General features: G+C 34.4%; 60 protein-coding genes and 2 pseudogenes (2 of these 62 only partly in view). 43 read left to right on the plus strand and 19 right to left on the minus strand.

The window, feature by feature from the left end; all coding sequences use genetic code 11:
- Together CCY98_RS02205 and CCY98_RS02210 are read right to left on the minus strand one after the other, a co-directional pair.
- Positions 1-87: the start of a polyphenol oxidase family protein gene (locus CCY98_RS02205; RefSeq protein ID WP_112056954.1), read on the minus strand. It extends 591 nt beyond the left edge of the window; 87 of the gene's 678 nt are visible here — the first part of the coding sequence; it begins with the start codon at positions 85-87; its stop codon lies off the left edge, out of view.
- The gene (locus CCY98_RS02210) at positions 74-1,099 is read right to left on the minus strand and encodes a rod shape-determining protein (protein ID WP_112056955.1); all 1,026 of its coding nucleotides are present in this window, start codon (positions 1,097-1,099) and stop codon (positions 74-76) included. The genes CCY98_RS02205 and CCY98_RS02210 overlap by 14 nt, the downstream gene beginning before the upstream one ends.
- A 122-nt stretch (positions 1,100-1,221) precedes the next feature.
- Between CCY98_RS02210 and CCY98_RS02215 the strand changes: the two genes are divergently transcribed.
- Positions 1,222-2,436, plus strand: coding sequence for a M48 family metallopeptidase (locus CCY98_RS02215; protein WP_112056956.1), 1,215 nt, complete (start codon positions 1,222-1,224; stop codon positions 2,434-2,436).
- On the plus strand, positions 2,433-3,269 hold the full coding sequence (gene prmC, locus CCY98_RS02220; protein WP_112056957.1) for a peptide chain release factor N(5)-glutamine methyltransferase: 837 nt from the start codon (positions 2,433-2,435) through the stop codon (positions 3,267-3,269). Before CCY98_RS02215 ends, prmC begins: the two co-directional genes overlap by 4 nt.
- 17 nt (positions 3,270-3,286) lie before the next feature.
- Here the strand turns inward: prmC and CCY98_RS02225 are convergent, their stop codons facing one another.
- From CCY98_RS02225 to CCY98_RS02245, 5 genes are all read right to left on the minus strand, one after another.
- Positions 3,287-4,033, minus strand: coding sequence for an SPOR domain-containing protein (locus CCY98_RS02225; RefSeq protein WP_112056958.1), 747 nt, complete (start codon positions 4,031-4,033; stop codon positions 3,287-3,289).
- A 10-nt stretch (positions 4,034-4,043) separates the two neighbouring features.
- Complete coding sequence (locus CCY98_RS02230; protein ID WP_112056959.1) at positions 4,044-4,589, minus strand: DUF1882 domain-containing protein; 546 nt, start codon at positions 4,587-4,589, stop codon at positions 4,044-4,046.
- A 21-nt stretch (positions 4,590-4,610) separates the two neighbouring features.
- Entirely contained in the window at positions 4,611-5,861 is a 1,251-nt protein-coding gene (locus tag CCY98_RS02235) for a serine hydroxymethyltransferase (protein ID WP_112056960.1), read from the minus strand.
- Position 5,862: 1 nt separating this feature from the next.
- A complete protein-coding gene (gene lysS, locus CCY98_RS02240; RefSeq protein ID WP_112056961.1) occupies positions 5,863-7,356 on the minus strand; it encodes a lysine--tRNA ligase in 1,494 nt (497 codons plus the stop codon).
- A gap of 68 nt (positions 7,357-7,424) precedes the next feature.
- Positions 7,425-7,961: a CvpA family protein gene (locus CCY98_RS02245; RefSeq protein ID WP_112056962.1), complete on the minus strand. Its 537-nt coding sequence runs from the start codon at positions 7,959-7,961 to the stop codon at positions 7,425-7,427.
- Positions 7,962-8,076: 115 nt separating this feature from the next.
- Here CCY98_RS02245 and CCY98_RS02250 point away from each other — a divergent pair, with 115 nt between their 5' ends.
- Positions 8,077-8,580, plus strand: coding sequence for a YajQ family cyclic di-GMP-binding protein (locus CCY98_RS02250; RefSeq protein WP_112056963.1), 504 nt, complete (start codon positions 8,077-8,079; stop codon positions 8,578-8,580).
- Positions 8,577-9,842, plus strand: a complete 1,266-nt coding sequence (locus tag CCY98_RS02255) for an apolipoprotein N-acyltransferase (RefSeq protein WP_112056964.1) — start codon at positions 8,577-8,579, stop codon at positions 9,840-9,842. Before CCY98_RS02250 ends, CCY98_RS02255 begins: the two co-directional genes overlap by 4 nt.
- Here the strand turns inward: CCY98_RS02255 and CCY98_RS08410 are convergent.
- Genes CCY98_RS08410 through CCY98_RS02270 form a run of 3 tightly spaced genes read right to left on the minus strand, consistent with a single transcriptional unit; the run spans position 9,826 to position 13,396 of the window.
- Positions 9,826-11,115: an SGNH/GDSL hydrolase family protein gene (locus tag CCY98_RS08410; RefSeq protein WP_181566524.1), complete on the minus strand. Its 1,290-nt coding sequence runs from the start codon at positions 11,113-11,115 to the stop codon at positions 9,826-9,828. The genes CCY98_RS02255 and CCY98_RS08410 overlap by 17 nt on opposite strands.
- 1 nt (position 11,116) lies before the next feature.
- Positions 11,117-11,809, minus strand: coding sequence for a metallophosphoesterase family protein (locus CCY98_RS02265; protein WP_112056965.1), 693 nt, complete (start codon positions 11,807-11,809; stop codon positions 11,117-11,119).
- 3 nt (positions 11,810-11,812) lie between these two features.
- The gene (locus CCY98_RS02270) at positions 11,813-13,396 is read right to left on the minus strand and encodes an inorganic phosphate transporter (protein ID WP_112056966.1); all 1,584 of its coding nucleotides are present in this window, start codon (positions 13,394-13,396) and stop codon (positions 11,813-11,815) included.
- 191 nt (positions 13,397-13,587) lie between these two features.
- Here CCY98_RS02270 and flgH point away from each other — a divergent pair, with 191 nt between their 5' ends.
- From flgH to pdxA, 12 genes are all read left to right on the plus strand, one after another.
- The gene (gene flgH / locus CCY98_RS02275; protein ID WP_112056967.1) at positions 13,588-14,319 is read left to right on the plus strand and encodes a flagellar basal body L-ring protein FlgH; all 732 of its coding nucleotides are present in this window, start codon (positions 13,588-13,590) and stop codon (positions 14,317-14,319) included.
- 149 nt (positions 14,320-14,468) lie between these two features.
- Positions 14,469-15,929 carry a threonine synthase gene (gene thrC, locus CCY98_RS02280; RefSeq protein WP_112056968.1) on the plus strand — a complete coding sequence of 487 codons (1,461 nt, stop codon included), beginning with the start codon at positions 14,469-14,471 and terminating at the stop codon, positions 15,927-15,929.
- A gap of 11 nt (positions 15,930-15,940) precedes the next feature.
- Positions 15,941-16,828 (plus strand): glycine--tRNA ligase subunit alpha, encoded by an 888-nt coding sequence (gene glyQ / locus CCY98_RS02285; RefSeq protein WP_112056969.1) that lies wholly within the window; start codon positions 15,941-15,943, stop codon positions 16,826-16,828.
- A complete protein-coding gene (locus CCY98_RS02290; RefSeq protein WP_112056970.1) occupies positions 16,806-17,552 on the plus strand; it encodes a Nif3-like dinuclear metal center hexameric protein in 747 nt (248 codons plus the stop codon). The genes glyQ and CCY98_RS02290 overlap by 23 nt, the downstream gene beginning before the upstream one ends.
- 26 nt (positions 17,553-17,578) lie before the next feature.
- Positions 17,579-18,292, plus strand: coding sequence for a zinc ribbon domain-containing protein (locus CCY98_RS02295; RefSeq protein WP_112056971.1), 714 nt, complete (start codon positions 17,579-17,581; stop codon positions 18,290-18,292).
- A gap of 5 nt (positions 18,293-18,297) precedes the next feature.
- Complete coding sequence (gene waaA, locus CCY98_RS02300; RefSeq protein WP_112056972.1) at positions 18,298-19,524, plus strand: lipid IV(A) 3-deoxy-D-manno-octulosonic acid transferase; 1,227 nt, start codon at positions 18,298-18,300, stop codon at positions 19,522-19,524.
- Positions 19,521-20,318, plus strand: coding sequence for an RluA family pseudouridine synthase (locus tag CCY98_RS02305; protein ID WP_112056973.1), 798 nt, complete (start codon positions 19,521-19,523; stop codon positions 20,316-20,318). Before waaA ends, CCY98_RS02305 begins: the two co-directional genes overlap by 4 nt.
- 67 nt (positions 20,319-20,385) lie before the next feature.
- Positions 20,386-21,303 carry a branched-chain amino acid transaminase gene (locus CCY98_RS02310; RefSeq protein WP_112056974.1) on the plus strand — a complete coding sequence of 306 codons (918 nt, stop codon included), beginning with the start codon at positions 20,386-20,388 and terminating at the stop codon, positions 21,301-21,303.
- A gap of 9 nt (positions 21,304-21,312) precedes the next feature.
- A complete protein-coding gene (locus tag CCY98_RS02315; protein ID WP_112056975.1) occupies positions 21,313-22,398 on the plus strand; it encodes a prohibitin family protein in 1,086 nt (361 codons plus the stop codon).
- Positions 22,399-23,088 (plus strand): bifunctional phosphoribosyl-AMP cyclohydrolase/phosphoribosyl-ATP diphosphatase HisIE, encoded by a 690-nt coding sequence (hisIE, locus tag CCY98_RS02320; RefSeq protein ID WP_112056976.1) that lies wholly within the window; start codon positions 22,399-22,401, stop codon positions 23,086-23,088.
- Positions 23,088-23,630 (plus strand): DUF2393 family protein, encoded by a 543-nt coding sequence (locus CCY98_RS02325; protein WP_112056977.1) that lies wholly within the window; start codon positions 23,088-23,090, stop codon positions 23,628-23,630. The genes hisIE and CCY98_RS02325 overlap by 1 nt, the downstream gene beginning before the upstream one ends.
- Positions 23,630-24,601 carry a 4-hydroxythreonine-4-phosphate dehydrogenase gene (pdxA, locus tag CCY98_RS02330; protein ID WP_112056978.1) on the plus strand — a complete coding sequence of 324 codons (972 nt, stop codon included), beginning with the start codon at positions 23,630-23,632 and terminating at the stop codon, positions 24,599-24,601. The genes CCY98_RS02325 and pdxA overlap by 1 nt, the downstream gene beginning before the upstream one ends.
- On the opposite strand, the gene trpB is transcribed toward pdxA, so the two are convergent.
- The gene (gene trpB / locus CCY98_RS02335; RefSeq protein ID WP_112056979.1) at positions 24,589-25,791 is read right to left on the minus strand and encodes a tryptophan synthase subunit beta; all 1,203 of its coding nucleotides are present in this window, start codon (positions 25,789-25,791) and stop codon (positions 24,589-24,591) included. The genes pdxA and trpB overlap by 13 nt on opposite strands.
- A 157-nt stretch (positions 25,792-25,948) precedes the next feature.
- Between trpB and purM the strand changes: the two genes are divergently transcribed.
- Genes purM through CCY98_RS02360 form a run of 5 tightly spaced genes read left to right on the plus strand, consistent with a single transcriptional unit; the run spans position 25,949 to position 30,322 of the window.
- Positions 25,949-26,941: a phosphoribosylformylglycinamidine cyclo-ligase gene (purM, locus tag CCY98_RS02340; RefSeq protein ID WP_112057086.1), complete on the plus strand. Its 993-nt coding sequence runs from the start codon at positions 25,949-25,951 to the stop codon at positions 26,939-26,941.
- A 54-nt stretch (positions 26,942-26,995) separates the two neighbouring features.
- Positions 26,996-27,712: an SH3 domain-containing protein gene (locus tag CCY98_RS02345; protein WP_112056980.1), complete on the plus strand. Its 717-nt coding sequence runs from the start codon at positions 26,996-26,998 to the stop codon at positions 27,710-27,712.
- A gap of 4 nt (positions 27,713-27,716) precedes the next feature.
- A complete protein-coding gene (locus tag CCY98_RS02350; protein WP_112056981.1) occupies positions 27,717-28,505 on the plus strand; it encodes a shikimate dehydrogenase in 789 nt (262 codons plus the stop codon).
- A gap of 37 nt (positions 28,506-28,542) precedes the next feature.
- A complete protein-coding gene (gene raiA / locus CCY98_RS02355) occupies positions 28,543-29,091 on the plus strand; it encodes a ribosome-associated translation inhibitor RaiA (RefSeq protein ID WP_112056982.1) in 549 nt (182 codons plus the stop codon).
- Positions 29,069-30,322 (plus strand): polynucleotide adenylyltransferase, encoded by a 1,254-nt coding sequence (locus CCY98_RS02360; protein ID WP_112056983.1) that lies wholly within the window; start codon positions 29,069-29,071, stop codon positions 30,320-30,322. The genes raiA and CCY98_RS02360 overlap by 23 nt, the downstream gene beginning before the upstream one ends.
- Here CCY98_RS02360 and CCY98_RS02365 read toward each other — a convergent pair.
- Positions 30,276-31,493 (minus strand): ammonium transporter, encoded by a 1,218-nt coding sequence (locus CCY98_RS02365; protein ID WP_181566535.1) that lies wholly within the window; start codon positions 31,491-31,493, stop codon positions 30,276-30,278. The two genes, CCY98_RS02360 and CCY98_RS02365, sit on opposite strands and share 47 nt — an antisense overlap.
- An 81-nt stretch (positions 31,494-31,574) precedes the next feature.
- Entirely contained in the window at positions 31,575-31,922 is a 348-nt protein-coding gene (locus CCY98_RS02370; RefSeq protein ID WP_112056985.1) for a P-II family nitrogen regulator, read from the minus strand.
- A gap of 144 nt (positions 31,923-32,066) precedes the next feature.
- On the opposite strand from CCY98_RS02370, the gene mnmH reads away from it, so the two are divergent.
- Together mnmH and prfB are read left to right on the plus strand one after the other, a co-directional pair.
- Positions 32,067-33,074 (plus strand): tRNA 2-selenouridine(34) synthase MnmH, encoded by a 1,008-nt coding sequence (gene mnmH / locus CCY98_RS02375; protein ID WP_112056986.1) that lies wholly within the window; start codon positions 32,067-32,069, stop codon positions 33,072-33,074.
- A 2-nt stretch (positions 33,075-33,076) separates the two neighbouring features.
- Entirely contained in the window at positions 33,077-34,177 is a 1,101-nt protein-coding gene (prfB, locus tag CCY98_RS02380) for a peptide chain release factor 2 (protein ID WP_112056987.1), read from the plus strand.
- A 28-nt stretch (positions 34,178-34,205) separates the two neighbouring features.
- Here the strand turns inward: prfB and CCY98_RS02385 are convergent, their stop codons facing one another.
- Positions 34,206-34,718, minus strand: coding sequence for a flavodoxin (locus tag CCY98_RS02385; protein WP_112056988.1), 513 nt, complete (start codon positions 34,716-34,718; stop codon positions 34,206-34,208).
- Between the two features lie 187 nt (positions 34,719-34,905).
- On the opposite strand from CCY98_RS02385, the gene CCY98_RS02390 reads away from it, so the two are divergent.
- The 20 genes and pseudogenes from CCY98_RS02390 to gltX all read left to right on the plus strand — a co-directional run bounded on the left by CCY98_RS02390 (position 34,906) and on the right by gltX (position 55,530).
- Positions 34,906-36,624, plus strand: coding sequence for a cation:proton antiporter (locus CCY98_RS02390; RefSeq protein WP_258438090.1), 1,719 nt, complete (start codon positions 34,906-34,908; stop codon positions 36,622-36,624).
- Positions 36,625-36,744: 120 nt separating this feature from the next.
- The gene (gene cysD, locus CCY98_RS02395) at positions 36,745-37,662 is read left to right on the plus strand and encodes a sulfate adenylyltransferase subunit CysD (RefSeq protein ID WP_112056990.1); all 918 of its coding nucleotides are present in this window, start codon (positions 36,745-36,747) and stop codon (positions 37,660-37,662) included.
- Positions 37,662-39,091 (plus strand): annotated as a pseudogene (gene cysN / locus CCY98_RS02400) (sulfate adenylyltransferase subunit CysN). Before cysD ends, cysN begins: the two are co-directional and overlap by 1 nt.
- 48 nt (positions 39,092-39,139) lie before the next feature.
- Positions 39,140-40,807 carry an SLC13 family permease gene (locus tag CCY98_RS02405; RefSeq protein WP_258437934.1) on the plus strand — a complete coding sequence of 556 codons (1,668 nt, stop codon included), beginning with the start codon at positions 39,140-39,142 and terminating at the stop codon, positions 40,805-40,807.
- Between the two features lie 8 nt (positions 40,808-40,815).
- The gene (cysC, locus tag CCY98_RS02410; RefSeq protein ID WP_112056991.1) at positions 40,816-41,409 is read left to right on the plus strand and encodes an adenylyl-sulfate kinase; all 594 of its coding nucleotides are present in this window, start codon (positions 40,816-40,818) and stop codon (positions 41,407-41,409) included.
- Positions 41,402-42,146, plus strand: a pseudogene (gene cysQ / locus CCY98_RS02415) (3'(2'),5'-bisphosphate nucleotidase CysQ). Before cysC ends, cysQ begins: the two are co-directional and overlap by 8 nt.
- 26 nt (positions 42,147-42,172) lie before the next feature.
- Positions 42,173-42,505 carry a hypothetical protein gene (locus tag CCY98_RS02420; RefSeq protein WP_112056992.1) on the plus strand — a complete coding sequence of 111 codons (333 nt, stop codon included), beginning with the start codon at positions 42,173-42,175 and terminating at the stop codon, positions 42,503-42,505.
- An 8-nt stretch (positions 42,506-42,513) separates the two neighbouring features.
- Positions 42,514-44,070: a hypothetical protein gene (locus CCY98_RS08570; RefSeq protein ID WP_258437938.1), complete on the plus strand. Its 1,557-nt coding sequence runs from the start codon at positions 42,514-42,516 to the stop codon at positions 44,068-44,070.
- 39 nt (positions 44,071-44,109) lie between these two features.
- Entirely contained in the window at positions 44,110-44,667 is a 558-nt protein-coding gene (locus CCY98_RS02430) for a dTDP-4-dehydrorhamnose 3,5-epimerase family protein (protein WP_112056993.1), read from the plus strand.
- Positions 44,667-45,725, plus strand: a complete 1,059-nt coding sequence (locus CCY98_RS02435) for a GDP-L-fucose synthase (RefSeq protein WP_112056994.1) — start codon at positions 44,667-44,669, stop codon at positions 45,723-45,725. Before CCY98_RS02430 ends, CCY98_RS02435 begins: the two co-directional genes overlap by 1 nt.
- A gap of 12 nt (positions 45,726-45,737) precedes the next feature.
- Positions 45,738-46,766, plus strand: a complete 1,029-nt coding sequence (locus CCY98_RS02440; protein WP_112056995.1) for a GDP-mannose 4,6-dehydratase — start codon at positions 45,738-45,740, stop codon at positions 46,764-46,766.
- A gap of 6 nt (positions 46,767-46,772) precedes the next feature.
- The gene (locus CCY98_RS02445) at positions 46,773-47,789 is read left to right on the plus strand and encodes a dehydrogenase (protein ID WP_112056996.1); all 1,017 of its coding nucleotides are present in this window, start codon (positions 46,773-46,775) and stop codon (positions 47,787-47,789) included.
- Positions 47,777-48,382, plus strand: a complete 606-nt coding sequence (locus CCY98_RS02450) for a D-sedoheptulose 7-phosphate isomerase (protein WP_112056997.1) — start codon at positions 47,777-47,779, stop codon at positions 48,380-48,382. Before CCY98_RS02445 ends, CCY98_RS02450 begins: the two co-directional genes overlap by 13 nt.
- A complete protein-coding gene (locus CCY98_RS02455; protein ID WP_112056998.1) occupies positions 48,370-49,038 on the plus strand; it encodes a nucleotidyltransferase family protein in 669 nt (222 codons plus the stop codon). Before CCY98_RS02450 ends, CCY98_RS02455 begins: the two co-directional genes overlap by 13 nt.
- Positions 49,039-49,510: 472 nt before the next feature.
- On the plus strand, positions 49,511-49,726 hold the full coding sequence (locus tag CCY98_RS02460) for a hypothetical protein (protein WP_112056999.1): 216 nt from the start codon (positions 49,511-49,513) through the stop codon (positions 49,724-49,726).
- Between the two features lie 113 nt (positions 49,727-49,839).
- Positions 49,840-50,274 carry a MerR family transcriptional regulator gene (locus tag CCY98_RS02465; RefSeq protein ID WP_181566525.1) on the plus strand — a complete coding sequence of 145 codons (435 nt, stop codon included), beginning with the start codon at positions 49,840-49,842 and terminating at the stop codon, positions 50,272-50,274.
- Complete coding sequence (locus tag CCY98_RS02470; protein WP_095626967.1) at positions 50,271-50,852, plus strand: NAD(P)H-dependent oxidoreductase; 582 nt, start codon at positions 50,271-50,273, stop codon at positions 50,850-50,852. Before CCY98_RS02465 ends, CCY98_RS02470 begins: the two co-directional genes overlap by 4 nt.
- 15 nt (positions 50,853-50,867) lie before the next feature.
- Positions 50,868-51,440, plus strand: coding sequence for a sugar O-acetyltransferase (locus tag CCY98_RS02475; protein WP_112057001.1), 573 nt, complete (start codon positions 50,868-50,870; stop codon positions 51,438-51,440).
- Positions 51,441-51,585: 145 nt separating this feature from the next.
- The gene (gene metE / locus CCY98_RS02480; protein ID WP_112057002.1) at positions 51,586-53,856 is read left to right on the plus strand and encodes a 5-methyltetrahydropteroyltriglutamate--homocysteine S-methyltransferase; all 2,271 of its coding nucleotides are present in this window, start codon (positions 51,586-51,588) and stop codon (positions 53,854-53,856) included.
- 273 nt (positions 53,857-54,129) lie between these two features.
- Positions 54,130-55,530: a glutamate--tRNA ligase gene (gene gltX, locus CCY98_RS02485; protein ID WP_112057003.1), complete on the plus strand. Its 1,401-nt coding sequence runs from the start codon at positions 54,130-54,132 to the stop codon at positions 55,528-55,530.
- Positions 55,531-55,541: 11 nt separating this feature from the next.
- On the opposite strand, the gene CCY98_RS02490 is transcribed toward gltX, so the two are convergent.
- The 5 genes from CCY98_RS02490 to CCY98_RS02510 all read right to left on the minus strand — a co-directional run.
- Complete coding sequence (locus CCY98_RS02490; RefSeq protein WP_112057004.1) at positions 55,542-55,790, minus strand: hypothetical protein; 249 nt, start codon at positions 55,788-55,790, stop codon at positions 55,542-55,544.
- Positions 55,787-56,032: a hypothetical protein gene (locus tag CCY98_RS02495; protein ID WP_054195130.1), complete on the minus strand. Its 246-nt coding sequence runs from the start codon at positions 56,030-56,032 to the stop codon at positions 55,787-55,789. Before CCY98_RS02495 ends, CCY98_RS02490 begins: the two co-directional genes overlap by 4 nt.
- Before the next feature lie 78 nt (positions 56,033-56,110).
- Positions 56,111-57,121 (minus strand): UDP-3-O-(3-hydroxymyristoyl)glucosamine N-acyltransferase, encoded by a 1,011-nt coding sequence (gene lpxD, locus CCY98_RS02500; protein WP_112057005.1) that lies wholly within the window; start codon positions 57,119-57,121, stop codon positions 56,111-56,113.
- An 8-nt stretch (positions 57,122-57,129) separates the two neighbouring features.
- Positions 57,130-57,600: an acetolactate synthase small subunit gene (gene ilvN, locus CCY98_RS02505; RefSeq protein WP_112057006.1), complete on the minus strand. Its 471-nt coding sequence runs from the start codon at positions 57,598-57,600 to the stop codon at positions 57,130-57,132.
- A gap of 3 nt (positions 57,601-57,603) precedes the next feature.
- A protein-coding gene (locus tag CCY98_RS02510; RefSeq protein ID WP_112057007.1) for an acetolactate synthase large subunit crosses the window boundary here: on the minus strand, positions 57,604-57,671 show its end. It continues 1,624 nt past the right edge of the window; the window shows 68 of its 1,692 coding nt (coding positions 1,625-1,692); its start codon lies off the right edge, out of view; the stop codon is at positions 57,604-57,606.

The following is a 57,671-nucleotide window of genomic DNA, read 5'->3' on the forward strand; positions in this document are numbered from 1 at the left end:
TGCTTCTTTGGTTAAATTTCCAGCATGAAAAGCTATATTTCTCCCCTCTTTGCTTAACCAAAGCTCTAAACCCTTAGGAATTATCAACGATACTCCCTCCGCTCCATTCCACTCTATCATAAGCATCATAATTTTGCATAATTATACAAGCCCCCTTAGAAATATCCAACAAAGGATTAGGAGAAAGGTTGATTTGCATTTTAAGTTCTTCTTCTAAAAATTCTTTCATTCCCTCTATCAATGCCATACCCCCAGTAAGAATTGCTCCATCTTCTATCAAATCAGGTGCAATTTGAGGTGGAGACTTCTGAATTGTTTCTAAAATAGTATTTTTGATTTTAAACATTCCTGTCAAAAGCACATGCTTTAACTCATCTAAATTCAATTCATAGGAAATAGGCATTCCATTAGATAAAGACTTAGCGCCAATATTAATAATAGGATTTTCACCAAAAACTCTGATTTGTCGCTTAATTTTTTCTGCCAATTCTTTACTAATGCCGATATTTTTGTTATACCTGCAATACTCTATTAAGGCGTAATCCACAAAATCTCCCGCTTCTTTTGTAAAAGCACTTGCTATCAAACCTCCAAGAGAAATAACACTTGCTTCAATCAAGCCCCCACCCGCATCAATCACCATTTTTGCTCTTGCTGTGCTAATATCTAATCCTGCCCCCACACTAGCACTAAAGGGATCTTCTATCAAAAAGGCTTCTTTGGCTCCTGCAAGTATTGTAGCTTCATACAAAGAATGGCGCTCTACTTGCGTGAGATTCCTTGGAATACTAATCCCAACGCGCGGTGCAAGTTTCGAAGTTTGACCAAGAGAAATCAAAGCACTAATAAAAGTTTTTGTTGTTTCAAAATCACTGATGGCTCCATTTAAAAGCGGATTAATCACTTCAAAATTACTTGGTGCGCGCCCCATCATCTTCTTTGCCTGATCACCAATACACACCACTCTCTTAGAATCGCCCATATCCTCTAAAGTAATACAAGTCGCTTCGCAAAATATAATATCTTCTGCATTATTTCTCACAATGGTATTTACTGTGCCCAAATCAATTGCAATATCATTTCTTTCTAATAAAGCCATAATTCTCCAACCCATAATATTTTACAAAATTATAACAAAACTACTTGCAAACTGCTATTTAAAACTCTATTTTCATCAACTTTTGCTATAATTTGCAAAATTCACCTATTGCAAGGAAATTAATGTCTTTTATTTTATTTTATGGTCTATTTTTAACACTCCCCAAAATGTTTCTAAGTATTATTGAACTTAGATTTCTCAAAACCCAATATAACAAAAAACCTTATATTTTAGATTCGACTTCATTTAAAAAAGCCGCTAATTACTCTATTATCAAGGAAAAAATCTCCTTTTTAAATACCCTTGTAGATTTTTGTTTGCTATGGGTTTGGATTCTTTTTGGGTTACAAATACTAGAATCTCTCTTACCCACAAACTCACTCCTAGGTAGCACACTCTTTGTTTTGTTATTTTTATTCATCCAAAGCCTTTTTTCTTTGCCATTTGATGCTTATAAGACTCTAGTAATTGATAAAAAGTTTGGCTTTGCCAAAGGCGGAATCAAACTTTTTCTTGCTGATACCATAAAATCTTTTTTGCTTTTATTGATATTAGGCGGTATTTTGATTTTTATTTTTACTTGGATTATTGCCAATATCCCTTCATGGGAGTTTTATGCTTTTATTATAGGCGCTCTTTTTATTATTGGAACTAACCTTTTATATCCCACTTTAATTGCGCCCTTATTTAACAAATTCACCCCCCTAGAAGATAAAGATTTAAGCAATGCCATTCAAAATCTTTTAACTAAAGTTGGCTTCCATTCTAACGGAGTTTTTGTTATGGATGCCTCACGCCGAGATGGTAGATTAAATGCTTATTTTGGTGGTATTGGCAAAACAAAGCGTGTGATTTTGTTTGACACACTCTTAGAAAAAATCCCAAAAGATTCTATTTTGGCAGTTTTAGGGCATGAATTAGGACATTTTAAACGCAATGATATTTATAAAATGATGGTGCTCGTTTTGTCTTTCTTTTTTGTTTTATTGCTTTTAATTGCCAATTTGCCACAATCCCTATTTGCAGAAGCCAATATTGTGCAATCTCCACACAGCATTATTGTTTTTTTATTGCTTTTAAGTGCGCCAATTGGCTTTTATTTTACCCCCATTCTTGGTTATTTTAGCCGCAAAAATGAATACAATGCCGATCAATTTGGTGCCAAACTCACTAGTAATGAAGCCTTAGCCAAAGCCCTTTTGCTACTTGTAAAAGAAAACAATTCATTCCCCCTTTCACACAAACTTTATATGCGCTTTTATTACACTCATCCACCCCTTATGGCGCGATTAATCGCTCTAAATTGCGAACATTTGGCATTTGAGAATCAAAAATGACACTCAAAGAAGCTATAGACTTTGGCGCTCATGCTTTAAAAAACAATCAAATCCAACGCCCTTATTTAGAATCTGAAATCCTACTCTCTCACATTCTAAACCAATCTAGAATCTATCTCCACAGCCATAGCACACAAAATCTCTCATCCTTTCACGAAATGCTTTTTATAGATCTTATCCAAAGGCGAAAAAATCTTGAACCCATTGAATATATTACTAATAAAGTTGGTTTTTATGGAGAAGAATTTTACATTGATAGAGGAGTTTTAATTCCCCGCCCTGAAACAGAAATTTTGGTAGATAAAGCAAAAGATATTATTGCGCAAAATAATTACAAAAATATCGCTGAAATTGGCATTGGAAGTGGAATTATAAGCATTATGTTAGCTCTTTTATTACCCGATTCAAACTTAAACTTTTATGCAAGTGATATTGCCCCAGAGGCGCTTTTTAACACTCATGTTAATCTTAAAAAATTCAAAGTTTCAAACATCAAACTCTATAAAAGTTCCTTTTTAGATTTTAACAAAGAAGAAAATATCTGTTTTGATTTATTAGTTTCTAACCCCCCTTATATCAAAAAAGGGGAGATTCTGCCAACTTCTCTTAGCTTTGAGCCGCAAAAGGCTCTATTTGGCGGAGAGAAGGGAGATGAAATACTTCATCAAATCATTAGATTGGCTTATGAAAATGAGATTCCACACTTAATTTGTGAAATGGGCTATAATCAAAGAGAAAGTATAGAAAGTCTTATGCAAAATATTCCGCATCAGAAGCTAGAATTTTACCAAGATCTTGCTAATTTAGAAAGAGGTTTTATTATTAAATTTTAACCAAACAAGCATGAAGCTTATTTGATTTCTTTAATAAAGGCATCTTTATTAAGTCTTTCTTTGACCAAGCCAAGTTGATTTTGCGCATCTAACTTTGTTTTAAAAGGACCAATTAATAAGCGATTAACCTCACCTGCCTTTTGCATATTATATTTAAAATTCAAATCTTTAATAGTCCCTAGCAACTCTTTATTAGGAGAAAACTTACTAAAAGATCCCACTTGAATATAAAATCCTTTTGTAATTTCATTACTACTTTGATTTGATTGTGTTGCTACATTAGGAGCACTTGGAGTTGCCACATTATTATCCACCTTTTTCGCCTCAGGTTCAGATTTGCTTGGCGCAACCACTTCTTTTATAGGAGCAACTTCCTCTTTAGGCGGATTAGGTAAGCTTTGTTCTTTTTGCTGGGCTTTGATTTGATCAATGATTCTCTGGAATTGTTCATCAGAATTGCTTGAATTTTGAGATTGAATTGGAACTTGCCCAAAATCTGTATTAGTTTCTTTTTGTTCAACCTCTGGTAACTTTGCCTCTTCTAATGGCTTGTTAATTGCAGTATTTGTTGAAGTTGCCTGTTTGGTATCACCCTGTAATAAATACACTACCAAAATAATAATAGCAAATAAAACCACTCCAATTGCTACTAATAAAATTGTTTTTTTACTCTTAGATTCTCTTACTTCTTCATCTTCGTTACCACTAATTAGCAAATCATCAAGCTCTAATTCCTCTTTTTTGTTCTCATCAATATTTTTCATTTTCTCTCCTTTACATATGTTTCGACCAAGATGCCCCACGCTCCTTATTATAAACCCGATAAGGAACTGCAAGGACATTGAAACTTCTAGGAATATCAAGCGAAGGAAACATTTTCCACTCTGTTGGCATTTTTTGCGCCAACTTCGCACTTAACATTTTTCCTAATTGACAAGCTTCTTGAAAAGTCGTATGTCCTTTATGAATATAGAGATGTAAATGCCCTGGTGTCTTTGTTTCATAAGCAGTGAAGTTAATAAACCCCTCTTCTCTTAAAAGCAATTGCGCTCTATGCCAAAATCTCTCCGCATTAAAACCATTATAATCAAATACAATATTTTCCACTTTTTCTTGAGCATTAATAAGAGAATGCGCCACCGTAATTTCTTTTTTAAAATGACTTTGTAGAATAGTTCTAGTAAGCGGCTCATCAACTCTTTTAAATTTATCATAAAAGATCCGACCATTATGGTGGATTTTTTGTCCAATTCCTGGCTCTTTAATCCAATAATGGGTGGTAATCATTTTGATAAGTTTCAAATCCATATCTGTTAGCATTTCCACCTCTTTTTAAAAGTTTTAAAATATTGCTTTGTTATACACAGGGAATTTTAACGCAAGCTCCTTTAATTCCTCTTTTATTTGTGCTTGCTTTTGTGTATTTTGTATTTCATCTAAAACATCAGCAATTCTATTAGCCACAATCTCAAATTCTGCCTCTTTAAATCCTCTTGCAGTTAATGCTGGAGAACCAATTCTCACACCACTAGTAACAAATGGACTACGAATCTCACCTGGAACTGTGTTTTTATTTACCGTAATCCCTGCATTGCCTAATGCTAAATCCGCATCTTTACCGCTAAAGTCTTTATCAAGCAATGACAATAAAATCAAATGATTATCTGTTCCATTGCTCACGATTTTATAATTTCTCTTTTGCAACACACTAGCTAGAATCCTCGCATTAGCCTTGACTTGCTTTGCATATGTTTTCCATTCTGGCTTTAGATTCTCTCCAAATCCAACTGCCTTACCCGCAATGACATGCATCAAAGGACCACCTTGCATTCCAGGGAATACTGCCTTGTCAATTTTTTTAGCAAATTCTTCATTATTAGTCAGTATCATTCCTCCCCTAGGTCCGCGTAAAGTTTTGTGTGTTGTAGTCGTTACTATATCTGCATAAGGGAATGGGTTTGGATATTCTCCTGCTACTACAAGTCCTGCAACATGAGCAATATCCGCTAACAAAATCGCTCCAACGCTATCTGCAATTTCTCTAAAACGCTTGAAATCTAGCTCCCTTGAATATGCACTAAACCCACAAATAATCATATTAGGTTTTGTAATTTGAGCTATTTCTTGAACTTTATCATAGTTGATATACCCATCTAACTCCACCCCATAAAAAAAGCTTTGATACATTTGCCCTGTAATGCTCACCTTTGATCCATGTGTTAGATGCCCACCGTGGCTTAAATCCATTCCCAAAATCTTATCATATGGCTTAAGCAATGCCGCATACACTGCGCCATTGGCTTGAGAACCAGCGTGTGGTTGCACATTTGCAAATTCACAACCAAAAAGTTTTTTAGCCCGATTAATTGCTAATTCTTCTATTTTATCTACAAATTCACAACCCCCGTAATAACGCTTATAAGGGTAACCTTCGGCATATTTATTGGTTAAAACACTCCCCATAGCCTCCATAACGCTAGGAAAGGTGAAATTTTCACTAGCAATCATTTCTAAATGTGTATTTTGGCGATTTAATTCTTCTTGTATAAAACCAAAAACCTCTTGATCTGAACTTTCCAAAAAATAACTCATTTTAATCCTTTTTTTGTGGTTTAAGTGCAGGAAATAAAATCACATCTTTGATAATGTTATGACCTGTTAATAACATTACAAGCCTATCTATACCAATCCCTTCTCCAGCCGTTGGAGGCATACCATAAGAAAGTGCTGTAATATAATCCTCATCCATATATTGCGCTTCTTCATCTCCTGCTTCTTTTGCAGCTACTTGAGCCTTAAAGCGCTCATATTGATCTAATGGATCATTTAATTCACTAAATCCATTGGCAATCTCGCTTCCACCGATAAACAATTCAAATCTATCAGCAATTTCTGGATTATAATCATTACGCCTTGCAAGTGGGCTAATAGCAATAGGAAAATCTGTAATAAAAGTTGGATTAATTAATTTATCTTCCACAAAAGCGTCAAAAGCTTCACTTTGCAATTTACCCAATTCCATTTTTGATTCTATTTTTATATTATGGCTAATTAAATACTCATATAATTTATCCTCATTGGTCGCAACTTCTCTAGGAACTCCACCAATCTCCACTAAAGAATCCAAATAAGTAATCTCTCTAAACTCACTAAAATCAATCTCTTTTTCATTAAACTGCAAAGTTTTAGAAAGATTCAAGGCTTCAAAAAGATAATTAAAAAGCACCTTAGTTAATTGAATTAAATCTTTATAATCCTTATAAGCCCAATAAAACTCAATCATCGTAAATTCCGGATTATGTGAGTGATCCATTCCCTCATTTCTAAAATTACGATTAATCTCAAAGACAGCTTCAAATCCGCCCACAACAAGTCTTTTTAAATAAAGCTCAGGAGCGATTCTTAAATAACGCTCCACATTTAAAGCATTATGAAAAGTAACAAAAGGTTTGGCATTTGCACCACCAGGAATTGGGTGCATCATTGGCGTTTCCACTTCTAAAAAGCCATTTTCTTCAAAAAACTTCCGCACACAAGAAACGATTTTAGAGCGCAAAACAAAAGTATCTCGCACTTCCTTATTCATAATCAAATCCAAATATCTTTGGCGATAGCGCATTTCAATATCTACTAATCCGTGATATTTCTCTGGTAAAGGACTAATGGCTTTAGTAAGAATTTGAAACTCTAGGGCATGTAGGCTTAATTCTCCTGTTTTTGTTACAAAAGGAAAGCCCTTTGCCATAATAATATCGCCTACCTCAATGTATTTTTTAAAAATATCAAATCTCTCACCCAATTCATTTTTAGAAAGATAAATCTGTAAAATCCCACTATTATCTTCAATTTTAATAAAAGCCGCTTTTCCCATAAGGCGAATAAATTTAATTCTACCAGCGACTTGTGCATTTTTATTTATATCTTTTTTTTCTTCACTCTCTAGAGTTTTAAGTGTATCAAAAGCCTCCAAAAAAGCCTTGCAATCCATCTCCTTTGGCACCCCATTGCCATAAGGATTGATTCCTATCTCCCTTAGGGAATTGGCTTTTTGAATTCGACCTTGAACATAAATATCATCTTCAAACAACTGAACTCCTTTAATCTTTTGCTTAATCTTATTAATTTTAGTTAGATTCCTCCATCCTTTTGTAGTTACTAATTTTTTTCTTCTATTTTTTCTTTAGCTTCCTTAACCTCCCCTTGTGGTAAATCAAGCTTAATAATTACCGCTCCAGAATCAAGTAATAATGGGTATAAAAAGCTATTGTCTGTGTATTTTTGCATAAATCTCTTTGCTACTTGAACATTAGAAATTGCATAAAAAATGATTGAAAAAATCATAAAGGTTTTAAAAGCCCCAAAGCAAAAGCCCAAAATACGATTCATAGAATTTAAAGTACTAATTCTTGTAACTTTTTGCAAAAGTTCTGCAATCACCAAAGATAAAATCCATACTAATGCAAGCAAGACTAAAAAACCAATCAATGAAATAGCCGATGGATTTTCAAAAGTGTAAATATGTTGGCTTATCCAACCCCCCGCTTCTGTTGCATAAACTGAAGCGATAAAAACACCACCCACAATTCCAATTAATCCAAAAACCTCACGGATAAAACCATTTACAATACCTTTAAGTCCAACCAATACAATAAGCAAACCAACGACCAAATCAAAATAACTAAAACTATTCAAAACAAAAAACCTTTTAGAAAATACATAATTAACTTTATTATTTTACACAAAACTAACCTAAAAAAAGATATGATAAGAAAAAATCTTTAAAAAATCATTACAAAAAGGAAAATAAATGGCAAGCAAGGAACACAGTTTTGATCTCTCAGCAAAAGTTGATATTCAAGAATTTAAAAACGCCCTAGAACAAGCAAAAAAAGAAATTGCAAACCGCTTTGATTTTAAAGATGATAAAGTTAAAGATTTAGATTTTAATGAAAAAGAAAAATCTCTCACTATTCTTGCCACAAGCGAAAATAAAGCAAAGACTATTAAGGATATTTTTGATTCCAAACTCATCAAACGCAATCTTTCTTTAAAAGTTTTAAAAGAAGTCTCCAAAGACAATGCAAGTGGAGGAAATCTCAAAATAACTTACAAACTTAATGATGCCTTAGATGATAAAAATATAAAAACCATTAACGCAGAAATTAAGAATCAAAAATTCAAAGTCCAAACGCAGATTCAAGGGAATGAGATTCGCATTAAATCCAAAGACATTGACGAGCTCCAAAAAGTTATCGCCCATCTCAAAAAAATGGAATTAGAAATTTCTTTAAGTTTTGGAAACTTCACTTGATAGGGATATTTTCATCTAGCAAAACAAAATTCACCCAAATTACACTGGGGATTCTTGCGGCTCTTTTTTTAAGTGTTTTTATTTATGAAGAGCATTTTTTTAACACTTGGAGACACCCTCTTTTCTCTAGCTTTTTTGCAATTATTGGATTTTTTATGCTACTGCAACTCTCGCGTTTAAGTGCTTTTGTTTGTGGTAGTAGCATTGGAATTTTATGGTTTTATTGGATTGGCTTAAGCTTTCGTTTTTATGATTTAACCTACCTTATTCCATTAGTTTGGATTTTTGTAGCATTGATTTTTGGAATCTTTTTTTTAGCTTTGTGTTATTTTAAAACCCCAATTTACAGAATCTCTGTCCTACTTTGTGCAAGCTTTATTCATCCTTTTAGTTTTAATTGGTTTATTCCTGAATTAACACTCACTCAAAGCTACTTTTTTCCTTCAAAAAGCATTCTTGCACTTTTATTAATATTGCTTGTTATTTTTAGCTTTCTTATTCAAAAGCAATTCTACAAAATAAGCTTTTTATGGCTTATTTTGGGTTTATTTAGCATTGGGATATTTAGCCAAACTCTCTACCCAACTCCCAAAGAATCGCCCCTTAAAATCAAAACAATCTCTACAAATATTCCCCAAAATTTACGCTGGGATTCTAGCAATTTAAAACAAATTATTGATGAAAATTTTAGCCTTATTCAACAAGCCAAACAAGAAAAATATGACTTAGTAATTTTACCTGAAACCGCTTTCCCTATCGCTCTAAATGCCGAAGATTCTCTGCTTAAAATATTGCAAGATTTAAGTCAAGATTTAACGATTTTAGTGGGTGCTATCCATAAGCAAGGCAATTCTTATTACAATAGTGCTTATCTTTTTAATCAAGGAGAAATGCAAATTTTTGATAAAATTATCTTGGTTCCTTTTGGCGAAAAAATCCCCCTCCCCCAATTCTTTGTAGATTTAATCAATCAAATCTTTTTTAAAGGTGGAATGGATTTTACAACCAATTCCAATCAAAAACCAAACTCAACAATTCTCCAAAATCAACACTTTCAAATTGCAATTTGCTATGAAGCTACAAGACAAGAATTTTATCAAGATTCTCCAAGTTTTTTGATTGCTATTAGCAACAATGCTTGGTTTAAGCCCAGTATAGAACCAACTCTACAAAAACTTTTAATGCGATATTTCTCACTCAACTATGGCACAACCATTTATCACTCAAGCAATGGATCACAAGACTTTATTCTCTCTCCTTAAGCTCTTTTGCGTATTTTTTCTTAATTTGATAAACCTTATACCAGAGCCACAGATACCCTCCTTTATACCATCTCTTAGGGGCTTTCAGTACCGCTTCGCCTAATTTTATCAATAACAGATAATAGCTGATACTTCCGGCAATTCCACCACAATACTCCTCAATGGCTTCCTTGATAAATATTACATCAGGAATTAAAAAATTAAAATCATATTCTTTTTCTATTTTTATATCTTCTTTTAAAAAGCTTTCATATTCTAATTTTTCGCAAGATACTACAAAAAAATCTACCAAATTGCAATAATCCAATATCTTTTTAGGTTTAGTATTTAACCATTCACTCCCCTCTGTCATTTGAGTATTTTTATTTGCCAAAGAAATGGTAACTTGACTATCAATTAAAATAGGATTAATGGTGTGAAAGATTCTGCCATTAGGGCTACCCTTGATAATGCAAAAATCTTTAGTTTTAATACGCATTTTTGAAGCAATGAAATCTCCACCAATATCTGTTTTTTCATTATTCCAAGTATGAATCCCCACTAAAAAAGTATTATAATATTGCTCTTTAAATTTTAATTCAATATCTTTATCTATTTTAAAAGCTTTTTCACAAAATACAGAATTTTTTATCTCATTAACTTCTAATTCTTCCCCACCTTCCATATCTTTTGGAGAAAGAATAGTAAAATACATTTTTTGTGTTTCTGTAATGTTGGTATTTTTTTGTCCTTTAAGCAAATCTAAATAACTTGCAATATTTTGTCCCAATGTTTTCATTATTGGGTTAATTTGATGCAATTTATCTCCCTGCATATAAAAGTCCATCACATTCTTTTCTTCATAAAAACCATGCATATCTATCACATTAAACCCATGTTTTTTAGCCCAATATCTATGAGCATTATTAATTGTTTCTATATCAGAATAACTTTTATCATAAAGAGGTAAAATTAAAACAAGTACTTTCTTATTCAACTTAGACAATTCATTATAAAGATAGGCTATACTTGCAATAACCACTTCTAGCTTTAGCTTAGCATATGCATTAAGATTTTCAATATCGTTAATGTTGCTTTCTGTAATGATAATATCCGCCTCCATAATAGCTTTTTGATTGCGTGGCAATTTTAATTCATATAAATTTTGCAAACTCCCTGAAGCACCTAAAGCCAAATTAGTCAAATGGACATTATCTTGCTCCAATCCACTTTTTATGCCATTTTTCATCATAGAATTACTGCCACCCAATAAAACAACATTATTTTTTGACATTTTATCTCTCACAATTATCTTGTTGAAAAATCTGCTTACTAGGCCACTCTATAGCACTCAATACCGCACTTTTAGAATCATCTCCCACATACACACAGCCTGTATCAATTGCTGCAAAATTCTCCATTATCATTGGCACTTTTCGCACATCATGCCCAAAGACATTAAAAACCCCATAATTTTTCTTTGATTCTTTTTCCCAATTATGAGATTTTAGCCGACTCCAAGTCACCATTTCTGCTTTCTTTTCTTTTTCTTTGTAGTAAGGCAATCCAAAACCATGGGTTACAAAAAGTCTTTGTCCTTTTTCATCACAAAGCGGAATCTCTAAAAATCGTGGCAACTTTAAAAACCACTCCAAATGCTCGTGAATCTTCTCAAATCCACCATTTCTTTGGTAACTCTCCATTGCTTCATAGCCACCATTATTAATCCAAATTTTATTATAACTTTTTGAAGGAATAGCATGATAATATTCTAACATTAACTCTTCGTGATTCCCAAGCACACAGGCATAATTATATTTCATCACCAAATCCACAACTTCACAGGATTTTGCTCCTCTATCTATCAAATCTCCCGTGAAAATAATCTGCGAATCCCATTTTTGTGGTAATTTTTCAATCAAAGCACACAAAGTATCCAAACATCCATGCACATCACCAATAACATAAATCGACTTAGAATAATCCAAGGCTTAAATTCCCATCCATCGCAAAACAAAAAAGCTTACCGCACCTAGCAATGCAGAGAGTGGAACGGTAATTAACCAAGCTGCAATGATTTTATTAATTGCTGAACGCTTAACAAGCTCTTCTTGATAGACTTTTTTGAGTTGTTTTTGCTCTTTTTTCTTGATTTCTGGAATCCCTTCTTTGCGTTTTGCTTTTTTTCTATCAATGCTTTTTAAAATAGCTGCCTTTTTCTTAATGGAAGCCCTTCTAAAACGCTCCAAGAATCTCCGAATTTGCTCACTATCATTACCCTTATAAGATTCTAGTATTTTTAGCTCCATTTGCTTATACCGCTTCTTTAAATACTCGCGCAAAAACCCTACACCAAAGACCGCACCAACAGCAATATGCGTAGAACTAACCGGCATTCCAAGCTCACTTGCTATAAGCACAGTCAGAGCTGCACTCATAGAAATACAAAAGGCACGAATCTGATCAAGCTCAGTAATCTCACTTCCAACCATTCTAATTAATTTAGGACCAAATAATGCCAAACCAATAGAAATTCCAAGCCCACCCAAAAACATAATCCAAAATGGAATACTCGTTTGACTGCCCAAACTAAAACCTTCTTTTAACGCATCATAAATAGCTACCAAAGGTCCAATAGCATTTGCCACATCATTTGCTCCATGTGCAAAACTCAAAAGTGCTGCAGAAAAAATCAAAGGAATGGTAAAGAGTTTGTTGATTTCCTCTTTTTTGTTTTCCATACTCTCCACAGCATTAGCAATCATCACCCTAACTGTCAAAAACACCACCACAGCAAGAACTATACTAACTATCAGTGCGCTTGCAAAATCTACTGCAATTACATTCTTTAAACCCTTATTAATGAGATATAAAGTAAAAGCCCAAGTCATAAAAGCAATTAAATAAGGGACAACCCTCTTAGCTGCTTGCTTTTTATCTTGTTTATAAGTAATGGTATTTTTAATAAAAAATAGCAATAAAGCAGCAATAATCCCACCACTCACAGGCGAAATTATCCAACTAGCAGCAATATTCCCAAACTCCATCCAATTAGCTACACCAAAGCCACCCGCTGCAATTCCTGCCCCTAAGATTCCACCCACAATAGAATGTGTTGTTGAAACTGGCGCACCAATTGCAGTAGCAAAATGTAGCCAAATTGCACCAGAGAGCAAGGCTGCTAACATTAAAGTTGCAAAATTCCGTGAATCACCAATCGCATCCATAGAAATAATTCCAGAACGCACCGTATCTACAACTTCACCTCCAGCAATCAAAGCTCCTGAAATTTCACAAATTGCTGCAATTGTAATTGCTCCAAACATGCTTAAAGCCTTAGAACCAACTGCAGGACCAACATTATTAGCAACATCATTAGCGCCAATATTAAGTGCCATATATCCACCAACAATTGCAGCAAATCCTAAAAATAACGAGTTTGTAATGTTATCATCATTCCACATCACTAAGACTATAATTAACAATACAAACAAAGTAATAACTCCAATTCTTTGCATATCTTCAACATTTAAATGCAAAGCCCTTTCATACCGCAAAAAATCTTTAATACTCACAATTCCTCCGAATAATATGCATAAAAATATGATGATTCTACAAAAAATTACTATAAAAATTACTTTAATTTTTAAAATACCTTTAAAGAGAATCAAGAAAAAATCATAAAAAAATAAATTTTTAGAGAAAATTAACTTGGAACGAACTTTGCTTATTTCTTAATAAAGAAACCAAAAACAAAGGATAAGCTATGAAAACCACGCACTTTTTAAAAACTGCTTTCCCAAGTCTTGCTTTTATCTATGGACTGCTACTAAATGGTTGTGCCACCACAGAACCGCAAATCTCCTTTAAACCACCTGCTTATGTTGAAGAATTACCACCCAAAGAGGAAGAGGATAATTTCGGAAATCCAGGTAGTATTTTTGGACAGGGAGATAACTTACTTTTTTCTGATAGGCGTGCAATGCAGCTAAATGATCTTGTAACTGTTATCATCAATCAAACCGCCCAAGCAAGCTCAAGTGCCAATAAGAATCTGAATGAAAATTCAAGTGGAACTTTTGGCGCTCCAAGCCTTTCTTATGCGGGATCTAGCTCAAGCATCGGAAGCATTGTTAATGGAATCAACAATGCCACAGGTTTTGGAATTAACCTTGGGAACAACACTTCTACTTATGCAGGAACAGGAACTCAAAACCGCCAAGAAACCTTTACCACAACCATTGCAGCAAGGATTATTAAAGTTTTACAAAATGGCAATTATTTTATTGAAGGTAGTCGCGAAGTGCTAATTAATGGCGAAAAACAAATTATCCATTTAAGTGGCGTTGTGCGCCCAACAGACATTGCAAGAAACAATACCATTGAATCTCAATATATCGCTGATGCAAAGATTATGTATGACACCCAAGGCGAACTTAAGAAGAGCACAGAAAAAGGCTGGGGAACAAAACTTATTGAAAGTGTTTGGCCTTTTTAATTCTTTTCCTAAATTTTTTAGGAAAAGTTTAACTCCAAAGCTTCATATTTAAAAAATAAACTTTAAAATCCCTATTTAAAGCAAAAGAAACTAAGATTTTTTTAGCTTAAGCTATGATAAAATACGACAATTTTTAATAAAGGACTTGCGTGCAACAACAATACTTCACAGGGACAAGGGGAGGGAATTGCCCTTCTGTAACCTTTCAAGATGCTCTCTTAAACCCTAATGCTCCTTATGGCGGATTATACACTTTAAAAAACTTACCCACTTTTTCTAAGGAGCAAATTCAATCTTTTGCAAATTTAAATTATGCTTCTCTTGCAAAAAATATCTTTCAATCACTAGGATTAGGCATCAAAGATTCAATCCTTGAAAACGCCTTAAAGCTTTATGAAAATTTTGATAACCCAGAGATTCCTGCTCCACTTGAAAAAATCAATGAAACTCTCTATATTCAAAAGCTCTATTGTGGTCCAACAAGAGCTTTTAAGGATATGGCATTGCAGCCTTTTGGCTCAATTTTTAGTGATTTTATTAGCAATTCTTCCAAAGAATATCTTATTTTAACAGCGACAAGTGGAGACACCGGTCCTGCTACTCTCCAAAGTTTTGCAAATAAGCCAAACATCAAAGTCGTTTGCATTTATCCAAAAGGTGGCACAAGCGATGTCCAACGCCTACAAATGACAACCCTAGAAGCCAAAAATCTTAAAGTAATTGGAATTAATGGAAATTTTGATGATGCGCAAAATATGCTAAAAACTCTCTTAAAAGATGAAAATTTCAAAGCAACTTTGGAACAAAAAAACATTTCTCTAAGTGCTGCAAATTCTGTCAATTTTGGGAGAATCGCATTTCAGATTCTTTATCATATTTATTCTAGTTTGCAAGTTTATAAACTAACCAAAAAACCTATTAATATCATTGTCCCTAGCGGGAATTTTGGAAATGCGCTTGGTGCATTTTATGTAAAAATAATGGGCTTCCCTATCCAAAAAATTTGGATTGCCTCAAATTCTAATAATATCCTTACAGAATTTATCCAAACAGGAACTTATGATATTTCTCACAAATCTTTGCAAAAAACCTATTCTCCTGCAATGGATATTCTAAAAAGTTCTAATATTGAACGAGTGTTATTTGCGCTCTTTGGGGAAAATCGCACAAGAGAGCTAATGGAAAATCTTGAAAAAAATAAAAAATATTCTCTTGAAAAATCCGAACTTCAAATGATTAAGCAATATTTTGAAGCTACTTTTTGTGATGATTCTTATTGCCTTGAAACACTTAAAAAATACGCTACTATGGGGATTATTATTGATCCACACACTGCTTGTGGTATTAAGGCTTACGAACAAATCCAAAGCCTTGATTCTAGTATTCCTTGCATACTTTGCTCCACTGCAGAATGGACTAAATTCGCACCAACTCTCACAAAGGCCTTAGAAATGGGAGATTTAAGCGATGAAGAAGCGTTACATGCTCTTGCAAAAAAATTCTCTATTACCATTCCAGGACAAATTTTGGAACTCTTTGCTAAAAATGAAATTCACACACAAGTTGTAGATAAAGACTTACTCCCACAGACTATTTTACAATGGCTATAAGAAGGATTAATATGCTATATTTTTCAGAACTTTTATTAAAACTCCAGCAATTTTGGCAAGAACAAGGTTGCTTAATCATTCAACCCTATGATATTCCAGCAGGTGCTGGGACTTTTCACCCCGCAACTTTACTTAGAAGTCTTGATTCTAAGCCTTGGAGTGTTGCTTATGTTGCCCCCTCTCGTCGCCCAACAGATGGGCGTTATGGAGAGAATCCTAATCGCTTGGGCAGTTATTATCAATTTCAAGTTTTAATCAAGCCAAATCCCGATAATATCCAAGAACTCTATCTTAAAAGCCTTGAATTCTTAGGGCTTAATCTCAAAGATCATGATGTGCGTTTTATTGAAGACAATTGGGAATCACCAACACTCGGTGCTTGGGGGCTTGGCTGGGAAGTATGGCTTGATGGAATGGAAGTTACACAATTTACCTATTTCCAGCAAGTTGGAGGAATCCCTTGCGAACCTGTAGCAGTAGAAATTACTTATGGGACAGAGCGCCTTGCAATGTATTTACAAGGCGTTGAAAATATTTTTGATATTGCTTGGAATGAACATTATACTTATGCAGATGTTCATTTAGAAGGGGAATATGAATTCTCAAAATATAATTTTGAAGTAGCTGATACCAAAATGCTTTTTGAATTTTTTGCCAAAATGCAAGAAGAAGGTAGAAAAGCTCTAGAAGCAGGACTTCCTTTACCTGCTTATGATTGTGCTATGTTGGCTAGCCATCTTTTTAATGTGCTTGATGCTAGAAAAGCTATTTCAGCTACTGAACGCCAGAACTATATCTTAAAAATTCGCGATCTCTCAAAAGCTTGTGCAATACTTTACAAAGAGCAAGAACCAATGCGTATGGAGCGATTAGAAAATGCCAAAAAAACAAAAAAATAACATTTCTCATCTTCTAGATATTTTAGATTCACTAAGCCCTTTTTCTTTGCAAGAATCCTGGGATAATTCAGGATTGATTCTAGGAAGTAAAGATGGAAGCTTTAAGCAAATTTATGTTGCACTAGAAGTTACTCAAGAGCTTTTAGAACAAATAAAAGCAGATTCATTACTTATCACACATCATCCCTTAATTTTCTCTCCACTAAAGCAGCTTATTAGCGAATCTTATCCTTCCTCTTTGCTTTGCTTGGCTATTCAAAAAAATATTCAACTCATTGCAATGCACACTAATTTTGACAAAACACATTTTGGTAAATATATCACAAAAGAAATTCTAGGAATCAAAAATTTTTCACAAGAGGAATTTTTAGTGCAATTTCAATGGGATAGCGATTTTCATTCACTCTGTGCCTTAATCAAAGAAAAATTCAAACTCCAAACTTTAAAAATTACCCAAACCACAAACCCACAATGCAAGAATATTGCACTTATTACAGGAAGCGGGGGAAGTTTTATAAGCAAACTAAATCACATTGATTGCTTTATTACAGGAGATATTAAATACCACGAAGCCATGGAGGGAATGCAAAAAAATATCCACCTTATTGATTGTGGTCATTATGAATTAGAACGCTATTTTGGGGAAATTCTTTCATCACTTTTGACAAATCTCGGCTATAAAGCTATAATTTTAGACTCAAAAAATCCTTTTAGCTACATTTAAAGGTCATTTTAAAATCGGAGTAATTTATGAATAAACACCTAACTCAGCTCATAGAAATTGCAAATCTTGATAAAGAAATCGATTCTTTTGAGCCACGAATCAAAGAAGCCAACAAGGAATTAAATCAGCTTTTATCTGAACAAAATACGCTACAAACTCAAGTAGATGAGGTAAAAAATACTGCAAAAGACATTTCTCTCTCTATTCAAAAAAATGAGAATCACCTAGAAGATCTCTCTTTGAAGCTTGAAGAAATTGCCAAGAAAACCAAAATCATAAAAACCGAAAAAGAAAGCAAAGCCTTAAGTCTTGAAGAAGAGCTTGCAAAAGAGCAAATCACTTTTGCTAATGAGGAAATCGCGCGTCTAAATACTCTTTTAGAAACTAAAAATAGCAATATCAAAGAATTGCAAGACAAGATTAGCGCACTTCAAGAATCGCAAAAAGAAATTGAAAAAAAAGTTGAAACAGAAATTCAAAAAATCAAAAAAGAGCAACAAGAAGTTTTTAACAAAAAAGAAACCCTAATTAAAATTATGGATCAAAAAATTATTTCTTTTTATGAAAAAATCCGTAAATGGGCAAAAAATACAAGCGTAGTGCCTATTACTAGACAAGCTTGTGGGGGCTGTTTTATTCGCATTAATGATAAAATTTACTCTGATGTTATCCGCTCTGATGATATTATCACTTGCCCACATTGTGGAAGAATCCTTTACAACCAAGAAGAAAATGCTTAAATCTTATGGGCTTGTTTGTAAGTTTTTACTATCTACTCCTTTGTGTGGCGCATATTTGCGCCTTGCCTCTTTTATTTATTTTAAGTTTTAAATCTAAATACACTACTTCTATTAAAAGGCGATTTTTTCTTCCGCAATTTATTGAGAGTAAAATGCAAATCCATTGGCTTCATGCTTGTTCATATGGCGAAGTTAAATCTCTGCAAGGCATCATCACAAACCTAAGCCCACTTTTAAAACCCAACGAACAGATTCTTTTAACCACCACCACACAAACAGGCTACAACTTAGCTAAACAGCTTTTTCCAAATGTATTTGTTTGCTTTTTACCTTTTGAAACTTTTATCCCCTTTTGGATTAAGAATCTCAAAATCAAAAGCCTCACTTTAATAGAAGCTGAACTTTGGCTTATGCCACTTTTTTATGCCAAAAACAAAAATGCTTCCACTCTTTTAATTAACGCTCGAATCTCATCAAATTCATACAATAGATATCATAGGCTAACTTTTTTTTATAGCAGACTTTTTACTCTTATTGATAATATTTTTTGTCAAGAAAAAAAAGACAAGCATTACCTACAAACCCTAGGAGCAAGAAATATCAAGGTGTTTGGCAATCTCAAACTTGCAGAAATTCCACAAATCACACAACACTACCAAAAACCAAGCCAAGAGCTATGGCTGATTGCTAGCACGCACGAAAAAAACTCCAAGCAAGAGGAAATTCTCATTCTCAAAGAGATTTTGAAGATTCTCCCAAAAGATTCACCCAACAACCCTAGAATCCTATTTGCTCCTCGTCATCCAGAGCGCTTCACGCAACTAATAAAAACACTCAACGCCCTTCTTAAACAAAATCATCGCCCAAGCCTAAGTGTTGCTTCCCAAAATGGAATCCAAGTTAGCATTAATGCACCCTTTGGATTTATTGACACTTTAGGAGAGTTAAACAATCTCTACCCTATTGCCTCACTAGTGGTTTTAGGTGGGAGCTTTTTGCCGAATATTGGAGGACACAATCCAATAGAACCGGCATTTTTTAGAACCAAACTCATTAGCGGTCCCTATATTTATAATCAAAAAAGTCTTTTTAAATCACTCCAAAATTACACTTTAACCGATTTAGAAAATCTTCATAAAATACTGACTAAATCCGATTTACTTCTCCCATGCAAAATCACAAAAAAACTAGATATATCCAAAATCATTAATACTATAAGGAATGAAAAATGAAACCAAAACAAACTAAGAATTCAGCCCAAAAGAATCAATCCATTCCTGCAAAGATTCCAAGCAATGCACAAAAGGCTTACAAGCTTTTAAGCGTGCAAGAGGGAATCTCTCATAATGAAGCAAAAAGTCTTATTGATAGGGGGCTAGTTACCATTCAAGGAAAGAAACTCAAAATTGCTCGCGCTTTGCTTAGCCCAAATACGCATTTTAAAGTTCAACAACTTCCGCCTATTAAAATAATTTTTCAAGACCAAAATATTCTTGCCCTCTCCAAACCAGCTTTTTTAACTTCAGAAGAAATTGCTAAACTCTATCCACAATGGGCATTACTTCATCGACTAGACAAAGAGACAAGCGGGATTTTGTTGTTTATCAAAGAAAATAGCCCCTTTCATCTTAAAGCAAAGGAAGAATTCAAAAAGGAACAAGTCTTTAAACAATATGTCGCTATTGTAGAGGGTATCATTGAAGAAGAACAAGAAATTACTGAGCCCCTTATTATTCAAAAAGGGCATTTTGCTAAAGTCATCGTGGCAAAGAAAAATGGAATCAAAGCTTACACAAAAATCACTCCCATAGAAATTGAGGGCAAAAAAACCAAGCTAGAGATTTTAATCAAAACAGGGAGAACCCACCAAATAAGAGCACACTTAGCTCATATTAAACACCCCATTATCGGCGATACCTTTTATGGAGGAAAACCCGCTAATCGTATCTTGCTACATGCACAAAAAATTGCATTGCTAGATTATAGCTTTGAAGATTCTCCACCAAAAGAGTTTCTTTTGGGATAAAATAAAAGAATTTTAAGTAACATTTTGATATATTCCAGTGCTTATTTTTATATTGGAGCTTATACGAATGAATGAAGCAAAATCAATTTGGATGGATGGCAAACTCGTGCCATGGAAAGATGCAAAAATCCATGTTTTAACTCACACTTTACACTATGGGAATGCAGTATTTGAAGGAACAAGAGCCTATAAAACCGACAAAGGAATGGCTATTTTCAAACTAAAAGAACATACCAAGCGACTTTTAAATTCTGCAAAAATTGTCGCAATTAATTCCCCCTACACTCAAGAAGAATTAGAAAAAGCACAAATTGAAATCATCAAAGACAATCATTTTACAAATAATGCCTACATTCGACCTTTAATTTATCTAGGTTATGGAGCCATGGGAGTTTATCACAAAAACTCTCCAGTGCAAGTTGCTATTGCCGCTTGGGAATGGGGCGCTTATCTTGGTGATGAAGGATTAGAAAAGGGTATCCGCGTAAAGACTTCATCACTCACTAGAAATTCTACAAAATCCCTTTTTGGAAAAGCAAAAGCAGCTGGAAATTACCTTAACTCACAAATGGCAAAATTTGAGGCTATTGAATGTGGCTATGAAGAAGCCTTATTGCTTGATGATTTAGGAATGATAGCAGAAGGTAGCGGAGAGTGCTTTTTTATCGTTAGAGAAGGTAAGCTCATCACTCCACCTAATGATTCTTCTTTAGAATCCATTACGCAAGATTCAGTTATTACACTCGCCAAAGATTTAGGATTAGAAGTCATAAGACGCAATATCACACGCGATGAAGCTTATATTGCCGATGAAGCGTTTTTCACAGGAACCGCAGCAGAAATAACTCCAATTCGTGAGCTTGATTCTCGCATCATTGGCAATGGACAAAGAGGAGAAATCACTCATAAACTCCAAAATGCTTTCTTTGATATTGTTTATGGACGCAATCCAAAATATAGCCACTGGCTAACTTACATTTCATAAAGGTTATTTATGCCCATTGATTTAAATGAACATTTAAAACAGAAAAATAAAAACTATAAATCTCAAAATGACAATAATAATGGTGGTAATGGAGATAATGGAAACAATCGCAACAGAGGTTTTCAAAACTATCCTAAAATGCCCTCTTTTAACATACCAAATGGCAAAAAAATGGCAACACTTTATGTAATTATCATTCTTGTTGCACTTTTATTTTTACTTAAACCCTTTACTATTATCAACAGCGGTGAAGTGGGAGTAAAAATCACCACAGGGGAATTTGATCCTACACCTTTGCAACCTGGAATCCACTTCTTTATCCCCGGAATCCAAAAGATTATCCCTGTAAATACTAAAGTGAGAATTGCGGAATTTACAAGCGCTGAAGCAAAGAATTTCCGCAATATTGATGAAGGTAGCATTAGAGACAAAGCCATTAGTGTGCTTGATTCAAGAGGCTTATCTGTCTCTGTGGAATTAGCTGTTCAATACCGCTTAGATCCATTGGGAGTGCCTCAAACCATCGCTACTTGGGGACAAAATTGGGAAGAGAGAATCATTATCCCCGTTATCCGAGAAATTGTCCGCAATGTCGTAGGAAGTTTTCCAGCTGAAGAATTACCAACTAAACGCAACGAAATTGCCACACTGATTGATCAAAGATTCCGCGATAACATTAATGGTTTAGAAAATCGCCCCGTGCAATTAGAATCAATCCAGCTTACAGAGATTGTTTTGCCTATTGCCATTAAAGAGCAAATTGAGCGTGTGCAAGTTGCTAGACAAGAAGCAGAAAGAGCAAGATATGAAGTAGAACGAGCTAAACAAGAAGCAGAAAAACAAGCTGCTTTAGCCAAAGGTGCTGCTGATGCAACAATCATTCAAGCAGATGCACAAGCCAAAGCTAACAGAATTATTAGTCAAAGCTTAAGCAATCCACTTTTGCAACTCCGTCAAATTGAAGTGCAAGGGAAGTTTAATGAAGCACTCCAAAATAATCGTGATGCAAAAATTTTCTTAACTCCAGGTGGATCTACTCCAAATATTTGGCTTGATTCCAAAGACACGCAAAGATCAAGTGCAGCAGGGCAATAAGTGAATATTTTAGAAACTATTGCTTGGGATAAACTCCAAAATGGACTTATTCCTGCTATTACTCAAGATTACCTAACCAATGAAGTTCTAATGCTTGCTTTTATGAATAAGGAAGCTTTAGAGCTTAGTTTGCAAAGTGGCTACGCTCATTATTTTTCACGCACAAAAAATCGTCTTTGGAAAAAAGGCGAACAAAGTGGTCATACACAAGAGATTATTGAATGCTATCTTGATTGCGACAAGGATACTTTGCTACTTAAAGTTAAACAAGAGGGGGTTGCTTGCCACACAGGTAATCAAACTTGTTTTTTTAATCAAATCTCCTTAGATACAATCACGCAAAAATCCCAAAACACTATTGACACCTCCAAGCTTTATGGTGCTGTGGATACACTCTATCATACCTTACTAAAGCGTAAAAACGCTAATCCAAACACTTCTTACACAGCTTCACTATTTCACAAAGGTGAAAACACCATTGCCAAAAAAATAGTTGAAGAGGCAGCTGAATTAGGATTTGCTATCAAAGATAAAGAATCTAAGGATATTATTTATGAGGCTGCAGATTTACTCTATCATTCTCTTGTCGGATTAGCTTATAGAGATTTAAGCCCTGATTTAGTTAAGCAAGAGATTATCCGGCGTTTTGGGCTTAGCGGAATTGAAGAGAAAAACTCTAGAGAGAAATAATGCCACAAAGACTTGAATCTTTTCTTTCGCTTTTAACACAATTTACGCGATATTTTTCTTTATATGATTATTTGATTCTCGCATCGCTTTTTTTAACCATTTTACTTTTCTTTCTTTTAAGCATTATAATTTCATCAAATATTATTGGGCGCATTTTAGTGCTTTTTGTAAGTGCTATTTTATTTTTAACTTCTCCTTTTGTTTATCAGCATATTATGCAAAATTATCTCAAAAAAACAGAATCGACTTTCTCTTATAACAATAAACTCCAATATGATGACATCTATTATATCAAAGGTGTAGTCAAAAATATCGGTTATCTTGATTTAAGGGGTTGCGTATTAACAGCAAACTTTATACCCAAAAACTCCAATCAATTCCAGCAAATCAAATACAAACTAAATCCCATTTTTCTCTACAAAAAAACTTACAAAAAACCCTTAAAAAAACAAGAATCTTTTGAATTTGAAGCATTATTTGAAGCTCCAAAATCCCTTATTCATTCTAATTATAAACTCCAAACTCAAGTGGATTGCTATTAATGAAAATTGCCATTAGCGTTGGAGATATTAACGGAATTGGGCTAGAGATCCTGCTTAGAAGCCACACAAAAATCTCCAAAATTTGCACTCCACTTTATTGTGTTGATAAACCCCTTCTTAAAAAAGCAGCCAAAATACTTGATATTAAGATACCAAAAGATCTCATCTGCATTTCTCCAAATGCCAAAATTCCTGAAATTATCCCTGCTACCCTAACCAAAGAAAGTGGTGCTTACTCTTATGCTAGTTTTCTCTGCGCTCTAAATCTTACACAGAACAAAAAAACCAAAGCCTTAACTACACTCCCAATCCACAAAAAAGCGTGGCAACTAGCCAATATCCCCTATGCAGGACATACTGAAGCTTTTAGAGATTTATTCAAACAAGATGCTATTATGATTTTAGGATCTCCTAAGCTATATGTTGCTTTATTTACCGATCACATACCTCTCAAAGAAGTGCCAAACAAAATCACCAAAGAATCCCTAACAAGATTCCTTTTAAAACTCGCACCCCACATCACCAAAACGCCCTGTGGTGTTTTGGGGTTAAATCCACATGCTGGAGATTTAGGCGTCCTAGGCAATGAAGAAAATGAAATCAAACAGGCAATTTGTTGCGTTAATGAACAACTTGGCAAAGAAATTTTTATTGGACCACTTGTGCCTGACACTGCTTTTATCGGCAAACACTTAAAATATTATGTCGCTATGTATCATGATCAAGGACTTATTCCGCTAAAAACCCTTTATTTTAAAGAGAGTATTAACTTTACTCTAAATCTCCCTATTATCCGCACTTCTGTGGATCATGGCACAGCTTTTGACATTGCTTACTCCAACAAAGCCAATCTACAAAGCTATTTTAATGCTATCAAAGAAGCCATTTTCCGTGCCAAAAACCTTAAAAAAATTGCGCCAAGCAAGAAGCGCTGCATTAAAAATTGTAGCAAAACACTTCACTCGCCATAGCCATATTTTTCTACCACAAAATCGATATCCTTATCCCCTCTGCCACTAAGATTCACAAGAATTTTTTTACCCTTTAATTCTGGTGCAATCTTTAGCGCATAGGCTAGAGCATGACTAGATTCAATAGCAGGGATAATGCCCTCTTTTTTACTCAACGCAAAAAACGCACTAATGGCTTCCTTATCGCTAATAGCTACCACCTTTGTGCGTCCGATGCTATGCAAATACGCGTGTTCTGGTCCCACACTTGGGTAATCAAGCCCACTTGCCACACTATATACCGGTGCTGGTTCTCCATTAGAATCCTTAAGCATTATGCTATTAAATCCGTGCATCACACCCTCACTTCCATAGCTTAGGCTTGCTGCATGCTCTCCAAGCGCACTGCCACGCCCCAGTGGCTCCACACCCACAAGTTCTATGGCATCATCAATAAAACCACTAAAAATTCCCATAGCATTGCTTCCACCACCTACACACGCACACACAATATCTGGTAATTCCCCTGTCATCTCTAAAAATTGCTCTTTAGATTCAATACCCACAATCGCTTGAAAATCACGCACCATTTTAGGAAATGGGTGAGGACCTACCACAGAACCAATGGCATACATTGTGTTTTTTGGATCGCTCAAATATGCTTCAAAGGCTGAATCTACAGCTTCTTTAAGCGTTTTAGCTCCACGACTTACGCTCACAACCTTAGCCCCCAAAATCTTCATACGCACGACATTTGGGTGTTCTTTTGCTATATCCACCTCACCCATATGAATCTCACACTCTAGCCCAAAATACGCTGCGGCAGTAGCCAAAGCCACGCCATGTTGCCCTGCTCCAGTTTCTGCTATAAGCTTCTTTTTGCCCATAAATTTTGCCAAAAGTGCCTCGCCCATACAATGGTTAAGCTTGTGAGCACCGGTGTGATTTAAATCCTCTCGCTTGAGATAGATTCCCGCACCGCCATATTCTTTGGTTAAATTATGTGCAAAATAAATTGGTGTAGGACGCCCTTGAAAGTGTTTGCGAATCTTGCGAAGCTCTGCGATAAAATCGCTATTTTGCGCGATAAGATTGTAGGCTTGATTAATCTCTTCCATAGCCTTAGCAATAGGCTCTGGCACAAAGCTTCCACCAAATTTGCCAAAAAATCCATTTTCATCAGGAAATTGTTTAAGATAGGGTGTTTGCATTTTTCATCCTTAAATTTGCATTTTTAGATAATTATACCCTAGGCAAATTAAATTTTTCCAAAGATTATCCACCTAAAACAAAATTATCCTCACAAAAGAGTCTTAAGTTACTTTTTTGTATTATTTTAAACTCAATTTTATTATTTTGGAAGTTTTAATGCAAAAGTTTAATTATAAAGATTCAGGCGTAGATATTGCAGAGGGTAATGCATTAGTAGAAAACCTAAAAGGGCTTGTCAAATCAACTTTTAATTCCAATGTTTTAGGTGGAATTGGCTCTTTTAGTGGAGCCTATGCACTTCCTAGTGGATACAAAGAACCTGTAATTCTAGCAGCCACCGATGGAGTTGGGACAAAGCTCCGCCTAGCAATTGATTATGGAATCTTAGATAGCGTCGGAATTGACTTAGTGGCAATGTGTGTAAATGATCTTATTTGTAATTTTGCTACCCCCTTGTTTTTCTTAGATTATTACGCCACAGGAAAACTTGATAAAAACAAGGCTTTAGAAGTGATTAAAGGCATTACTCAAGGTTGCTTAGAAGCTGAATGCGCCTTAATTGGTGGAGAAACTGCTGAAATGCCCGGAATGTATGAAGGAGAAGATTTTGATCTTGCGGGATTTGCTGTTGGAATCGGAGAGAAAGAAATTATTCAAAGAGAAAATCAAGCTAAGGCTGGAGATGTGCTAATCGCACTTCCAAGTAGTGGAATCCACTCAAATGGCTATTCATTAGTGCGCAAGATTCTAAGTCAAAATAAAATAAATTTAGAAGCTAATTTTGAGGGTAAGCCACTTATTCAAACCTTGCTAACACCCACTAAAATTTATGTAAAAACCTTTAAAAAACTCCAAAATAAAATCAAAGCTCTAGCGCACATTACAGGGGGTGGAATCATAGAAAATCTCCCAAGATGCCTCCCTAATAATCTTGATGCCTTAATCAAAGAAAACCAAATCAAAACTCTTCCCATTTTTGATTTACTGACAAAATACACCGAAGAATCTGACAAATATCGCACCTTTAATATGGGTATTGGTATGATTTTTGTTTGCTCTAAAGAAGATGCAGATTTTATCGCAAGAGAATCACAAGGGTATATCCTAGGTGAGCTTACAGAAGGTAGCCGTGAAGTAAAATTTGTTTAAAATGTGTCTTTATGATATAATGTTTAAGAATTTTTTACAAAGGGAATTAATATTATGTTATCTAACATAAAGCGTTTTTTTAAGATCTATCCACTTCCCATTTTTGTGCTTTTATTGGTATTTACTATTTATTACTCAATTTTTGAAGTTCTAAAAAAGCAAGATCTAAAAACAGCACAACCCATCACCGAAGCAGAACTTATGCAAAATGAAATTCCAAAAGAATCTCCAATCACCCCCAAACCCATACAAGAGTCAAAACTAGAAACTCCACAGCCTAAACTAGCAACACCTGCAGAAAATAAGATGGAAGAAAAAGTAGAAAATAATGAGATAATTACTTCCAAAGTTCCTTCACTCAACATTCGCCAAGAACCCAATGTGAATTCTCCTATTATAGGCAAGCTTACACCCCATATCCAAGCTATTATTTTAGAAGATGATGGCAAATGGTTGCTAATTGGAGCAAATCAAAATAGCAAAGCATTGGGTTGGGTTTTGAAATCCTACACAAAAATCCTACCGCAGAAGGCTATCCTCCAAGAAACACAGGAAATAAAAATTGATTTACCGCAATTTTTTACTTCATTGGCTCCACGGCTCAATATCCGCCAAACGCCAAGCACAGAAGCTAAGATTCTAGGTTCTCTTACGCCTGAAGATAGCGTTGAGATTCTAGAAAATGCTGGTGAATGGGTAAAAATCCAAGATATTAATCCCACTTCCAATAAAAGTGGTTGGGTGATGAAAAAATTTCTTAAAGAGATTTAAATCTATGCAATTTGCCGTTATTGGAAATCCAATTTCTCACTCTCTCTCCCCACTTTTACATAATTCTGCTTTCAAAGCTCTTAAAATTAAAGGCTACTATGGGCGCTATTGCCTAGATACTCATGAGAATTTTTCCACCTTAATCTCACTAAAACTTAAGGGTGCTAACATCACCATACCCTACAAAGAAACCGCGTTTTTGCATTGTGATGAAGTTTTTGGAATTGCCAAAGAAATTCAAGCTGTCAATACGCTAGTATTCAAAGACAATAAACTTTTGGGTTACAATACCGATGCACTTGGTTTTTATCAGTGTATTGAAAAATTTAATTTCAAAAATGCTCTTATTCTTGGTGCTGGAGGTTCTGCAAAAGCAGTAGCCTGCATCTTAAAAGACAAAGGAATATCCACAACTATTCTTAATCGCTCCAAAGAAAGACTAGAATCATTCCTAGCTTTAGGTTTTCAATGCTCCACTTATGATAATTTTTCCAAACAAGAATCCTATGACATTATTATCAACACTACCCCTTCAGGTTTAATCCAAAATTCCCTGCCCCTTGAAGAATCTAAGCTAAAACTTCTTTTAAAAGATTCTAAACTTGCCTTTGATTTAGTCTATGGAATCCAAACTCCCTTTTTAAATCTAGCCAAGAATCTACACATCCCCACACAAGATGGTAAAATGATGCTCATAAACCAAGCCATTCTTTCTTTTGGAATCTTTATGGATTCTCTTAAAATCGCCTATTGCAAAAATACTCTCATTAATAGTATGCAAAATGCTCTATAAGAAAATTTTTATGCTAAAATAAAACAAAGGAGAAACAATGAATACTACCATTACTTCACGACATTTTGAATTAACCGATTCGATTAAAGGCTATATTTTTCGCCTTAGTGAAAGCCTAGAAAAATACAATCTTGACATTTTAAGCACGCGTATTGTCATTTCCTATCAAGAAAAGAAGGGGAAAGAAAAGAAAAAGCGCTCTTATACAATCGACCTTACTCTCTCTATGGCAAGAGCCAATACCATTGTCATTAGCCAACAAGATAAAGATCTCTACACAGCTGCTGATTTAGCATTTTCGCGAATGCACAAAGTCTTGCGCCGCCACCACGATAAGATTAATTGCAAACAGGCAATACCTAGCGAGGAAATCACAGCACTAGAAATCCTAAGAAGCGAAGCTAAGGCTTCAAATCAAGATGATGAAATTGTGCCAATGGATTTGGATTTACACAAACCCCTAGACATTGAAGATGCTCTAGAGAGACTCAAAAGTAGCTCACAGCAATTCTTTGTTTTTAATGACAAAGATTCTAAGATGCGCGTGATTTACAAACGAATTGATGGAAAATACGGACTTTACTAAAAAAATCTATCTTGTTGGTGGCGCTATTAGAGATTATCTCTTAGGGCTTCCCACCAAAGACAAAGATTATGTGGCAATTGGATTTAGCGAAAATGATTTTCAATATTGTCAAAAAGTTGGCAAAAACTTTCCCGTTTTTCTCATTGATTCTCACACACAAATCGCTCTTGCTAGAAAAGAGACCAAAACCACAAAAGGTTACAATGGCTTTAGCTACAAAACAGATAATGTTACGCTACTAGATGATTTAAAAAGGCGTGATTTAAGCATTAACGCTATGGCGCTAGATTTGAGTTCAAACACACTTATTGATCCCTTTGGCGGCAAAAAAGACTTGCGAAATAAGATTTTACGCCACACTTCACCTGCTTTTTGCGAAGATCCACTTAGAATCTTAAGACTTGCAAGATTCAAAGCAAAACTTGGTATTCATTGGAAGATTCATCCAAGCACCAAAGTTTTAGTCTATTCAATGAAAAACGAATTAAAAGATTTAGAATCTAATCGTATTTTTGAAGAAATCAAGCAAGTTTTAAGCCAAAAAAACAGCCATTTATTTTTTGAAACTCTCTTTGAGCTTGGTGTTTTAAATGAAATTTTTCCCTCTCTTTATGCGCTAACCACACTCAAAGAAGGTAGCCCTTACCACTTAGAATCCTCTGTTTTTGTCCATACAATGGAGGTTTTAAAATACCTTGATAATGATTCTTTGCTTCTTAAATTAACCGTGCTTTATCACGATATTGCCAAACCATATACTTATAGAAATTTTGGAAATTCCAATGGGCATGACAACCCCCAAAAAGTAGAATCTCTTATTGATATGCAAATCCCAAAAACAATCCAAAAAAAAATGCTGATTCTAATTAGCAATCACATTAAAATCACCTATCTCTTTTCTATGCGCCCTTCCAAAATACTTGATTTTTTTCATAGCTTCAAAGGCGACAAAGCCCTTTTGCTTGACCAAATTAGATTCTTTGAAGCCGATCACAAAGGACGCATTAGTCAAGTCAAATCTGCCACACTTGAGAGTAAAAAAATCATTGAACTCTTCAGTCAAATCAATTCTTACTCTCCTAAAGAATGGATACAATCCCAAAAATCAAAACCCAATGGGAATCAAATCAAAGATCATATCCAAAAAGCCAAAATTAACCTTATTTCAAGCTTTCTAAGCACCCTTAGCGATAAGCAATCTCTCCGTGCAAAGCCTGATCTAAACCATTAATTTCTTGAGATTCTTCTACCCTAAGAGGATTGAAAAGCGCAATCACTTTTAAGATTACATAACTCACAACTCCTGATAGCACAAAACAAGCTAGTATTGCAATAATTTGCACAACTAACAAACTTACATCACCACCATAAAACAACCCTTCTCCAGCTGCATCTTCTTTGATAATCTCATTCACAGAGCTTGTCGCAAAAAGTCCTGTTGCAATTCCACCCCATATTCCACCAACTCCATGCAAACCAAAAGCATCCAAAGTATCATCATATCCAAATTTAGATTTCAAATAACTAATGGCAAAAAAACAAATAGGCGATGCTATAAATCCTATCAAAACTGCTGCAAAGGGCGTAACAAATCCAGCTGATGGTGTGATAGCTACAAGCCCTGCTACAATTCCTGTAATACTTCCCAATAAAGTAGGTTTGCCATATTTAATCCATTCTACCAACATCCAAGAGAGCATCGCCCCAACCACAGAAAAATTAGTTGTCAAAAATGCATTCACTGCAACAGAATTTACACTCAAAGCACTTCCTGTATTAAATCCAAGCCACCCCATCCAAAGAAAAACAGCTCCAATAAAAGAAAGAGGTAAATTATGAGGCATAATTCCTTGAGCATATTTTCTTCTACCAAGCATAATACAGCCCACAAGTCCAGCTACTCCAGCAGCGATATGCACTACTCCACCCCCTGCAAAGTCTAAAGAGCCAATCTCCATAAGCCAACCTCCGCCCCAAACCCAATGTGCTAAAATATCATAAGCCAAAGTGCTCCAGCACAAAATGAAAATCAAAAGGGCACCAAAATGCATTCTCTCAGCCAAAGATCCTGTAATAATAGCCGCACCAATCACTGCAAAAAGCATTTGAAAAAACATAAAAAGATTCTCGCTAACATTACCAACACTTTGCCCATCAATACCCACTAAAAAAATATGATTCAAATTCCCAATCAACAATCCAATATCATCGCCAAAAGCTAAAGTATAACCTATAATAATCCACTGCAATGCAATTAAAGCATACAAAATAACACTATTAATTGTTGTGCTTAGAACATTATTACGATTAACCATTCCAGCATAAAACATACCCAAAGCAGGAGTCATTAACAAAACAAGCCCACTACAAGCAATCAAAAATAAAGTATCTACAGATAAAATCACATTCTCTGAAGCAAACCCAAAAACCGCTAAACCTAACATTAATATAATTTTTTTCATCATCTAACACCCTTTTCTTTATTAAATTGCATCTGTTCCTTCTTGATTAGTGCGAATCCTAATTACATTACTCACAGGATAAATAATAATCTTTCCATCCCCAACATTACCTGTATTAAGACATTCTTTGGCTACTTGTATAATTTCATCAACCATACTCTCTTTACTTAAGATTTCAATCCGAATCTTTGGAAGCAAATCAATACGCATTTCATTCCCGCGATACACTTCTGTCTTTCCTTTTTGATTCCCAGCACCCATAACATTACTCACCGTCATTCCTTTAATGCCTTTTAGAGACAAGGAATCTTTAAGCACATTAAGCTTTTCAGAACGCGTTATAATTTCAACTTTATAAATTTTCTCCATTGACATTCCTTTCTTTGAAATTCAAGTCGGAATTATACTAACTTAAAACTTAACTTAATTTTAATAATTAAATTAACTTTTTAAGAAAATAATTATAAATTTTTTCTGCTACAATACCTTTTGAATTTATCCAAGGATTTACTTGTGCAAAAAGATATTGAAATTCAAAGTTTTTTAAATCTAAATCTTCCTTTGATACTTGATGTTCGCTCACCTAGAGAATACGAGCTCTCTCACATTCCCCTAGCGCTAAATTACCCAGTTTTACAAAATGATGAATTTGAAAGAGTTGGCACACTTTATAAACAAGATACTTTTGGTGCTAAGATTCTTGGGGCAAGTTTAATTTGTCAAAATATTTCCACTCACCTTTTAAGTCTTAAAGAAAAAATCACTCCTGCTATTCCTTTTGGAATCTATTGTGCTAGAGGTGGAATGCGCAGCCACTCTTTTGCCCTTATTTTGCAACGCATTGGCTATCGCGTTTTGGTGCTAGAGGGAGGCTATAAATCCTATCGTAAATTTATAACCCAAAGCCTAGATCAAGCCCCCACACACCACTTCTTAACACTCATAGGACCAACAGGCAGTGGTAAAAGTGAGATTATTAGTGCTTTTCATCACTCCTTAGATATTGAACAAATCGCTAAACACCTTGGCTCAAGCTTTGGTCAAATTTGTGGGAATCAACCTAGCGTTAAAATGTTCCAAAATCTAATTTTTACGAGATTAAAAGAATTGCAAAATGCTCCTTTTGTGCTTGTTGAAGGAGAAAGCAAGAAGCTTGGCAATCTTATTTTGCCCACTCCGCTCTATAATGCCTACCAAAAGTCACCCAAGATTCTTATCCTTTCACCTTTAGAGCAAAGAATCAGAAGAATCATTGCACAATATGGTAAAATTTCAGAAAAATTTTTTAGAGATTCGATGCAAAAAATTGCTCCCTTTATGAAAAAGCAGTTTTGGCAAGAAGCCTATGATGCCTTTTTTACTAATCAATTAGAAAAAGTCGCAGAAATTTTGCTCATAGAATATTATGATAAAGTCTATAAAAAAGAATCTTTTCATCAAGTAGTGCATTATCAAAGCACCACCCAAGCTATTGCAGAAATCAAAGCTTTTGCAGAAGAATTTTATAAAATAAAGGAATAATTTTGGATAGTTATGAATATGGCGAATTACTTAAAGAGTTAGAAATCAAGCGACAAAATATTGAAAAAATTATGCAACCTAGCCAATTACAATCAAGGATTGAAGAAATTGAATCTTTAGAGCAACAAAAAGAATTTTGGGAAGATTCCAAAAAAGCTGGAGAATACCAAAAAGAAAAAAAACGCTGCTTAAGACAGCTTGAAAAATACAAAGAAGCAAATCTAGCCCTTAGTGATGCCAAAGAGCTTTTTGAACTCTCAAGCGATGATGAAGAAACACTTAATGAACTTTTTAACGAAGCCCCAATGCTAGAAGAGCAAATCAAAAAAGCAGAAATTGAAGTTATGCTTAGCGGAGAACTTGATTCTAATAACGCAATCTTTACTATCACGCCTGGAGCAGGCGGAACAGAATCGCAAGATTGGGCAAGTATGCTTTATCGAATGTATTTAAGATGGGCGGAGAGACGCGGATTTAAAGTGGAGCTTTTGGATTATCAAGAAGGCGATGAAGCAGGAATAAAAGATGCAAGTTTTATTATTAAAGGTGAAAATGCTTATGGTTACACTAAAGTTGAAAATGGGATTCATCGACTTGTTCGAATCTCACCCTTTGATTCCAATGCCAAACGCCACACAAGCTTTGCCTCTGTGCAAGTAACGCCTGAAATTGATGATAATATTTCCATTGAAATCGAAGAAAAAGATTTGCGAATTGATACTTATAGAGCAAGTGGAGCGGGCGGACAACATATCAACAAAACCGAATCTGCTATTCGTATTACCCATATTCCAACAGGAATTGTCGTGCAATGCCAAAATGATAGAAGTCAGCACAAAAATAAAGCCACCGCCCTAAAAATGCTAAAATCTAAGCTCTATGAACTAGAGCAGCAAAAGCGCAATGAGCAAATTGCCAATGATGATAAAAGCGAGATTGGTTGGGGACACCAAATCCGATCTTATGTTTTAGCGCCCTACCAACAAGTCAAGGATTTGCGCTCTAATATCGCTTATAGCAATGTTGAAGCCATCTTAGATGGAGATATTGATTCTATCTTAGAGGGTGTGCTTATCCACATTAACTCCAAATCTAGAGATTAAATTTTTAAATTTAATCTCCCAAACCCTATTAATTAAATTGCCCTGCAATCAAATCGCACCAATTTTCTATTCTTGTGTCTGTTAAATCTTCTTGATTATTTTCATCTAAAATCAATCCCACAAATTCACCTTCAATTACTGAATTTGATTCTTGATATTCATAGCCCTCTATACTAGTTTTACCAATTATCTTTGCATTTTTGGAAACTCGATTGTAAATCTCAAAAACCCCATCACAAAAAGTATCACCATAAGTGTCTTGATCACCAAGTCCAACAAATGCAACAACTTTACCTTCAAAATCCAAAGGACTTAAAGTAGTTAAAAACTCTTCCCAATCGTTTTGAAGCTCACCACTTCCGTAAGTTGGTGTAGCTAAAATTAGATTTGAAAATCCTTTTAAATCTTCCCTAGAAGCTTTAGCCACATCAAAAACTTCTACTTCTTTAGAATGTTTTTCTCGTAAATTGACAGCAATTTTTTCTGCGATTCTTTGAGTATTCCCACCATCGCTTCCATAAAACAATCCAATTTTACTCATAATTTCCTCCAAATTTATTAATTTAAGAACTGCGAGTTTAGAGCAGATCACCTTAAAAAATGATTATAATAATACTTATTATTAATAAAATTTAATTTTGCTTCGAATATCTTGTAACTTCTTATGAGTTTGTATATAATTCAAAAAATTCTTTAGCAAGGGATATTCCATAGATACTTTATTTGTAATTGTTTGTGTTTTTGCAATGGCAGTCATTTCGGGCATTATTTTAAACAAACTCAAAATACCCACTATTATTGGATATATTGTTACTGGGGTTTTGACTGCTTATATTTTTGACTTTAGGGTTGAAGATTCAAATGATTTAAGCGAAATAGCTGAAATGGGAATTGTCTTTTTGATGTTTATGATTGGACTTGATTTTAGCTTCAAAAAAATGTCTTCTATTAAGCAAGAAGTTTTTTTATTTGGCGGTTTGCAAATTGGACTTTCTATCCTAGTTTTCTTTTTTATTTGCTATTCTCTTTTTGGATTTAACTTTGATACTTCTATTATTGTTGCTAGTGCAATTAGCCTTTCTTCAACCGCAATTGTTCTCAAATATCTTAATGAAGTTAATCAAACCAAAACTTCTTATGGAATTGCATCAGTTGGGATTTTAATCTTTCAAGATTTGGCTGTAATTCCTATCCTTTTGATGATTAAACTCCTAAGTAGCAAAGATCTAGCTATGAGTGATCTTTTGCTAACTACAGGCATTTCTGCTTTTATTGTTGTGCTTTTACTTTTATTGCCAGGTAGATTCTTGGCTAAAATCATTTTACGCTCTTCAGCTAAAATGAAAACTGATGAAATTTTTGTAGGAACAGTGTTTTTGATTGTTTTAGGCTCTGCTTTTTTAAGTCAATCTTTTGGTTTTTCAATGACACTTGGAGCGTTTTTGTCTGGTATGATTATTTCAAGCACTTCCTATAAATACCAAGTTGCTTCAGTTTTGGTTTATTTCCGCGATCTCTTACTTGGAATCTTTTTTATCACCATAGGAATGCAGGTTGATATTATATTTTTGGCAAAATATTTCATTATTATTATTCTCCTTGTTTTCCTTACACTTTTAGCAAAAACTCTCATTATGTTTGCTTTTTTGAGTTTCTTTAGGGGGACTAAGATCGCAATGAAAATCGCCCTCTCCCTTTCTCAAATTGGAGAATTTTCTTTTGCAATTTTCCTCCTTGCAAGCCAACATGAGATTCTAAACTTACAACTAGATGGTGGAATCTTAAAGCATATTTTTGGAACAGAATTTTTTGCTTCCATTACCCCAGTTGAAATCCATCAATTCCTTACGCTAATGGTTATTTTCTCAATGATTGCCACCCCTTTTATTCTTGATAATCTTGATAAATGCACCGCTTTTGCCCTAAAAGCTATCAAGATTCCACAAAAAAATCCAACCACATACACGCAAGAACAACAAGAAACAAAGGAACCAAAAGAGACCAAAAAACGCATTCTTATTTGTGGTTATGGACTTGTAGGACAAAAAATATTTGACTTCTTAAAGGACTATGATATAGAGGTTTTTGGGATTGATTCAAATTATGAGAGAGTAGAGAAAGGAATCATACGGGGAGATAAAATCATTTATGGAAACATCACTGATAAAATGATTTTTAGAGAAGTTGAGATTCAAAAGGTTACTGCAGTAATTTTATGTATTGAATCACCAGTAGAAATCGAAAAAGCTTGCAGACATATCCTAGCACTATCCAAATACACTAAAATCATTGTCCAAACACGCGATAATGCACTTGAATTAGAACTCAAAGCAATGGGGCTTTATGGTGTCATCAACTCCACAATGGAAATTGCAACCATCCTTTCAAATCTTGCCATTGAAACTATCAAAGAAGCCGAGGATGAACAAGAAAAGAGCGCCAAATAAATTTAAAAATGCCTTAAATTCTTAGGGTATTTTTTAGTTAAATTGTGTAGAATCTCAAATTAAAGTTAAATTGACATCACATAGTTACAAACACATTAAAATCCTTAAGTGGGGAGCAAAATGAGTAGCATTACACTAAATAATTATTCTCATTTAGATTATCTTGAATCAGAATCAATTCATATTATGCGCGAAGTTATTGCCGAGTTTGAAAAACCTGCAATGCTTTATAGCATAGGCAAAGATAGCTCTGTTATGCTCCATCTTCTACAAAAGGCTTTCTATCCAGCTCCCCTACCAATTCCACTAGTGCATGTGGATACTACTTGGAAATTTAAAGAAATGATAGAATTTCGCGATAAAACCGCTAAAGAACTTGGTGCCAAACTCATCGTCTATCAAAATCCAAAAATCAAAGAATTAAACCTCTCACCCTTTACCCATGGTTCATCTATGCACACTGATATTTCAAAGACCCAAGGCTTAAAGCAAATGCTTGATTTATATCAATTTGATGCCGTATTTGGTGGTGCAAGGCGTGATGAAGAAAAATCAAGAGCCAAAGAGAGAATCTATTCTTTCCGTGATGCCAATCACACATGGGATCCCAAAAACCAACGCCCAGAACTTTGGAATCTCTATAATAGCCGACACAAAAAAGGCGAATCCATAAGGGTCTTTCCACTAAGCAATTGGACAGAACTTGATATTTGGCAATACATCTATAAAGAAAATATTCCAATCCCTAGTCTATATTTTGCAAAAAAGCGTCCTGTTGTAGAATATATGGGAGCCAAAATTTTAGTCGATGATGAAAGAATGCCAGAAGAGCTTGCTAAAAATGCAAAAGAAGAACTAGTGCGCTTTAGAACCCTTGGTTGCTACCCTCTAACAGGTGCGATTAATTCTAGTGCCAGTAATGTTTTAGAGATTATTCAAGAACTTTTACTCTCAAAAAGTAGCGAAAGACAAGGCAGACTAATTGATACTGATGAAGAAGCTAGTATGGAGAAAAAGAAAAAAGAGGGATATTTTTAATGAATTTAAATGAAATAAAAGAATATTTAAAACAACACGAAAACAAGGAACTCTGTAGATTTATTACTTGTGGTAGTGTAGATGATGGAAAATCTACTTTAATAGGCAGAATGCTTTATGATTCTAAATCACTTTTTGAAGATCAAATCAAAACTCTCAAAAAAGATAGTCAAAAAAATAAAAACTTAGGGGGGGGGAGCAATTAGACTTTGCACTTTTGGTAGATGGATTAGCAAGTGAGCGTGAGCAAGGCATTACTATTGATGTAGCCTATCGTTTTTTTACTACTCAAAAAAGAAAATTTATCATAGCAGATACCCCAGGACATGAGCAATACACAAGAAATATGGCTACAGGTGCTAGTAATGCCGATATTGCTATCCTTTTAATTGATGCTAGAAAAGGTGTTTTAACCCAAACTAAGCGGCATTCTTATATCGCAAGCTTATTAGGTATTAAACAATTTATCATAGCAATCAACAAAATGGATTTAGTGGATTTCAAACAAGAAGTCTTTAAACAAATCGCTAAAGACTATAAAGCAATTCTCCCTAGTTTGCAAAATTATGAAGATATTAAAATCCATTTTGTCCCCATTTGTGCAATAGATGGCGATAACATCACTTCTAAAAGTGCTAATATGCCTTGGTATAGCGGAGAAACTCTATCTGCCCTATTAGACACTTTGCCAATTACTACAAACACCAATCAAGATTTTATTATGAGTGTGCAGTATGTCAATCGCCCACATTTAAACTTTAGGGGATTTTGTGGAAACATCGCAAGTGGAAGTGTGAGCATAGGTGATGAGATTATCGTTCTCCCTAGCCTTAAAACTAGCAAGATTAAAGAAATCATCACTCCTAATATCAAAGAACTAAGACCTAGCAAGGACTCAAAAATTCAAAGCTCTAAAAACGCAAGTTTTCCAAGTGCCATTACACTAACTCTAGAAGATGAAATTGATATTTCAAGGGGTGATATAATCACTGCTAAAAATGTAGAGATTCCTATTTCTAATGCCTTTAAGGCTATGATTGTATGGATGAGTGAAGCTCCACTCAATCTTTATGAAAACTATTTAATCAAAATAGCAAATCTCACAACCAATGTTACTTTTAGTCAAATTGATTTCAAAAAGGATATTAATACTTTTGAAGAATATCCAGCGCAAACTTTAGAGCTTAATGATATTGCAAAATGCACTTTAAATTTAAGCAAAAAGACTACCTTAGAAATCTACAAAAAGAACAAAACCTTAGGTAGCTTTATTGTTATTGACAGATATTCCAATGAAACCTTAGCAGCAGGAATGATAGAAGAGATTCTGGACGCTAAAAGTGAAAATAGAATCTACACTCAAGCTGAAAGAGAGCTTAATGCTTACATAAGAAAAAACTACCCCGAATGGGAGTGCAAAAAAATATGAAAATCATTGTTGCACTAAGTATTTTAGCCCTACTCCTTTTGCTTGTTAGTGGAAAATTTAGAGCTTCTTTGCTTTTTTTTGGGGGGGGTTGCTTTATTATACTATCTCTTGGGGTATTTAGATCTAAAAACCTTTCTTGGTTCATACACTAGTGATTCTTTGGTTGTTTTAGTGCTTTTGTTGCTTGTTTCTATTGCGGTAGAAAAAAGTGCAGTTATGAGTTATGCATCAAAATTTATTATTGGCAAGAGCTATTATTTCTCTCTTTTCAAACTAGGTGTCATTGTGAGTGCAATTTCTGCATTTTTAAACAACACTGCTGTTGTAGCTAGTTTTATGGGATTAATCAAAAATAACAAATTCCAAAATCCCTCTAAGTTACTAATCCCGCTTTCTTACTTTTCAATCGTAGGGGGAACTATGACTCTTATAGGCACTTCTACAAATTTAATAGTCAATTCCTTTGTGATGCAAAATGGCTTGGAGAGTTTAAAGATTTTTGATTTTTTTGCAGTTGGTTTTTGTATTAGCTTAGGCGTGATGATCGTTTTAATGCTTTTTAGCAAACTTCTACCAAACTATACTGCCAAAGAACAAGAAATTTCTAAATACCTTATTAGTGCAAAAGTCTTACCAAATAGCCCTTTAATTGGTAAGAGTATCGAGAAAAATGGCTTAAGGAAATTAGAATTTCTCTTTTTGATAGAAATCATAAGAGAAGGTAGAAGTCTCTCCCCTGTAAGCCCAGATGAGATTATTTGTAAGGAAGATCAATTAGTTTTTAGTGGAGATGTGGCACATTTAGAGACACTAAAAGAATTTAAAGGCTTAGAAATTGGCAAACAAAATCCCAAAATCAAAGATTTAAAACTAGTGGATGTCATCATCACTCCTAATTCTAACTTGATTGGCAAAAGTGTCAAGGAAGCAAATTTTAGAACTAAATTTGATGCAGGAATCATTGCCCTAAAAAAGGGCTCACAAAATATTTCCAAAATTGGTTCAAGCATTTTAAGTGCAGGAGATAGACTTATTTTAAGCGTGGGAAAGGATTTTAAAACAAGGGATAATATTCTTAAAAATTTCTATATTATCTCTAATATTAATAAACTTCAAAAATTAAATAAAACACAAAGTTTTTTTATTGTCTTTGGTTTTTTATCAGTCATTACTCTATCAGCCTTAGACATCTTTTCTTTACTTAAAGCCTTAATTATTTTTCTCTTTGTATTACTAGTTTTTAAATTTCTTAAATTTGATGAAATTAAAAGGCGATTCCCGCTTGATATTTTTATTATTGTAGGCTCTTCACTTGCCATTACTAAAGTCCTAGTAGAGAGTGGTTTGGCACAAGATTTTGCTAATCTCATCATTAGTATTTTTGGGCAATATGGAGTTTATGGTAGCTTTATTGGAATCTACCTTTTAACCTTGCTTTTAACAGAGATGATTACCAATAATGCCGCTGCAGCCCTTGCCTTCCCTATCGCTCTTGCGACTGCGCAAAGCCTAGGTGTTAGCCCTATACCTTTTATTTTCGCAGTTGCCTATGGAGCAAGCTGTGGATTTATGATGCCCCATGGTTATCAAACACATTTGATGGTTACTTCTATGTGTGGATATAAGACAATGGATTTTGTTAAGATAGGCTTTGTTGTTTCTTTGACTTATTCTATCATTGCTTTAAGCTTAATACCAATCTTTTTTAGCTTCTAAGGAAAAAAATGGGAAACAATCTCACATGGCATGACACAAAAATTACCAAAGAGCAAAGATCAAAACTTAAAAATCAAAAACCCTGTGTCTTATGGCTAACAGGACTAAGCGGTAGTGGTAAATCCACTCTAGCTAATGCGTTAGAGCAAAGACTTTTTACTATGGGTTACCACACTTATCTTTTAGATGGAGACAATGTAAGGCATGGTCTAAACAAAGACTTAGGCTTTGATGAAAACTCAAGAATAGAAAACATAAGACGCATAGGAGAAGTTTGCAAATTATTTGTTGATAGTGGCTTAATAGTGCTTTGTGCTTTTATCTCCCCTTTTTGTAAAGAAAGACAAATCATAAGAGAATTGCTTGATAAGGGAGAATACATAGAAATCTTTGTAGATACGCCTATAGAAATTTGCGAAAAAAGAGATCCCAAAGGGCTTTATAAAAAAGCAAGAAATGGAGAGATTAAAAATTTTACCGGCATAGATAGCCCTTATGAAGCACCTAAAAATCCAGAGATTCATATAAAAAGTGAGAATCTTGATGAAAATATTGAAACAATTTTAAAATATTTATCCCAAAAAGGAGAAATCCATGCTTAAATCTATCAAGCTAGAAACAATTCAAGAAATAGCCCTAAAAGCCGGCAAGACAGCGATGAGCGTTTATCAAAAAGATTTTGCAATTTATGAAAAAGAAGACAAAAGCCCTTTAAGTGAAGCTGATTTGCTTTGTAATGAGATTATTTGCGATGCTCTATCTCCATTTAATCTACCCCTATTAAGCGAAGAAAACAAAATCATCTCTTATGATGAAAGAAAAAAAATGGGAATATTTTTGGTGTGTAGATCCTATAGATGGCACTAAGGAATTTATCAAGAAAAATGGAGAATTTACAATCAACATTGCCCTAATCCACAAAGATACACCAATTCTAGGAGTTGTTTATGCGCCTGCTTTAGAGCTTATGTATAGTGCAAAACAAGGAGAAGGTGCGTTCAAAAATAACAAAAAACTACCACTCAACGCCCAAAGAGAAACCTATAAAATCGTAGCTAGCAAATCTCATATGAGCAAGGAAACTAGTGATTTCATAAAAAGCTTGGAAACTAATAAATCCAAAGAACTCATTTCTATGGGAAGCTCTCTAAAACTATGCTTAGTAGCTAGCAATGAAGCCGACATCTACCCAAGACTTGGACCAACAATGGAATGGGATACCGCAGCAGCTGATGCAATAGTTAGAGAATCAGGCAAAATGACTTATGACTTTAATACTCAAAAGCCTTTAATTTATAATAAGGAAGATTTAAGAAATCCATATTTTATCGTAAAATAAATATTAAAACCAAAAAGGAGACAATAATGACTGCCTATGTGCATATAGGAACCCCAAAAACAGGAACGACAAGCATACAAAATTTTTGCGAAATTAATCGTCTATTGCTATTAGAGCAAGGATATCTTTATTCAGAAAATGTGGATAAAGTAAAAAAAAGACATTCTTTAATTGAAGATGTTATAAATGAAATTTATAGAAATTCAGCCAAAATTGACTTGATTGAAAAAATAGTCAAATTTAAAAAACAATATCTAACTTTGAAACAAGAAATACTAACTAACCCAAATCAATTTTTTTATTTTCTTCAGAGGCTATTTCTGGAACATTTAATGATATTGTTCAAATTAAAATATTAAAAAAAATAATGAATAATTTAGGCTTTAATACAATTTATATCATAGTTTATATTAGAAATATAAAAGATTTGGTTATTTCTATGACTTCTCAAAGTATTAAAAGTAGCTATTTGTCTCCTTGCGAAGCTAATCCCTCGAACTACTTTAGAAAACATATTTTTGATTATCATTGGATATGTCAAAATTATGCTAAAGCTTTTGGCAAAGAAAACCTTATCGTAAGGCTTTTTGATAAAAATGAATTTAAAGATGGGGATTTGTTAAAAGATTTTGTTGATGCTATTGGATTAGAATGGGATGATAATTTTATTATTCCTGAAAATCAAAATGAAACACTAGATTTAATAGGATTTGAATTAGGAAAAAGAATAAATTCTCATTTTAAGAATCGAATTGAAAGAGATTTATTTGCATTAGTCCCAACTACATTGCCTCCATATTTCTCATCCAAAGACAAAGAGCTTAAATTTATGCCAAAAAAAGAGCATTATCAAATATGGAATGATTATTTTGAAGAATCTAATGAATGGGTAAGAAAAGAATTTTTTCCTCATAAAGAGAGATTATTTCCTAAAAAAGATTTAACAAATTATAAAGAAAACTATGAACTTAAAGAAATGAAACCTGAATATTGGGATAGAATAGCAGAATTTATAGCAGATTTTGCAAAGAATAGAAAAAAGATTATTGATGATAAAGATAAATTAATTGTTCAAAAAGATCAAATCATCCAAGCTAAAACCCAAGAACTCACCCAAACTAAGAATCAATTAGATTCCACTAAGAATCAACTCAATTCTGCTCAAAAAGAATTAGATTCCACTAAACAACAACTTGATTCTAAAGTTAAAGAACTCTCTTCTCTTCCTATTAAAAAGCAAACTTTAGAAATAAAGAATCTAGAACAAGATAATTTATTAAAGCAAATACAAATTCAAGAAGCTAAACAAGACTTAATCAATAAACAATTACACACCAAACAACTTGAAAAAGAATTAAGATATGAATCCAATGTTTTAAAAGAATTAGAATTAAAGAATCAAGAATTAATTCAAACTAAGAATCAACTAGATTCCACTAAAAAACAATTAGAATCTAAAAATAAAGAACTAGAATCTAAAAACAAGATTTTAATTTCTAATCCAAATTCTTCTCATTTCATTCAAAACACTTCTTGCTTTAAAGGAAAACTTGCTTATCTTAATACTCTCACTACTGCTAAAGATAGAATCCACAATCATCTCTCCTATAAACTAGGGCAAGCTATGATAGAAAATTCTAAATCTTTACTAGGTTATATTAGAATGCCTTATGTTTTATCTTATATCAAAGATAAACACAAACAAGAACAACAACAATACCAAGAAGCTATTAAAAAGAATCCTAATCTTAAACTCCCTAATCTAGAATCTTATCCTGATTACAAAGAATCTTTAAAAGAAAAAGAATATCTTACTTATAAACTAGGAGAAGCCTTTATAAAAGCTAATAAAACTTGGTATAAGGGCGGATATGTTAAGTTGTGGTTTGAAGTGAGGAGGTTGAAAGAAAGATTTAAGCATTAAGCGGTACAATTAGTTTATGAAAAAATAAAGGATTAGATTATGGCAATGGAATTTGATATACAAGAATCAAAGATTTTAAAAGGGGTTTATATCATTACCCCTAATAAATTTAGGGATTTAAGGGGTGAGATTTGGACAGCCTTTACAGAGGAGCATTTAGGAGGATTAGTCCCAGAAGGAATCCACTTTAAGCACGATAAATTTATTAATTCACATTTTAATGTTTTGCGTGGAATTCATGGAGATGTAAAAACTTATAAGCTGGTTACTTGTGTCTTTGGTGAGGTGCATCAGGTTGTGGTAGATTGCAGGAAAGATAGCTCCACTTATCTAAAGTGGGAAAGATTTGTTATTGGTCCAACAAACCAACAATTAATTTTAATACCACCTAGCATGGGCAATTCGCATTATGTTAGCTCTAAAGAAGCTGTGTATTATTATAAACTTGCCTATGAGGGTGAGTATTTGGATGCTCCAGATCAATTTACTTTTGCTTGGAATGATCCTCGAATCGGAATTGATTGGCCAACGAATAATCCTATATTATCAAATAGAGATATTGAAGCTACAGCTAATGATTGTACAAAAGGATTTTAATGCATAAAGATTCTAAAATTTATATTGCAGGGCATAGAGGATTGGTTGGAAGCTCCATACTTCAAGAGCTTCAGAGGCAAGGTTATACAAATCTTATTTATAAAACTCATAAGGAACTTGATTTGATTAACCAAAAAGCAGTGCAAGATTTTTTTGCTAGAGAGAAGCCCGAATATGTTTTTTTTTGTGCAGCTAAAATGGGTGGCATGATGGAGCAATTAGAAAGGAGGGCAGATTTTTTATATTTAAATTTAATAATGCAAACTTTTGTGTTGCATGAAGCTTATAAAAATAATTGTAAAAAATTACTTTACTTGAGTTCCCTTTGTATTTATCCTCAGGATGCACCATTGCCGATAAAGGAAACAAGTATGCTTGAAGGGAAATTGCAATTTATTAATGAACCTTATGCGATTGCTAAAATTACAGGTAATAAAATGTGCGAGTTTTACAATGAGCAATTTGGCACAAATTTTATTACTCTAGTTCCAACAAGTATTTATGGACCAGGAGATAATTTTAATTTAGCTACAGCTCATGTTTTTCCTGCAATATTTGCAAAAATTTATTTGGGAAAATTGCTGAATGAACAAAAGCATCAAGAATTATTCAATAATTTGAGACTAGATAATATACAAGAAGTTTTAAGATGTTTAAGTCAATTTGATATTGATGAAAATAAGGTTACATTACTTGGAAGTGGCAATCCTAGAAGAGAATTTATTTATGTAGATGATGTTGCGGATGCTTGCATTTTTGCAATGGATAAAATTGATGCCTCTGTGTTAAAAAAGTATGATCAAAATTTTCATAATACTCACTTAAATTTGGCCGATGGCAGGGATTATTCAATTAAAGAAATTGCTTTTATGATAAAAGATATTATAGGATATAAAGGAGATATTGTTTTTGATTCTTCTAAGCCTGATGGAACAATGTTAAAGACAACTGATACCGAAAGAATTAGAAAATTAGGCTGGAAGGCGAAAGTTAAGCTTGAGGATGGTATTAAAATGATGTATGAGTGGTATTTAAAAGAGCAAAACATAAGACAATAGGAAGGATAACTTATGAAAACAGTTTTGATTACAGGTTTTACTGGACAAGTTGGTTCGCAGATGGCGGATTTTTTGCTTGAAAATACAGATTATCAAGTCATTGGTATGATGCGTTGGCAAGAGCCAATGGACAACATTTATCATCTGAGCGATAGAATCAATAAAAAAGATAGAATTAGCGTGTTTTATGCGGATTTGAATGACTATTCAAGTATTCAAAAACTTTTTGAAACCAAGCGTCCTGATGTGATTTTTCACTTAGCTGCACAATCTTTTCCTAAAACTTCTTTTGAAATACCCATTGAGACACTTCAAACAAATATCATTGGAACAGCAAATATTTTAGAAAATATTAGAATCTTAAAGCAAAAAGATGGTTATGATCCAGTTGTGCATGTATGCTCTTCTAGCGAAGTCTATGGTAGGGCAAAGGTGGGTGTGAAGCTTAATGAAGATACCCCATTTCATGGGGCAAGTCCCTATAGCATAAGTAAAATTGGCACGGATTATTTGGGGCGATTCTATGGTGAGGCTTATGGGATCAAAACTTATGTAACAAGAATGGGAACACATAGCGGTCCAAGGCGATCGGATGTGTTTTTTGAGAGCACCGTGGCTAAGCAAATTGCACTGATTGAAGCAGGTTTGCAAGAACCGGTTATTAAAGTTGGGAATCTCTCAAGTGTGAGAACTTTTCAAGATTGTCGTGATGCTATAAGGGCTTATTATTTGCTTTCATTAGAGAGCGAAAAAGGAAATGTGCCTTGTGGCGAAGCTTTTAATATAGCAGGAGAGGAAGCATTTAAGTTGCCTGAAGTTATTGAGATATTGCTTGGATTTTCTACGAGGAAAGATATTAAAGTCCAAGAAGATGCCGAGAGACTTCGTCCTATTGATGCAGATTATCAAATGTTTGATAACACAAAAATTAAGAGTTTTATTGATTGGAAGCCAGAGATTCCAGCTAGAAAGATGTTTGAAGATTTACTTAACCATTGGAGAAAAGAAGTTTCAATGGGCAGAATCCCACTTAATAGGTAGTTGGCTATGGTTATTCGCTCACAGACACCATTGAGATTAGGATTAGCAGGAGGAGGGACAGATATTAACTTGTATTGTGATAAATATACAGGTTATGTCCTAAATACTACGATATCGCTTTACATTCATTGCACGCTAATAGAAAGGGATGATGAGACTATTATTTTTGATTCTCCTGATACAAACTCATATGCCAACTACCAAAGTAGTTCGCATCTTCAAAATGATGGGAATTTGGATATTTTTAAAGCCATTTATAATCGTATAGTGAGGGATTTTACTCATAAGCCTTTGAGTTTTTCACTACATACTTATTCGGATGTTCCTAGCGGAAGTGGTTTGGGCGGTAGTTCGACTTTGGTAGTTGGAGTGATTAAGGCTTTTGTAGAATGGTTAAATTTGCCGCTTGGAGAATATGAGATTGCTAAACTTGCTTATGAGATTGAGCGTGAAGATATGGGGATAGTAGGTGGCGCACAAGATCAATATGCAGCAACCTTTGGTGGATTTAACTTTATGGAATTTTATGAACAAAAGCGAGTCATTGTTAATCCTTTGCGTATAAAAAATTGGATTGCAAGTGAGCTTGAAGCAAGAGTAGTATTGTATTTTACAAATATTACAAGAGAAGCAAAAGATGTAGAAGAGCATAAAAAGGGTAGGCTAGGAGATCAAAAATCTCTAGAAGCGATGCATGCTATCAAGCAAGATGCAGTTGCCATGAAAGAGGCGCTTTTTAAAGCGGATTTTGATACAATGGCACGGATTCTTGGCAAATCATGGCAGTCTAAAAAGATTATTTCAGAGATTGTTAGCAATGATGAATTGGAGAGAATTTACAATCTCGCAATGGCTAATGGTGCTTATAGTGGAAAGACAAGTGGGGCAGGTGCTGGAGGATTTATGTTTTTCTTGGTAGATCCCATAAAAAAATATCAATTAATCAAGCTTTTAAATCAAGAACAGGGTTATGTTCAGGATTTTTCATTTACAAAAGAAGGAGCAAAATCATGGAAATTGTAAATTCTTATATTAAAGAACATTTTGAAGATTCTATCGCGGTTAAAACAAAAATACTTAATGATGAAAAATTGTTAGAATTGATTAAAAAGGTGGCTTTAGAGACTACAAAGGCTTATAAAGAAGGGAAAAAGACACTTTTGGCTGGAAATGGTGGCAGTGCAGCCGATGCGCAACACATTGCTGGAGAGTTTGTTAGTCGATTTTATTTTGATAGACCCGGAATTCCTTCTATTGCATTGACAACTGATACGAGTATTTTAACTGCTATTGGGAATGATTATGGTTATGAAAAATTGTTTTCAAGACAGGTGCAAGCCCAAGGCGTTGAAGGGGATATTTTTATTGGAATCTCTACAAGTGGTAATAGTGCCAATATCATTGAAGCCTTAAAAGTTTGTAAAGAAAAGGGTATCTTGAGTGTTGGTTTAACTGGAGAGAGTGGTGGGAAAATGAATGAGCTTTGTGATTATTGTATCAAAGTGCCATCAAACAAAACGCCAAGAATCCAAGAATCGCATATTTTAATAGGACATATTATTTGTGCTATTGTAGAAGAAGAGTTATTTGGTAAAGGTTTTGGTTGCAAGCTATAGTTTTAGCTGGGGGGCTTGGCACTAGACTTAGAAGCGTGATTCAAGATGTCCCAAAGCCTATGGCTCCTATTAATGGGAAGCCATTTTTGGCTTTTGTATTAGAGTATTTGAAAGAACAAGGTATCACAGAAGTTATTTTGAGCGTATCTTATAAATATGAATTGATTCAAGAATATTTCAAAGATGAGCTTCAAGGGTTAAAAATAATCTATAATGTAGAAAAGGAGCTTTTGGGGACAGGTGGAGCTATCAAAGATTCTTTGAAGTTTATTAAAGACGAAGCTTATGTGTTAAATGGAGATACATTTTTTGATATTCCTTTAAAAGAAATGAAGCTTGGAGAGAGTAAAATTTGCATCGCTTTAAAGCAAATGCAAAATTTTGATAGATATGGTAATGTTAAGATTGATAAACAAGGCTTTGTGGTGTCTTTTGAAGAAAAAGTTTTTAAAGAACAAGGCTTGATTAATGGCGGTATCTATCTAATAAAAAAAGATATTTTTGATGGTTTTGTTTTGGAGAAGAAATTTTCTTTTGAAGAATTTTTACAAGAAAATTATAAAATGCTAAGAATTGAAACTAAAGTTTTTAATCGCTATTTCATTGATATTGGAATACCTGAAGATTATGAGAGGTTTGTGAATACTAGATCTTAGTGTTAAAAATCAATAATTTAGATTATGAATGTTTATAGAATGTATTTAAAATCAATTGGTTTGTCTGCTGGTGTAAAATTAAGGTGGCAGATTGTAATTCCTGCCATCTTAATTAAGTTAGAATCTAAATTAGAATTTTGGCTTTTATAATTCCTCTATACTAACAATAGAAGTTGTTTCCATGAAATAATTGATTACAATATGCTTGTAGCCAATTGTTTGATCTTTGTCGCTTATGGTTGAGTGTGCTATAAGGTGATAGTTTATTTCTCTAGAAATGGGGTAAGCTATTATGGATGAAAGATTAAAATGTTGAAAGCTATTAAGTTGATAGATTTAAATCTTTTTATCAAAGAAAGTCAGATTATTTCAGAAAGGATTTTGGATAAAGCAATGAAAGAAAGAAAGAAAAATATCTTTAGCTAAAAAAGTTCAAAAATCCTTTGATGTCCCATTAGAACAGGCAGCAAAAATGCTTTTTTATCCAAATTATGCAATTAATGTAAAATTGTGTTTGAATGCATATAAAGAGAGCAATAAAGTTTATTTGGCAAAAAAGCCAAGTTTCTTTAAGCGTTTGTTTAGAAAGTTTGAAAAGGCTAGAATTGTTATTTCTCAAGGCAAAACTTCAATAGATGACAAAATTTTAGATGATACAAGTTTGAAAGAAATTTGGCTAATTTTATAAAATTATTTTTTAATAAATCTTCACTTCTTTTCTTGACTTAGAGTAACTCTAATGTTTTATAATTTCGTATGCTTTATGGCTTTAGATTCTTGGTAGATAATAAGGAGGCATTTGTGGCTTATACAATTATTGAGGTAGAAAAAAAGACAGGAGTGTCTTCACATACCTTGCGTTTTTGGGCAAAGAAAGGCTTATTTCCTTTTGTGGAAAAAGATGACAATCAAGTTAAATATTTTAGTGAGCGTGATGTGGAATGGGTGCGTTGGATTAATTGGTTTCGTAAAGCCCAAATGGATATTCCGACGATTAAATATTACATAGAGCTTGCAAATAAGGGCGATTGCACAGCAAAAGAGCGACGAGAAATGATTGCTAGGCAAAAAGAGATTGTTACAGATACTATTGAGGAGCTACAATCTGTGCTTGAAACGCTAGAGTATAAGCTTGGTATTTATGATGAAATGCTGCATAATAATATCGATGGATTTAATCCACAAAGCAAACAATACAAAGGTTGTAAAAAAGACTGCAAAAAGGAGAATGTATGAAAAATATATTACTGATTAATGGAAGCAAAAAGTTTGGTAGTAGTGAAGGTAGGCTTTCTGCGACTTTGCAAGAAGTGGCTAAAGAAACATTGCAATCTTTTGGGTGTAATATTGTAGAAACACATATAGATAAGGGCTATGATATAGAATCTGAAGTGCAAAAGTTATTAGATTCTGATGTATGGATTTATCAAATGCCTGGTTGGTGGATGGGTGAGCCTTGGATAGTAAAAGAATATATAGATAAAGTATTTATGGCAGGAGCTGGAAAATTTTGTGCTAGTGATGGGCGACATCGTGATAACCCAAGCAAAAATTATGGCAAAGGTGGCTTATTACACGATAAGAAATATATGTTTAGTCTTACTTGGAATGCACCCATTGAGGCATTTACAGACAAAGATGAGTTTTTTGGTGGCGTGGGTGTAGATGTCGTGTATTTGCATTTGCATAAGGCACACGAATTTTTAGGTATGCAGGCTTTGCCGACATTTATTTGTAATGATGTGGTCAAAAACCCACAAGTAGAACAATACATACAAGAGTATAAAGCACATTTGCAAAAAGTGTTTGGTTAAAGTCAGGATAGGATTGTGAATGTTTTTGAGAAAGATTTGGCTGGTGTGCCACTAGATTCTAGAGATCCTGAAGTCGCACCTATCATCGAAGTGATTAAGCACACGCAAAAACTCATCGCCAAGCTTAATAATGGAGAAAAAAGCGAGGAGCAAGTGCGTGAGATTTTAAGTCAAATTATGGGAAGAGAGGTGGATTCTAGTTTGTGGCTTTTACCACCTTTTTATACGGATTTTGGGCGTAATATATATTTTGGCAAAAATGTTTTTGTTAATACCGCTTGCACATTTATGGATCGGGGCGGAATCTATATTGATGATGAGGTGTTTATCGGACCAAAAGTTAATCTCATCACCATTAACCACGACATTAATCCCTATAATCGCACCACTACCATTTGCAAGCCTATTTATATCCAAAAGCGCGTGTGGATAGGTGTAGCAGCAACTATTTGTCCGGGTGTTAGGATTGGTGAAAATTCTATCGTGGGTGCTAATGCAGTCGTTACCAAAGATGTCCCGCCAAATTCTATCGTGGGTGGAAATCCTGCAAGACTTATCAAAAAAATAGCGATAGAAAATTATAAATAGGATTCGTAGAAAAAAGACGATTGACGAGGAGATAAATAGAAATTTTTGAGAGAAAATTTATTATAAATTTTTAAATACATATTGTATTTTTTAAAAAAATATGCAATAATATCCGTCAAAATAAAATTTCATAAAAAGGATTATAATGAGTAGTATCGTTGGATTTCCTCGTATCGGACAAAATAGAGAGCTGAAAAAAGCTTTAGAGGCATTTTGGGCTGGAAAATGTAGCCAAAGTGATTTAGAAAATGTAGCTAAAGATTTGCGTAAAAAGCATTGGGAAGCACAAAAACATCTTGATTATGTATGTGTCAATGACTTTAGCTACTATGATAATATTTTGGATCTTGCCTATGCACTTGGTGCAAAGCCACAAAGATTTAAAGACTTAAGCGGTTTGGAGGGATATTTTGCTATGGCGCGCGGACATGCAAAAGGTGTAGCGTGTGAAATGACAAAATGGTTTAACACAAACTATCACTATGTCGTGCCAGAGCTTAGTCAAACAGATGCATATCAAGCACAGATTCAAACACTAAAGGATCAATACAATGAAGCTAAAGCGCTAGGATATACGCCAAAGATTTCACTTATAGGACTTTTTACATTTTTTGGATTAAGCAAAATTGCACAAGGTGATCCAAAAGCTATTTTTGCAAAGCTTAAGAGTGCGTATTTAGATTTGGTTGATGAGATTGCTAAACTAGATTCAGAAGTTGTGATTGAATTTAGTGAGCCTATTTTTGTGCGTGGATGGCACAATGATACACTACAAGCACAATGTGTCTATGATAAACAAGCTATTAAAGAAGTGTATGAAAGCATTGCACAAAAAGGTATCAAAACTATCGTAACAACTTTTTTTGAGCATAGCAATGAGCTTACAGAAGTTTTGTTGCAAACAAGCATTCATGGTATAGGACTTGATTTTATCGCAGGGGCTAAAAATACACAATCTCTTGGTGCTATCGCAGCAAGCAACAAGGTGCTTTTTGCAGGGCTTATTGATGGGCGTAATATTTGGGTAGCAGATTTGGAATCTAAACTCAAAACATTAGAATCTATCACAGCACAAATTCCAAAAGAGCGCGTAGTAATCACTACTTCTTGCTCACTTTTGCATGTGCCTTTTGGAAAAGATGATGAAAGCAAAATGGATTCACAAATTCTAAGTTGGATTAGCTTTGCAAAAGAAAAACTTGAAGAATTAAGAGTGCTTGAAGATCTCTTTAAAAATGGCGTAAATGGAGGAAGCAAAGCATTTTTTGAAGCCAATAAGGCTATTAATAATGCGCGTAAAACTTCTGAAAAAACAAACAATAAAGCTGTGCGCGATCGCGTGAGCAAAAATACATTAAAAAGCCGCGATGTAGCTTTCAAAGATCGTATTAAGATTCAACGAGATGAGCTAGGTTATCCAGATCTTGCGACAACAACAATTGGTTCATTCCCTCAAACACCAGAACTTCGTGCATTGCGTTTGGGGTATAAAAAAGGTGAGATTAGCAAAGATGCGTATGAAGCAGGAATCAAAGAATACATACAAGATTGCGTGAAGTTTCAAGAAGAAATTGATTTAGATGTTTTGGTGCATGGAGAGCCAGAACGCAATGATATGGTGGAGTATTTTGGGGAGCAGCTTGAAGGGTTTGTGTTTAGTCAAAATGGTTGGGTGCAAAGCTATGGTAGCCGCTGTGTAAAGCCACCTATTATTTTTGGTGATGTAGCACGACCTAAGGCAATGACGCTTGATTGGATTTTGTATGCACAAAGTCTTACGAAAAAAATTATGAAAGGTATGCTAACAGGACCTGTAACGATTCTAAATTGGAGTTTTGTGCGCGATGATATGGCACGCTCACAAGTATGCGAACAAATTGCATTAGCCATTGCTGATGAGATTGATGATTTACAAAAAGGCGGAGTGAAAATCATTCAAGTCGATGAGGCAGCCTTTAAAGAAGGGTATCCTTTGCGCGCAGAAAATATCAAAGAATATGAGCGATGGGCGCTAGAGTGCTTTAAGGTTTCTACCGCAGTAGCAAAGGCAAATACACAGATTCACACACACATGTGTTATAGTGAGTTTAATGACATTATCAAAACTATCGAGGCAATGGATGCTGATGTGATTAGTATAGAAACTGCAAGAAGCGGAAATGAGTTGCTAAAAGTCTTTAAGGAAGTTGGCTATACACATGAAGTAGGACCGGGTGTGTATGATATTCATAGCCCTAGAATCCCAAGCACACAAGAAATCATCGATCAAATCAAAGCACTTTTGGAAGTATTGCCAAAAGAACAATTATGGATTAATCCAGATTGTGGGCTAAAAACTCGAAAATGGGAAGAAGTCAAGCCAAGCCTTAAAAATATGGTTGAGGCAGTTAAGGCTGTGCGAGACACATTAAAATAATTTTTTAAAAATCAAGTAAAAGACAATGGAGCGCTTGTAAGCTAATTTGGTGGTAATTAAAGGCATCTACTATATCGCTACAAGCATCCTAGCAAAGATTATAAAAAATACACAAATAAAAAGTATAAACAGAAGTTGCAGAAAAAAAGCAAATATATAGAGTAAGGAAAATTCCAGCAAGGAATTAAAGAAGTTTTTTAAAAACTTATAAATTTTACAAGTTAGAATTTGGTAATATTCCTAAAATTTTAAGTTTTTGGAGACTTTTAAAATATGGAAACAATAGTAACGCGATTTGCCCCATCCCCTACAGGTTACCTACATATCGGTGGTCTTAGAACCGCACTTTTTAATTATCTTTATGCAAGAGCCAATAAAGGTAAATTTCTCTTAAGAATCGAAGACACAGATTTAGCAAGAAATTCTACCGATGCAAAAGAGGCTATTATTCAAGCCTTTGAGTGGGTTGGAATGGATTATGATGGTGAGGTCGTTTATCAAAGCCAAAGATTTCCGCTTTATCAGCAATACATTGATCAGCTTCTAAAAGAGGGCAAGGCGTATTATTGCTATATGAGTAAAGAAGAATTGGATTTATTGCGCGAGGAACAACGCAAAAGAGGGGAGACTCCGCGTTATGATAATCGTTATCGTGATTTTCAAGGGACACCCCCAAGCGGAATACAGCCAGTAGTGAGAATCAAAGCACCTTTAAGTGGTGAGATTTGCTTTGGCGATGGCGTGAAAGGTGAGATGAGAATTGCTGCAAAAGAGCTAGATGATTTTATTATTGCAAGAAGCGATGGGACGCCAACTTATAATTTTTGTGTAGCAATTGATGATGCGCTAATGGGCGTTACAGATGTTATTAGGGGGGATGATCATTTGAGCAATACGCCTAAGCAGATTATTATTTATGAGGCTTTAGGATTTAGGGTGCCACGATTTTTTCATGTGCCAATGATTCTTAATCCACAAGGGCATAAGCTTAGCAAGCGTGATGGTGCAATGAGTGTTATGGAATACAAAGAAATGGGTTATTTGCCAGAAGCACTTTTGAATTTCCTTGTGCGACTTGGTTGGAGTCATGGAGATCAAGAGATTTTTAGCAAAAAAGAAATGCTAGAGTTTTTTAGCCCCAATGATTTGAATTCAGCCCCTTCAGCTTATAATCAAGAGAAGCTTTTATGGCTTAATAGCCATTATATTAGAGAACTAAGCAATGATTCTTTAAATATGCTTTTGAGCGAAAATTTCAATGTGGAAGTTCCACAAGAGAGAGTGCAAGAGATTCTGTATCCAGAAATCAAAGAGCGTTCTAAGACTTTAGTGGATTTTGTGGAGATTTTAAAAGATTGTTTGCAAACGCCAAAAAGCTATGATGAAAAGATGCAGCATAAGGTTTCTAGCGAGGAAAATATTAGGCTTTTAGGAGAGTTTTGTGCTTATATTAAAGCACTTAAAAAACCAATAGCAACTGCTCAAGAAGTTGAAAATGAGATGGCGACTTTTGCAGATTTTCACGGAATCAAAGCAAAAGTATTATTTGTGCCTTTGCGTTATGCTTTGCTTGGAAAGAGTGGCGGCGTAGGAATTGCCCCTTTGCTTGCTAGCTTGGAGAAAGAAGAAATAATAAAGAGAATCCAAAATGCCCTAGAAAGCTTTAAGGGCTAATATCTGCAAAATCAATCTTTGCAGATTTTTTTGAGGGCTTTACGCAGTTTTTTGACTTTTCGTTTGGGAATGATGACTTTCCATTCGGGGTGAGTAATGTCTTTTGTATCATCATTGAGATTGAGTGAGATAGAAATTGCCGTTTGTTTTTTATCTTTTTTGCTTGGGACATTGATTTTGGCAACGACGATATTGGCATCGTGGATATAATCATTATCAAGAGGGATTGTATAAGCTAGTTTTTTGATTTTTTGTTTCATTGTTTGCCTTTTTTGCTTGGTTTATATTTTTTGTGAGCTTTTTTGAGAATCTTCCTTACTTCTTTGATTTGGGAGAAGGGTATATGGACTTTCCACTCTGGTTTTGTATCATCTATCATAATGCCGATACTGACAACAACATTGCCATCTTCCTCATAGGGATTTTTAATGATTGCAAAACTAATGGTTCCATTTTTTGTGTCATTTAGAGGGATAGTTTTAAAGATTCTTTCCTCTTTCATTGCTTTCTCCTTTTAAGGTTGCTGTTTTTAGCCTTGCTTAAAGGAGTATATTAAAGTAGAACTTAAATGTAACTGAAATTACTTATTTTTCAGCATTTTTTTAAAAAGAGCTTGCAGTTTTAGCCAATCTTGAATTGGCAAAAGTGGGTGTCCAGAGAATTTTCCAAAAGCAGGAACACTTTTTGCGATTGCCGCCTTTGCGCCAATTTGAGTGAATTCGCCAATATGTAAATGCCCAGCACTTCCACTTTGTCCCCCTAGCACTACATTGCGCCCTGTTGTGGTAGAGCCAGAGATTCCTGCTTGGGAAACAATAATAGAGTGTTCACCAATATCACAATTATGTCCAATTTGAACAAGATTATCAATTTTTGTGCCTTTGCAGATGCGCGTTTGCCCAAAAACCGCTCTGTCTATAGAGGTATTAGAGCCTATTTCAACTTCATTCTCAAGCACAACCTTGCCATTGTGGTGGATTTTAATGTGTTGTCCATCTTTGGTATGAGCATAGCCAAATCCATCGCTCCCAATGACAGAATTAGCGTGAATAATGACATTATCTCCAATTTCGCAATCATTATAAATGCAAACATTAGGATAGAGAATGCAATTTTTCCCAATTTTGACATTTTCCCCAATCACAACACCCGCCATTAGCACGGAATTCTCATCAATCTCGCTACCATTTCCGATTGTAGCATTGTGAGCAATTGTAGTATTTTGGGCAATTTTTGGGGCAATTTTGGAGCTAAAGAGTGGTTTGGCAAAAAATTTCGTTAAGTATGCCATTGCTAGATAAGGATTTTCACTCACAAAAGCAAGAGAAGTTTTGGGGAGATTTTTGACATAGGCTTTGCGCGTGAGAATGACTTTGGCTTTAGTTTTTTCAATATCGGCTAGGTATTTTTCTTTTTCTAAAAATGTAAGGGAATCATAAGTAGCCTTTAGGGGCGATTCAATATGAGTAATCGCTTCAGAATCAAAAAAGCTAGAATGTTCTATCCAATCTTTATTCCCTTCATTCCATTGTAAAATCTCACCTAAAACCTCTTTTTCTTTTAAAAAGCTAACAATTTGATTGAGTAACATTATCTTCCTTAATTGACTTCAATGGCTGAAATACCGCTTCTTGTAATGTCTTTTGGTTTATAGGTTTGGATAGCTTGGAGTAAGCCATTGATTCGCATATGGCAATCGCAAGCCATGAAAATTGCATATTTTTCATTCACTTCTAGCAATTTTCCATTGTAACTTGTAAAAATAGCCGAGAGTTCGCTAAGGGATTCTTTATTAGAAAATTTTACAAGCACCGATTCTTGCTCAATAATTTGCTCATCTTCTAAAACTTTTAACACAGGGATAAGTTTGTGGAGTTGTTTTAAAATCTGTTCTAATACTTTTTTATCTCCCTGTGTTGTGATGGTTATCCTAGAAAGATTGGTATCAAAAATGGGTGCAACAGTGAGTGATTCGATATTATATCCGCGCCCTGCAAATAATCCACTAATTCTTGATAATACCCCATGTTCATTTAAAACCGTTACGGTAATAACGCGTTTAATCTCCATAGCTTACTCCTTATACTCTAACATCATATTAAACAATGCTCCACCAGTTGGCACCATGGGCAAGACATTTT

The sequence above is a fragment of the Helicobacter sp. 11-8110 genome (assembly GCF_003288905.1).
Classification (GTDB): domain Bacteria; phylum Campylobacterota; class Campylobacteria; order Campylobacterales; family Helicobacteraceae; genus Helicobacter_D; species Helicobacter_D colisuis.

Coding starts and splice junctions, on each gene's coding strand:
- CCY98_RS02210 (WP_112056955.1), bottom strand. CDS start 1,099: ATGGCTTTATTAGAAAGAAATGATATTGCAATTGATTTGGGCACAGTA.
- CCY98_RS02215 (WP_112056956.1), top strand. CDS start 1,222: ATGTCTTTTATTTTATTTTATGGTCTATTTTTAACACTCCCCAAAATG.
- prmC (WP_112056957.1), top strand. CDS start 2,433: ATGACACTCAAAGAAGCTATAGACTTTGGCGCTCATGCTTTAAAAAAC.
- CCY98_RS02225 (WP_112056958.1), bottom strand. CDS start 4,033: ATGAAAAATATTGATGAGAACAAAAAAGAGGAATTAGAGCTTGATGAT.
- CCY98_RS02230 (WP_112056959.1), bottom strand. CDS start 4,589: ATGCTAACAGATATGGATTTGAAACTTATCAAAATGATTACCACCCAT.
- CCY98_RS02235 (WP_112056960.1), bottom strand. CDS start 5,861: ATGAGTTATTTTTTGGAAAGTTCAGATCAAGAGGTTTTTGGTTTTATA.
- CCY98_RS02250 (WP_112056963.1), top strand. CDS start 8,077: ATGGCAAGCAAGGAACACAGTTTTGATCTCTCAGCAAAAGTTGATATT.
- CCY98_RS08410 (WP_181566524.1), bottom strand. CDS start 11,115: ATGTCAAAAAATAATGTTGTTTTATTGGGTGGCAGTAATTCTATGATG.
- flgH (WP_112056967.1), top strand. CDS start 13,588: ATGAAAACCACGCACTTTTTAAAAACTGCTTTCCCAAGTCTTGCTTTT.
- glyQ (WP_112056969.1), top strand. CDS start 15,941: ATGCTATATTTTTCAGAACTTTTATTAAAACTCCAGCAATTTTGGCAA.
- CCY98_RS02290 (WP_112056970.1), top strand. CDS start 16,806: ATGCCAAAAAAACAAAAAAATAACATTTCTCATCTTCTAGATATTTTA.
- CCY98_RS02295 (WP_112056971.1), top strand. CDS start 17,579: ATGAATAAACACCTAACTCAGCTCATAGAAATTGCAAATCTTGATAAA.
- waaA (WP_112056972.1), top strand. CDS start 18,298: ATGGGCTTGTTTGTAAGTTTTTACTATCTACTCCTTTGTGTGGCGCAT.
- CCY98_RS02305 (WP_112056973.1), top strand. CDS start 19,521: ATGAAACCAAAACAAACTAAGAATTCAGCCCAAAAGAATCAATCCATT.
- CCY98_RS02310 (WP_112056974.1), top strand. CDS start 20,386: ATGAATGAAGCAAAATCAATTTGGATGGATGGCAAACTCGTGCCATGG.
- CCY98_RS02315 (WP_112056975.1), top strand. CDS start 21,313: ATGCCCATTGATTTAAATGAACATTTAAAACAGAAAAATAAAAACTAT.
- CCY98_RS02325 (WP_112056977.1), top strand. CDS start 23,088: ATGCCACAAAGACTTGAATCTTTTCTTTCGCTTTTAACACAATTTACG.
- pdxA (WP_112056978.1), top strand. CDS start 23,630: ATGAAAATTGCCATTAGCGTTGGAGATATTAACGGAATTGGGCTAGAG.
- trpB (WP_112056979.1), bottom strand. CDS start 25,791: ATGCAAACACCCTATCTTAAACAATTTCCTGATGAAAATGGATTTTTT.
- purM (WP_112057086.1), top strand. CDS start 25,949: ATGCAAAAGTTTAATTATAAAGATTCAGGCGTAGATATTGCAGAGGGT.
- CCY98_RS02345 (WP_112056980.1), top strand. CDS start 26,996: ATGTTATCTAACATAAAGCGTTTTTTTAAGATCTATCCACTTCCCATT.
- CCY98_RS02350 (WP_112056981.1), top strand. CDS start 27,717: ATGCAATTTGCCGTTATTGGAAATCCAATTTCTCACTCTCTCTCCCCA.
- raiA (WP_112056982.1), top strand. CDS start 28,543: ATGAATACTACCATTACTTCACGACATTTTGAATTAACCGATTCGATT.
- CCY98_RS02360 (WP_112056983.1), top strand. CDS start 29,069: ATGGAAAATACGGACTTTACTAAAAAAATCTATCTTGTTGGTGGCGCT.
- CCY98_RS02370 (WP_112056985.1), bottom strand. CDS start 31,922: ATGGAGAAAATTTATAAAGTTGAAATTATAACGCGTTCTGAAAAGCTT.
- CCY98_RS02385 (WP_112056988.1), bottom strand. CDS start 34,718: ATGAGTAAAATTGGATTGTTTTATGGAAGCGATGGTGGGAATACTCAA.
- cysD (WP_112056990.1), top strand. CDS start 36,745: ATGAGTAGCATTACACTAAATAATTATTCTCATTTAGATTATCTTGAA.
- cysC (WP_112056991.1), top strand. CDS start 40,816: ATGGGAAACAATCTCACATGGCATGACACAAAAATTACCAAAGAGCAA.
- CCY98_RS02420 (WP_112056992.1), top strand. CDS start 42,173: ATGACTGCCTATGTGCATATAGGAACCCCAAAAACAGGAACGACAAGC.
- CCY98_RS08570 (WP_258437938.1), top strand. CDS start 42,514: ATGAATAATTTAGGCTTTAATACAATTTATATCATAGTTTATATTAGA.
- CCY98_RS02430 (WP_112056993.1), top strand. CDS start 44,110: ATGGCAATGGAATTTGATATACAAGAATCAAAGATTTTAAAAGGGGTT.
- CCY98_RS02435 (WP_112056994.1), top strand. CDS start 44,667: ATGCATAAAGATTCTAAAATTTATATTGCAGGGCATAGAGGATTGGTT.
- CCY98_RS02440 (WP_112056995.1), top strand. CDS start 45,738: ATGAAAACAGTTTTGATTACAGGTTTTACTGGACAAGTTGGTTCGCAG.
- CCY98_RS02445 (WP_112056996.1), top strand. CDS start 46,773: ATGGTTATTCGCTCACAGACACCATTGAGATTAGGATTAGCAGGAGGA.
- CCY98_RS02450 (WP_112056997.1), top strand. CDS start 47,777: ATGGAAATTGTAAATTCTTATATTAAAGAACATTTTGAAGATTCTATC.
- CCY98_RS02460 (WP_112056999.1), top strand. CDS start 49,511: ATGCTTTTTTATCCAAATTATGCAATTAATGTAAAATTGTGTTTGAAT.
- CCY98_RS02470 (WP_095626967.1), top strand. CDS start 50,271: ATGAAAAATATATTACTGATTAATGGAAGCAAAAAGTTTGGTAGTAGT.
- metE (WP_112057002.1), top strand. CDS start 51,586: ATGAGTAGTATCGTTGGATTTCCTCGTATCGGACAAAATAGAGAGCTG.
- gltX (WP_112057003.1), top strand. CDS start 54,130: ATGGAAACAATAGTAACGCGATTTGCCCCATCCCCTACAGGTTACCTA.
- CCY98_RS02490 (WP_112057004.1), bottom strand. CDS start 55,790: ATGAAACAAAAAATCAAAAAACTAGCTTATACAATCCCTCTTGATAAT.
- CCY98_RS02495 (WP_054195130.1), bottom strand. CDS start 56,032: ATGAAAGAGGAAAGAATCTTTAAAACTATCCCTCTAAATGACACAAAA.
- lpxD (WP_112057005.1), bottom strand. CDS start 57,121: ATGTTACTCAATCAAATTGTTAGCTTTTTAAAAGAAAAAGAGGTTTTA.
- ilvN (WP_112057006.1), bottom strand. CDS start 57,600: ATGGAGATTAAACGCGTTATTACCGTAACGGTTTTAAATGAACATGGG.